The sequence below is a fragment of the Paraferrimonas sedimenticola genome (assembly GCF_002282855.1).
GTDB lineage: Bacteria > Pseudomonadota > Gammaproteobacteria > Enterobacterales > Shewanellaceae > Paraferrimonas > Paraferrimonas sedimenticola.
The window spans coordinates 461,161-518,831 of record NZ_NRIR01000001.1 but is presented as its reverse complement, the minus strand read 5'-3'; the positions used below and the strand labels follow the sequence as shown (position 1 = coordinate 518,831).

Here is a 57,671-nt window from a genome sequence, read left to right as displayed (position 1 = left end):
GGGTGTAACAAGCTACTGTCAGCTGAAAGTTGACTTTGGGATTCTCAGACCAGATCGAGACTATCTGAACTGATAACATGTGTTCTCTTGGTTCACGGAGGGATACGATGAAGTCTCATAAAGAATTGAAACTGCGCCAGCGAAGCGAGCGCGATACTTACCCTGATAGTATGGGAATGCGAGTACACCGAGCTTTGAGCTGGCTGGATCGCGCTGAACGATGCGAAGATGATGATGGAAAAATTATCTTTTTGTGGGTGGCATTCAATGCAGCTTACGCCAACGATGTAGCCGAAGAGTATCGCGAAAGCGAGCGAACCATGTTCCAGAACTTTCTGTGCGCTTTACAGGACAATGACACTAAGGGGTTATTGTCGAGCGTGGTTTGGACACAATTTACCGGCCCAATTCGGGTACTTTTACAGAACCAATATATCTTCCAACCGTTTTGGGACTCGCTCAATGGCAAAGAGTCGGGCAAAGATTGGCAGCAACGCTTCGCAGATGCCAACTCCTTTGTTAGTCGCGCCTTATCCCGTCAGGAAACCGCGGAAGTATTGACGGTTGTGATGCAGCGCATTTACACGCTTCGCAATCAATTGGTGCACGGCGGGGCGACTTGGGACAGCAACGTTAATCGCGACCAAATAAGAGACTGCAAGCACATTTTGGAAGAGGTTGTACCGGCAATTCTTGAAATCATGATGGACAACCCGCGTAGCTTTATTGGTAGTCACCATTATCCGGTGGTGGATTAAAACGCATCGAGCGTGGCGATTGATAAAAAAACAGTTCGTTTGAACCGTTGAACAGTTAAGCGAAGAGGTTGCCCAAACTATCTCTAGATGCGTATGCTTTTCTCATACCCAGCGCCAAAGGACCCGCGCCATGAAAACAACAAAATCCCTTAGCCGCCTAATTACCATCTCTCTACTCATACTGGCAACAACCCTAACGGCCCAGATGCGATTCATCGACCAACCAGCCGAAGATTACACCGACGAAGCACTAGTTAACGCCGGTGCCACCTACGCTGCGGCCCGGGTGCTAAACGCCGGAATCTCTTCATTGCAGAGCATCGAACTCTCGGTTGGGGTAGCGTCCTTCTCGCCTGGGCAGATGCTCGACCCGCTTAATGACCTTATTGAGCGCTTTTCTTGGATAACCATGATGGCCTTGGCCTCGCTGGGCGTGCAAAAGCTGGGGCTGGTGATCATCGGCTCAGGCATGTTTAACGGCATATTGGCAGCTCTTGCCGTGTTGGCCTTGCTGACTCTCTGGGTCAAGCGGTTCTCAGTCTACAGCGCTAGGGCGGTTGCACTGTTTGCGCTGGTGGCGCTGTTTAGATTCTCGCTGGCGTTTATGGCGGTAGCCAACGCCGCAGTGGAGAGCTATTTTCTGCAGGAGATTAAGCAAGAGGCCAGTCAGGGTATTGAGCGTGCGGCCTCCACCCAAAAAGCCAATAGTGAGTTGCAATCGGATAGCAACGCCAGTCAGCAGTCACAAAGCCTAATGGAGTCAGTACAAAGCGCTTGGGAGTCGGCAACTTCTTCTGTGGATGGCCCGACAGATAAGATAGATCGCGCCATTGAGAACATCAATCAGGCTATGGCCAACATTCTGGACATGATAGCGCTGTTTATTCTGCAGACGATTCTGCTGCCGCTGCTGTTTTTGTATCTGTTAAAGCGCGCTGGTGGTGCAGGACTTGGCTATCTGATGCGCGCAAGCAAAGCTTCTGAAGCTGAAACCCCTAAAACCAAGGCGCTGGAAACCAAAGCGTCCGAAACCGCAATCAATCAGGGCTAAGCCAGTAGGCTAAACGAACAGCTGTGGAAAGTGATGCTTTAAGGTGCGTTGGTGGCGGGCGCTAATACGCTGCTGTTGGCGCATTTCATAAACCTTATCAACATCGAGGTTTAGGGTTTTGGCAACCATTGCGCAGGTGATGCCTTTGCGTCGAAAAGAGCGAAACAGCTGGTGCCCGGTAACTGGGTTCGATTCAGGTCTTGGTCGAAGTGTTTGTTGTGCTTGCACTGTCATAGTGTATCTCCCGTCGGTGGGTGAATTGGACGTGGCCAAGGTTAGGCAAAGGCAATGACAAAACCGCGACTGGCTCATGGCAAATTAATGACAAACTACAGCGCTATGGCGTTTGTACGTATGTGTTGCCTCAAATCCTTTTGCGCCCACATAGAATGGTGCCGACATAGAATGCCCTAAATCATCTCCCGGTAGGGCTATCGTGTGGCGATTTTGTGGCTGGGGTAACGTGCCCATGCTTGGGTTTGCGACGTGCTTAACAAAAGGTACGGCAGGCCTCTCGCTAAGTGTCTCGCACGCGAGGTTTGCATCGACGGCTATAGGTCACACGGCCAATCCAAATCGAGTTTGGCTACGTAACTTAAACGAGATTATCAAGAGGACAATCATGTTAGACAGAAGCCAGCTGCAACATCTGCCCCAGGGTCAGTTCGTCCGAGCTCAGGAAATCGCGCGCTTTGACGCCCTTGCCAAAGAGTGGTGGGACGACAATGGCAAGTTTGGACACGTGTTGGCGTTTAATCGCTGCCGCGCCGAGATTATCACCGAGCAACTGACTGCCAAGCTTGGCTTGCTCGAGGGCAAAACTTTGTTGGATATCGGCTGTGGTGGTGGCTTGCTGTGCGAGGCTTTCGCCCGTCAAGGTGCAATAGTGACCGGCATCGACGCCTCAGAGATGAGCATAAAAGTCGCGCAAGCCCACGCGCGTCAGTCAGGCCTAGACATCGATTACCGCCACTGCTTAGCTGAACACCTTAATTCCAATTTTGAGTTCGATATTGTGCTCAACACTGAGGTGATTGAGCATGTGGACGATCAGGCGGGGTTGGCTCAATTGTGCGCTGATTTGGTGGCAGATAATGGAGTGTTGGTGATGGCCACTTTAAACCGCACTGTGCTGTCGTATTTGGTGGCCATTATTGGTGCTGAGTATGTGATGGGGTTGCTGCCCAAAGGCACTCACGATTGGCGCTACTTTGTTAAACCGCAAGAGATCCGCGACTACCTTAAAGACAAACCGATGCGCGAGTATCACGCCTGTGGTATGCAGTTTAATCCGCTTAGCAAACGTTGGCGCGGTACCAACAGCACCGCGGTGAATTATTTGCAGTTTTTTGAGCATACTGGCTAATCAATCCTGGCCAAGACTCAGTGCAACTCGTGCTTTTTGAGCCACCGATACAGAGTGTTGCGGCTGACTGCTAGGGCCTTTGCGACTGCCGAAAGGTTGTTTTGATGCTGTGTAATGACGGATTTGAGCTCTGTCTTGCTGAGTTGCTGTAAGGTTTTTTTCGGCGGCAAGGTCGCCTCTGTTACTCCCAAGTTTTCAACTTCAATAACTCCGGTTTCGCAAAAAACTAAAGCTCGTTTAATCCGATTGTGCATTTCTCTGAGGTTACCCGGCCAGTGATAGTTTTGCATCCAAAGAAGGCAGTTCTGGCTTATTGATTGATCTGGCGCTGCACCCGATGTCGCCATAAAATAGTTGGCCCATTTTGGGATCATCTCGGGATTTTCGGCGAGCGACTGGCATTCTACTTTGTAGATGCTCAGGCGGTAGTACAGGTCCTCTCTAAAGTGGCCTTTTTTTACGGCTTGAGACAAGTTGACATTGGTGGCAGCCATAATTTGGGTGTTGATTTTTATTGATTTCTCGCCACCAACTCGAACTATACTTCTCCTGTCGAGAAATTGTAATAGCAAGGCTTGTAGGTGCTTCGGCAGCTCACTTATCTCATCGAGAAATAGAGTTCCGCCTTGAGCGCGCTCAATGAAGCCGATATGGGTTTTCGTAGCTCCGGTAAATGCTCCTTTTTCGTGGCCAAACAATTCGGACTGAATTAGGGTCTCGGTGAGCGCACCACAATTCACTTCTATAAAGCTCGACGTATTTTTACCTTGAAGCAAATGTAATTGGTGTGCGGAATGGCTTTTCCCAGTGCCGGTTTTACCGCTAAACAGCACGACGTCATCAATCGGAATGAGCTTCTCTAATTGACGTTGAAAGTGTTCGTTATTGGGCGGAACCAGCTTGCTGCTTTTTTGGGGGGCGTCACCTTGGTCAAAGGCCAGTTGACTCATCCCATGAGCGTGCCCCAAGGTGTCTTTTATGTGTGGCCAGTCTAACGGTTCGTGGTGATAGTCGTAAAAATAGTAACCAAAATCGGCCATATGAGGGAGCATTGAAGTATGCCCTGACTTCAGCAAAGCGACCCATTTTACATATGGATTTTTTCTCCAGCATTGCTTAATCATATCGATCAGCCGTAGGTAGTCGGCTGGTGTGACCTTGCAAAGGATGGCTAGCCCTCTGTCTGCAGGAATGCGGACTAAAAGTTCATCAAGGCTGGCAGTTGTTTCGATGGTGAAATTCGGGGGGAATCCAGTTAGCTCGAGTGGGTCAGATAAGGATAACAGCAGCTGAGTAGACGCTTGTGCGCAAGCGTCGTCAGCATAGGAGGCATCACTCAATTTGGAGCTTTTTTGAGTCAAAATTTAGGCCTCCTTGCACTTCCATGACTGCTAAAGAATAGTTCAGAGGACGTGGGGCGGCAATTGAATCTACTGCTTATTTATCGGTCCTGTTCACCCGCTTCTATTGCGGCACAGTGTTACCTTTTAAGTAAGTGACACAGATTTAGTACACAATTCGATTTCCATTAATTTCAGCATCTTATTGGCTGTTTGGTTAAGCACGCGCTCCTTCGACACGATTGATTGTCCCTTTTAATCACCTCTAGAAAATAAATTTCAATATATTCATAGGCTTAATGATTGGAGCCGAACTTGCATAAATGGGTTCGGTTCGGCTGGATGCGTCTTTCTATAACTCAGAAGTTCCGGTTTGAAGGTTAAAGCTTATTTGCAGTGGAGAAGCACTATGACTACCAGCGACAAGCGATTACGGGCCGTAAACACGCTTGCACTAAGCGTGATTATTGGCTCATTAGCGATTGGCGTCTCAACTAGCGCTAAAGGAGGGAGTTTCTACTCAGGATTTCCAAACTCGGGAGAACTTCCAAAGGATTATTGTATGGCAGACGCTTGGCTGCAAAATCCTGACAATCGGGGGAAACTGAACTGTACCGCAGAAGATATTGAAATTGCGGATGTTATTCCAATCAATGACGAGGGTTTTCGTGCTGGCACCCCTCAGTATGCCGAAAATCCAGTTGAGTGTACCGATGGTGAGGTGTTTAGTTTGCAAGCCGATGTGGTGGTGAGAACTAATGCCAAGATCCGCTATGATTACACTTTCTATATCCCTGATGGCAATTTCAGCCCTCAAGATGTGCAAAACCCGACCTTTCCTCGGATAATTCCATCGGATCCGAATACTCCGCCAACCGATGAATCGGGTTATTGCAGCTTGTTGATCGGAATAAACGGTGAGGTTACTGGCGATTATGACGGCGATCTTTGCGCAGATATCAATAAGTCTATTGAGGGTGATGAAGTTACTTACTTCAATGAAACCATCACTATGTTTTGTAGTGATAAAGATCTTAATGGAGAAGCGGATTTTAGTTACTGTGCGGCATGGGATAATACAGATGATAATATGTGTAACCCGATATCCCCGACGTTTCCGAATGTTCCTGGACAGATACCCAATACCAAGTCCAAATGTAACTGTAATGAAATCAATATCCCTGTGGTTATTCGCCCAGATCCCCCTGCGATATCAAAAGCAGTAAGCCCTGCATCTTATAGTGAGCCAGGTGGCCTATTTACCGTTGACGTCAGCTTCAAGAACGACAGTAAGGCGCCGCTGTACATTCATTCGATTACCGATGTAATAGATGCCAATAATGACGGTGTTTACGACGATAGCATCGACGTATGGGGCGCACTGGATACGGTCGATAAGACTACCGAGGGTATCTATTTTGACAGCAGTACATGTGCCTTGCCCAATACCGATGGTGATGGTGACGACAGCCGCTACGAGGTGCTGCCCGACGCAACCTATTCCTGTAGCTTTAAGGTGTATGTCGCCGAGTGGAGTCTACCTACCGGTGGCACCCAAACTCTGGGTGACATTGTTGTATTTAATCTCAAAGACAAAGACGGCAATCCTTTGTCAGATAACCCCAACCAGCCTTGCGATAGCAATTACACCCGCTCAGACGGTGATGTTTGCTCAACTCGCAAGACGGTAAGTATTACCAACCTAAAACCTGAGGTTACCGTGACCAAGTCGGTGTCTACAGGTGTGGGTACTGGTGATGATGAAATTCTGGAAAGAGGTGGCACTGCGACCTATAACATCACTATTAGCAACACCTCGCCGACTGACGCAACCACGGGTGTTACTCCTGATGCGACCGTCTACCTGAGCAGTTTTAGCGACGTGTTTGCGCCAACCTTGCCGTCGGGAACCAGTCCATTAAATGAGTCGCCAGCTGGATGTCTATCACCAGCAACAGATTATGCATTAGTAAAAGGTACTAGCTATACCTGCCAATACACTGTGACCCTGGCGCAAGCGGACATCAATGTTGGCGAGCAGTTTAAGAATACGGTTACCGCTAATGTCGTCGATAAAGAGTCGGCTTCTGACTCTGATACCAAGATGCAAACCATCACAGTGACAGACGTGCCTTCAGAAGTCACTTTGACCAAGACCGCCAATCCAACCAAAGTTGGCGAAACCGGTGATGATCCGGATTTGTTCAGAGACGTCGAGTACACCTTTAAGTTTGAAGTCGCTGCGAGCGGGGTCGATTATGTGATTTTCAATAAACTTGAGGACACAGTGGAAACAATAACCTCAGATTTAACCCCTCAGTGTATGGTGGATACCATCAACGGTATAACAATAACTCCAAAGCTGGCCTTGGGTAACGGAGTAAAACTCTTCCCCGGCGATTGGGCCTCGTGTGTAGTTACCCTTAAACTTCAGGGCGATGCGCATGATGTCTATGAAAATACGGCAGAGATTTTCGGAATGGATGCCGACGGTGCGAAAGAACAGGATGACGACAATGAAGTGGTCACCTTTGAAGATGTAGAACCATCTATTGACCTTGCCTTTGCCAGTAAGATTACCGCTTTCTTTGAAATCACCAATACAGGAGTCGATACCCTACGAGTAGATAGCTTCCTAATTGAAGGTGTCGAATTGCAAGACGGTTTAGAAAAAGCCAATTTCTATCTGGTTGAAACCGAAGACACAGGTTTTGCCGACTACGGCGATGAGGTTAACAGTAAGCTTTACAATTGCTATGACCTCACCGATGAAACCAACGGGCCCGATATAGCCCCAGGTGAGACAGTTTACTGTAGCCTGCATGTAAAAGTCTTCCCAGGCTATGATAACGGTAATATTGCATTCTTGGCTGTGGACTCAGAGCCAGAGATAAAAGTGATAGTTAAAGAGAAAGTGGATGACGGTAGTTCCTCTACAGACAATCAAGTGGTATCGGCCACTTACGTCACCGTAGAGCCTTAACACTGTTGCCAAAATGAACAAAGCCGGCGTTAGCGCCGGCTTTGATTTTATTAACGTTTGAAGAGGAGTTTAACCCAGTTCTTCAATCTCACCATTGTCATCGCGCACAATGGTGCCAAACAAATCGTAGTCGTTGGCAAACTCAATCGATGCCCACACCATTTGCCCAGGCTTCACGTCAAACTCGCCGCCGAGTACAATTTTACCGTCCACCTCTGGTGCATCGGTGTAACCGCGAGCAATCGCACCCTCGTCGTTCACCTCATCGATGATCACGCGCATTTCGCTGCCCACGCGGGCTTGCAGACGCTCGGATGAAATACGTGCCGCTACTTCCATGAAGCGCTGGTATCTGTCTTCCATCACGTCTTCTGGGGTCAGCTCTGCCAGTTCGTTGGCTTTGGCACCTTCCACCGGAGAGTACTTAAAGGCACCAATACGGTCGATTTGTGCTTCTTCGAGCCAGTCGAGTAGCAGTTGGAAGTCTTCTTCGGTTTCGCCTGGGAAACCGACGATAAAGGTTGAACGGATCACCAAGTCAGGGCAGATCTCACGCCACTTCTTAATTTGCTCAAGGGTGCGCTCGGCTTTGCCCGGACGCTTCATGGCTTTCAAAATACGCGGGCTGGCGTGTTGGAATGGAATATCCAAGTACGGCAGCACTTTGCCTTCGGCCATCAGTGGGATCACTTCGTCCACGTGCGGGTAGGGGTACACATAGTGCAAACGCACCCAAGCACCTAGCTTGGCAAGCTCCTGGCACAATTCGGTCATGCGGGTTTTCACCGGCATACCGTCCCAAAAACCGGTGCGGAATTTGGTATCCACGCCATAAGCCGAGGTGTCTTGGCTGATAACCAATAGCTCTTTCACACCGGCGTTAACTAGACGCTTAGCTTCATCGAGCACTTCGCCAATCGGGCGAGACACTAGGTCGCCGCGCAGGGCAGGAATGATGCAGAAGGTACAGCGGTTGTTGCAGCCCTCAGAAATCTTTAGGTAAGCGTAGTGACGTGGGGTCAGCTTAACGCCGTGATCCGGAATTAGGCTCTCCAGCGGGTTGTGCTCAGGCTTTGGCAACAACTGGTGAACTTGCTCAAGCACCATCTCGTAGGCGTGCGGGCCGGTTATCCCCAATACACTTGGGTGCACTTCGCGAATCTCGTCTTCTTTGGCGCCAAGACAACCGGTGACCAGCACCTTGCCGTTTTGCGCCAGCGCTTCGCCAATGGTATCTAGAGATTCTTGAACCGCTGAGTCGATAAATCCACAGGTGTTAACGATAACCAGGTCAGCGCCTTGGTAAGTATTTACTACGTCGTAGCCCTCGGTGCGCAGCTGAGTCAGGATGCGCTCACTGTCCACTAGGTTCTTTGGGCAGCCCAGCGACACAAAGCCGATGCGATTGCCGCTAGGCTTTTCGCCATTGGCAAAATCACCGCTACTGAGTTGTTTCTCAGCGGTTTTTAGAGTTGTGGTTTTGCTAGGATCAAAGGTATTAACTGACATAGGGCCCCGACTGTGTGACTACCATCGCGTTTTGCAATTGGCGGATTATATAGCAAAGCGCGATGGGCTGCAGGGGCAATTGGGGCTGCACTGTGTGTTTTAGCAAAGCGTTAATTCACTTGTGCCCGAATTTTAAAGATACTTCACCCAAGCTCGCTGGCTGGTCTTTTTGTAATGAGAAAAGCACTTAGTCGGTAGATACAAGACGCCGGCTAGCACAATCGACATTGCCCAAACCTGCCACACTTCATCCACACCAAAATAAATGCCCTTGTTGGTGCCGTAAATGCTGACCAACACCAGATAAATGGCCAGTAGCAGATACAGATGTACCACGTAGAAGAACAGCGGCGCCGAGCCGAAATGACGCAAGAAGTGCAGCTTACGCGGGTTGTACTTCTCAAGCAGTGCCAGCACGATAAAGGCCACGCCTAAGGTTATTAGTAAGAAGTCGAGCGATGGCGGGTACTTGGTGAAATTGATAAACGACTGCAAGGTCAGTAAAGCACTGTCGTAGCTGGCCCATGGCACCGGCTCGCCGTAACCGTTAAGCAAGCGTATCACTACTAAGGCGGCCAAGCTAAAGGCACCTAAGCGCAGCAACTTGCCAATGCGCTCCTCGCGGCTGACCTTGGACGAAAATATGGGTGCCAAAAAGAAGCCCAAACAAATCACGCCAATCCACGGCAGGGTGGGGTAAGAGACTTTGACTCCGAAGTTCTCGCCTGAATATAAAAAGCCACGGTCGTGCAATATGGTCCAGGCCGAGTAGCCCCATTCACCGGGCGCAAAGTTAATAAAGTCCAGCGCGTTGTGGCCAAAAATAATGGCGATGCCTAGCGCTCCAACGACCTTGTGCGGCAGTTTTACCAACAAAGACAGGCTTATCATCGAAAGACCGATGGCCCACATCACTTGCAAATACAGGGTGTTATAGGCACCAAACCAAGAGAAGTTAACTAGAGTGACTTCCAGTGCGATGATGAACAAACCGCGGGTGAACAAGAAATGGCTGGCATCTCGCGTCGGCCCTTTGCTGGGGTTGGCGTAAAGCCATGCGCTGGCACCGGCTAAGAAGATAAACACAGGGGCGCAAAAGTGGGCGCAAAAACGGGTGAAAAACAAAGCCGAGCTGGTTTCGTCGATAACCATAGGGTCGCCGACTTGATGATGCAAAAACACCCGCTCTCGAACATGGTCTACTAGCATGAGTAAGATGACCAAGCCGCGCAGAATATCGATAGAAGCGACGCGATTTTTCAGGTGTTGCAAATCATTCATTGTCATTCAGTACCACTATTGTTTGCTACCACTTTAAACAAAGGCCCGAGCAAGTTGCTCAGGCCGTTATTTACATCAAAAGCAGAGCGCTAGGTTACACCATTAGAACTGATACTTCACAGTCGCGTGGAAGTTGATTGGCTCACCTGGCATGGTCCATAGCTTGTGATAGGAACTGGCGAAGTACTTTTCGTTCAGTAGGTTATTCACATGAAGCTTGGCCACCATACGTTCGCTCAAATCAATCGCCGCCGACAAATTCACCAGAGTGTAAGCTGGCAAAATGTAGTTGGGATCTGTGGTTTCGCCTAAACGGTCACCCATGTACTTCACCGTGGCACCTAGGTAGACCTCTTTGCCCATGATGTCGCGATAGTGGCGCAGAGACAGGTGACCCGAGTGCTTGGCCACGTTAATCAGTCGGGAGCCTTTAGGAATTGGCACACCCCAATCTGAGTTGATCACATCGTTAGCGGTTTTGGCGTCGGTATAGGCGTAGGCCAGTTCGACGTCGGTGTTCTCGCTGACTTCAGTGTTCAACTGGAACTCAAGACCTTGACTGGTGACTTTGCCCAAGGTGGCCGACAGGCCAGTGTCAGGCTCGGCGGTGAGCATGTTGGTCTTTTCAGCGTCGTATAAAGCCACGCTGCCCGAGAAGCGCTGGGCGATGTTTTGCCACTTGGCACCCACTTCAAACGAGGTGGTTTTCTCTGGCTCAAACGCCTTGCGGTCGGAGTCTAGACCTGGGTTAGGACGGAATCCCTTAGAGTAACTGGTGTACAGGTTGACCTTGTCATGCACATCGTAAACATAACCCACTCGTGGGGTCACTTCGGTTTGCTTTTGCACCTGAGTCTCGTTGTTGAGCTTGTTGAGAATCTCTTGCTTGAAGTGGTCTAAGCGAAACCCTACTAGCAATTTAGACTTCTCGGTTAGCTCAAGAATGTCTTGCGCGTACAGCCCCAGACCATTTTGCTTTTCAGAGGTCAGAGTCTTTGGCGAGGTCTCTGGACGAGGCTGAGTGTAGTCAGGGTTATTCGGGTCAATGCTGTAGGTCGGATCGCCCGAGCCCCAAGCGGTGCGCCAAACGCGATAATCGGTATCTAGCTTGAAGTTGTAGTAATCCACACCAAGCAACAGATTGTTTTTGATGCTTGCGATATCAAAGTCGCCACTCAGCTCGGCGCGCGCCGAAAAGTCGCTAGCTTGATAGTCGCGCTCACGCCGCTGACGAGATAGCTTAGTCGGATCTGTGTAGATCAGCTGACGACCGTCGGATAGCTCGGCGTCGGAAGACTGGCCCACAAACGATGAGTCGCGATAAGCCAAACCGGTTAGCACGTGCCATTGGCTGTTAAGCTGATGGTTTAACTGCAGCTGGTGGCCTAGGGCTTTAACCTGATGAGCACCGTCGCGAATATCGCCGTAAAAGGCGTTGGTTTTCACCGAGTCAAAGTCGTTGTTAAGCACGTATACACCACGGTCTAGCGGTTTGCGCTGATCCAACACTTCCATCTCATAGCTCAAACTGGTGGCCTCTGAAATGTTCCAAAGGAACGACGGGCTTAAGTGAAAGCTCTTGATAAAGACGTGGTCGCGATGGGTGTTTGAGTCTTCGTACGAGCCGTTAATCCGAAACGCCGAGTCTTTATTGACTGCATTGGTGTAGTCAAACTCCAGCTGCTTTTTATCGAAACTGCCGAGTGTGCCCTGAATGTAGCCTTGCTCAATGAACTGAGGCTTTTTGGTGATGATGTTGATGGTGCCGCCAGGCTCGCCTTGGCCGTACAGAGCTGAGCCTGGGCCTTTCATCACCTCTATGGATTCGATGTTGGCGGTGTTGCGGTTACCGTTGTAACCGCGAGAGTTAAAGCCATTGACTAGGTAGCCGGTTGGGTTGTTCTCATCACCGGAGAAACCGCGTACCGCATAGCTGTCGAACATACCGCCCGAGTTGTTTTGTCGGACAACCGCAGGAGAGAAATCCAAGGCTTCCATAAAGCGAGTGATGCCTTCGTTCTCTAGCAGGTCAGCGCTGATGGTATCTACCGCTTGCGGGGTGTCGATAAGCGGCACGTTGCCACGGTAAGGCTGCCAGTTTTTTCTAACTTCAATTCGTTCGATATCTGCGTTGCTTGGCGCAGTTGGTTCGGCACTGTCTTGTGCAAACGCACCATTAGAGAGGACTAACAGTGAACATAAAAGATGCTTTTTCACGTACTTCCCTTCATGTGGTCTAAAAGTGTGGTCAAAAAAATAAAGGGAGAGGTTACAGCGCAGTAATGGCTTTTGCTAATGCAGATTGTTTTTAGGAAAAATAGTGGCTGATTTGTTTGAAAATCGTGCGCTACATTGAGTGTTTGGGGTCGGTTTTACGGGCGCACATCTCATGTTTTGCAACATAAGTTGCGCCTGCGTGAATTGGGTTTTGCTGGTGTTCGAGTTGGCGTTTAGATAAGTGGACGCTCACCTGCTAAGGATATGAGCGAGCGCGGCACCACTTATCGTTTTTGCTCTGCACAGCTTGCAATGCTCTGTCTTAAATGCAGTGCGAAGCCATCAGAACTGATACTTCACAGTCGCATGAATGTTGATTGGCTCGCCTGGCATGGTCCAAAGTTTGTGATAGGAATTAACGAAGTATCTTTGGTTAAGCAGGTTATTGACGTGCAGCTTGGCCACCAATCGATCGCTTAAATTCACCACAGCTGACAAATTGACCAGAGTGTAAGCCGGCAATATGTAACTCGGATCGGCGGTTTCACCTAAGCGATCGCCCACGTACTGAATAGTGCTACCCAAATAGACCTGTTTACCGAGGATGTCGCGATAGTGGCGCAGTGACAGGTGGCCCGAGTGCTTGGCCACGTTAATCAGGCGCGAACCTTTTGGGATTGGCACACCCCACTCAGAGTCAATCACATCCTTGGCGGTTTTGGCATCGGTATAGGCATAGGCCAGCTCGACGTCGGTGGTATCGGTGATTTCTGTGACCAGCTGGAACTCTAGGCCTTGGCTGGTGACCTCGCCCAAAGTGGCCGAAAAGCCAGTCTCTGGATCGGAGGTGAGCATATTGGTCTTGTTAGCATCGTACAGGGCGATACTACCTGAGAAGCGTTGCGCTAGGTCTTGCCACTTAGCGCCTACCTCGAACGACTGACTTTTTTCTGGGTCAAAGGCGTTGCGGTTGGCATCGAGCCCGGGATTGGGTCTAAAGCCTTTGGAATAGCTGGTGTAAAGGTTGACCCCCTCTTGCACGTCATAAACAAAACCGACTCTCGGGGTTAGCTCGGTTTGCTTTTGCACCTGAGTTTCCTGGCTGAGCAAATTGTGGATCTCTTGCTCAAAGTTATCGACGCGAAAACCTAGTAACAGTTTGGCGTTGTCGGTGAGCTCTAGTAGGTCTTGGGCGTATAAGCCCAGCCCTTTTTGCTTTTCAGCGCTTAAGGTTTTGGGCGAAGTCTCAGGTTGTGGCTGAGTGTAGTCAGGGTTATTCGGGTCAATGCTGTAGGTCGGGTCGCCTGAACCCCAAGCCGTGCGCCACACGCGGTAATCTGTGTCCAGATTGAAGTGGTAATAATCCAGTCCAAACAACAAGTTGTGATTGATATTGGCAATTTCCCAGTCGCCGCTTAGCTCAGCGCGCAGCGACACGTCCTTGGCCCGATAATCGCGCTCGCGATGCTGACGAGACAGCTTGGTCGGATCGGTATAGATCAACTGGCGTCCTTCGGACAATTCGGTGTCCGATGACTTGCCTTGCAATGACGATTCGCGCATGGCTAGGCCTGTCAGCAAATGCCATTGGCTATTGAGCTGATGATTCAGCTGTAGCTGGTGGCCTAGGGCTTGCACCCGATTGGCACCGTCTCGTATATCGCCGTAAAAAGCACGAGTGTTAACCGAGTCAAAGTCGTTGTTGAGCACGTACACACCGCGGTCGAACGGTTTGCGATAGTCCAACACTTCCATTTCGTAGCTCAAACTGGTGGCGTCTGAAATATTCCACAAAAACGACGGGCTCAAGTGAAAGCTCTTGACGAAAATATTATCGCGATGGCTGTCTGAGTCTTCGTAGGAGCCGTTGATTCGAAACGCTGCGTCTTGGTGAACGGCATTGGTGTAGTCAAATTCCAGCTGCTTTTTGTTAAAGCTGCCGAGGGTGCCTTGAATGTAACCCTGCTCTTCAAACTGTGGCTTTTTGGTGATGATGTTGACTGTGCCGCCAGGCTCGCCTTGGCCGTACAGTGCAGAGCCTGGGCCTTTTAGCACTTCGATGGTTTCGATATTGGCGGTGGAGCGATTGCCACTGTAACCACGAGCGTTAAAACCGTTGACTAAGTGGCCGGTGGGATTGTTCTCATCACCGGCAAAGCCACGCACCGCGTAGCTGTCGAACATGCCGCCTGAGTTGTTTTGGCGCACCACGCTGGGGGAGAACTCTAAAGCCTGTATAAAGCGGGTGATGCCTTGGTTCTCAAGCAACTCGGCGTCGATGGTGTCCACCGCTTGGGGTGTATCAAACAGTCTGACATTACCGCGATAGGGCAGTCTTATGCCTTTGATTTCGATGATTTCAATCTGTGTGTTGATGGCTGGCGTTTGAGTTGTAGATTCCTGAGGAGCATTTTGTTGAAGCACACTCGTTTTTGGGGCTGTTTGCTGAGCCGCACTCTTTTGAAGCGCATTCTCTTGTAGAGCTATCTCATGTAGTGCAGGGCTTTGGGCTGCGGCGCTGTTTGCTAGCACCAAAAGAGAACATAAAAGAGGTTTTTTCACCGGCTTCCCTTCGGTCTTTGGACTAATGGCTAGGCTAACCATACAAGCAGTTAGCTGTGATACCTAAGTGAAGTTTGTGACCGTGTCTAAAAGGGGCGGTTAGTAATCAAATGTCGATATAAATGAGGGTGTTACCTTGAGCGTAGTCTCATTTTAGAATGCGAATTGTGATGATTTTGCAACCAGAGTTAAGGGTTTGTTGGCCGGTTCTTTGGGTGTCTTCATTCGCGCGTTTATCTCTTTTCATGGTTTTGTGTCAGTCGAGCAAACGCATAGCCACCCGCAGCGCCCGCCAGCAACTGAGCGTAGAAACCCCAACCCCTTGCGCCGGCAACTACGCTGATGTTCAAGGCGATCTCCATCGCCAGCAAGAAGGTCGTGAATGCGACTAAACCGGCCAAAGTGTATAGCGCGGTACGGTGTTGACTCAGTCGCTTGGAGAGCCATCCTGCAATTAAAAAAGCGATAACTAAGCCAATTGCGATGATCGCACCGTATGCAGGTAGTAGTCCGAGCCAATCGTCTAGCGTCAGGCCAATTCGCTCGCCAAAACTGACCTTAGCACCTGTGCTAACTAGTTGATTGACAACGTATTGACTATGAAACAAGCTGGCTAATGTGAAGCTTAGCAACCACGAAATTAAGAATGAGGGCAACAAGCGTGTCAAAAAATGCATGGTTATACGGGCTCAAACAAATGGCTTTTTCTCAACCTAGCAGAGCAATCGCAGCTAAACAATTGATCTGGTTGATGCTTATCTCCCTGTTTGGCATGAGTTCGGTTGCGGCCAAGGAGAATTTGCCTAGCGAAGACTATCAGGTGCGGACTATCGCTTCTGGTTTGAATTCACCTTGGAGCATGGCGGAGTTGCCCGACGGTACTTGGCTAATCACAGAGCGCGATGGCCATGTGGTGGTGGCTAAAGACGGCCAGCAATGGCGCATCAATTTAGGTCTTGATGGCTTGTACGTCGCCGGGCAGGGCGGCTTGCTTGATGTGGTGTTGTCGCCAGACTTTGAGCAGTCCAAAGAAGTATTGTTTAGCTACGCGCAGGGTGGTTTAAAGGCCAACCGCTTGGTGATTGCCAAGGCGGTGTTTGACGGTGAGGGATTCTCTAAGCCCGAGATTGTGTATCAGGTCGCTACAGATAAGGACACACCTCAGCACTACGCTGGTCGGGTGCTGATATTGCCGGACAATAGCATTTTGTTTTCCAGCGGTGATGGTTTTGATTATCGCGAGCAGGCGCAAGTAGTCACCAATCAGCTGGGCAAGATTTTGCGAGTAAATTTGGATGGTAGCATTCCTAGCGATAACCCATATAGCACGCATCAAGACTCTTCGGCGCATGCCGTGTACTCGATAGGGCATCGCAACCCGCAGGGCTTGGTTTACGATTATGATGCGCAGCGAATTGTCAGTCACGAACACGGTCCTAAAGGTGGTGATGAGCTGAATTTTTTAGTGGCGGGCAAAAACTACGGTTGGCCTGTGGCGACGTATGGACGCGATTACTCCGGCGCTCGTATCTCACCTTTCACCGAGTATGAGGGCATGGAGCAACCCTTTGTGAATTGGACCCCGTCTATCGCGCCATCGGGTATGGTTTATTACGGTTCAAAGGCGTCGGCGTTTGCATCCCTGCAAGGGCACGTGTTGATTAGCACCCTGGTGGATCGCAAGCTGTATGCTGTCAGTTTGGCTGATGGCAAGTTCACTCAAACCCATGTGTTCCCTGAGCTTGCTGGGCGCCTGCGCGATGTGGTGATTACTCGCAATGGCAACCTGGCGGTGTTGGGTGATGCCGGTGGGGCAGAGTTACGCTTGGTGACGGCGCAATAGCTTTGTTGGTAGGCGGGGCGCGCTTGTTTAGCGACGTCCCGCCTGACCTGTGCTTACGCTAAAGCACTATCCTACACACCTATTTCAACTCGCAAAGCACCTTATTCGCTAACGTTTCTGTTACTATGCGCGCTCATTTTCCAACTTCGGTGGCCGGCGTGTCGTTAACATCTTTCTCTGAGCTGGCGCTAAAGCCTGCACTTCTTAGCAATCTCGATTCTCTTGGTTACCAGCAAATGACGCCGATTCAGGGCTTGAGTTTGCCGCCGATCCTTAAAGGCAAAGACGTTATTGCACAGGGTAAAACCGGCTCGGGTAAAACCGCAGCCTTTGGTTTGGGCTTGTTGCAAAACCTAGATGCTAAGCGCTACCGGATTCAGTCTTTGGTGTTGTGTCCAACTCGCGAATTGGCCGATCAGGTGGCCAAGCAGCTGCGCGCACTGGCGCGAGCGATTCCCAACGTTAAAGTGCTGACCTTGTGCGGCGGTGTGCCGTTTGGCCCGCAGCGAGCCTCATTAGAGCACGGTGCGCATATCATTGTTGGCACGCCTGGGCGCATTGAAGATCACTTGGGCAAAGGCACTTTGGATTTACGCCAAGTAAATACTCTGGTGTTGGATGAAGCGGATCGCATGCTAGAAATGGGCTTTCAAGATGCCTTGGATACCATTTTTAGCCACTGCAGCCCGCGCCGCCAAAACCTGTTGTTTAGCGCGACTTTTCCGGCGGAAATTACCAAGATCGCCAAAAAGATCATGTTTGAACCTGAGACGGTGAAAGCGCCATCGACTCACGACAGTAGCAGTATTCAGCAGGTGTTTTATCAGCTGCGTGACAAAGCGGAACGTCCTCAGGCGCTGCAACGCGTGTTGCTGACTCACGATGCCGAATCAGCAGTCGTGTTTTGCACCACCAAGGTAGAGACTCAGCAACTAGCCGACGACCTACAAGCCTTGGGGTTTAGCTGTTTGGCGTTGCATGGCGATCTTGAGCAACGTCAGCGCGACCAAACGCTGGCGCGCTTTGCCAACAAGAGCATTCAAATTCTGGTGGCCACCGATGTCGCAGCCCGAGGTTTGGATATCGACCAGATTGAGCTGGTGGTGAACTACCACGTTTCTCGCGACCCAGAAGTGCACGTGCATCGCATTGGCCGTACTGGCCGCGCCGGTGCCAATGGTCTTGCGGTATCTTTGGTGGCCGAGCATGAAGCCAACAAGATTATCGCCATCGAAGACTACCTGGATATTCAAATCGAAACCCAGCCTTTGCCAAGTGAAGCATCGCTGCACGCCACACCGCGTCAGACTCAGTGGGTATGTTTGCAAATTGATGCGGGTAAAAAGCAAAAGCTGCGCCCGGGCGATATTCTTGGCGCCTTGACTCGCAATCAGCAGTTGGCCGGCTCTGATGTGGGCAAAATTCAGGTAATGGATTACATGGCATATGTGGCGGTGAAGCGCTCCAAAGCCAAAATCGCGTTTAACGCCATCACCACTCAGAAAATGAAAGGCCGCAGCTTTAAGGCGCGCCGCTTGCGTGGCTGATTAGTAAAAGTCGCTGTGACTGCGAGGCTAGCTGCTGAAAGGCGCGGCTATCCTTTCGAGTAAGTTGTGGCCAAGCAAATCGTGTTTATCGACCATTAGCACTGCGTAGACAACAAACAGTGTTACCAGCCAAGGCGTGGGTTTAATGGTTTTGTATTTTCGTTTCTGAAAGATGAACGTGATTATGATGGCGATGAACACCCAATCGGTAAAGTAATGGTCACTAAGAAAGCTCACCCTGTTTCCTCCATGAAAAAGCGGCTACCAAAAAGGTAGCCGCTTTTTTTCTAACTTGCACGCGGTTATAGCGGCACAGTCAGTCGAGTGCCCATGCCTGGTCCGTATACCAAAGCGTTTAAGAACATACGGCGTGTGCCCAAGGTGGCACCGCGGAAGTTCGGCTCACCAGAGAACAGAATTACCTGGCCTTTGCCCACTTGCTCGCGAATCAAGTAGCTAGAATTCAGCAGGCGCTCACGAGCTTCTGGCCACAACAGACCTGAGGCGCGAACCAGCGTCTTGGCGTCCTTCGGTACCGAAGTCCAGCCTTTGACCTCCCACTCACCGGCAATCGCTTTGGCCGGATCCTTGGCTTCCATCACACCGATCCGCGCGACGTTGTCGGCCTTAGCGCTGGCGGTTAGTACAGGCTGCTTTTTGATGAGCAAAGGTACAGTGCTCGGCAGACCAAAGCCCAACCAGTGATCTGGGTCGATACGACCGTTCACAAAGGCACCGCTTGGCATAAAGCGCGACTGAATCGAGTCTTTGTGCTTAAGGGCGTCTTTGTCGGCGTACTTCACTTCGCGATCCCAAAGCGGCGTCGGCTCAATGGCGTAGGACAACACAGCCTCCAAGTTAGGCTTGGTGTATTGTGCTAACCACTCGCGATACACCGCGGTGTCGTATTTTTCAGGCTTTTCAAATACCTTGTCTAGAGTCGTGGCGTCGGTCCACTCGGCACCGGCTAGCGCTTGGCTAGCACGGCCTTGAGTGATCAAAGTGCCGCCTGCCTTTACCCAGCCCTCAAGTACCGATAGCTGGTCTTTGCTCAACACCTTACCCCACGCGGTAGGAACCACTATGGTGTTGTAGCGGCGCAAATCGGCGCGGTTGATGCTGCTCAAGTCCAGCTTGGAGTGGCGAATGCCCAGCGCTGAGTCAATCGCAAACCAGGTCGCACCCACGTCATAGGCGCTCGTGCCAGGGCCTGACAAAATAGCGATACGAGGACGCTCAAGTAGCGGGAAGTGGCTACCACCCCACTCAGGCAAATCGCCTTCGCCGTAACCGCTGCTAATTGGGCTAACGTTGACATTGGCTTCGGTGGCGGCGGCTTTGATTAGCGCTTGCACGTCGCGGCCTGGGTTATCCACACCAGTGACCATCACAGAGCCCGGGGCTAAATCGATGCCGTTGAACTTTGAGGTGATGTTGGAAGCACGAACTTCCAGACCACGCTCCATCAGCTTGGCGGCAAATGCCAACGCGCCATCGCTCTTGCCATCAACGACCCAAGCAATGCCATCGGCCACGTCAATCTCGGCGGTGGTTAGCTCGGCCAGCGGATAATCGTCCATGGTTATCTTTGGAATTTCATAGGCTGGCATGCCATACATCATGGTCATGTTCCATGCGGTCGTGTCGTACATTAACGAGTTTTGGCCCTTGAGCACGCGCTTGCGCTCTTCAATGAGCACCTGCTCTTTAACCTCGGCGTCAAACTCCAAAATGGCAGAGATCAGACGGGCTTCCGGCTGGCGAGTTGGTACCAATAAGGTGCCTTTAGGCAGCTCGATGCCCGAGCGCATTTGGCCGGTTTGGTCCTTCATAGCGCGCACTCGTTTGCTCTCGTCCATGCGGTAAACCTGAATGCCTTGCGCCTGCAGCTTTTGGAGGAATTGGTTCTCGAGGGTAATGTTGCCTTGCGGCAAAATGGCAAAGGTCTTCTCTTCGATAGGCGAGCTGCTGCCCATTAGGCTTTGGCGGTCTTTAACAAAGTCGCGGTACATCTCTTTGGAGTGCTTGGCCAAGGTTTCGAGGTTGGCAAAGGTACTCACGTATTGGTGATGCACCGACTCCTTGTAGCTGCGAATGGTGCCGTCGGTACGAGCCACACCGTCTTCGGCAATGCGCGCTTGCTCGTAAAGAATGTGCACGGAACCGCGGTATTGAGCGTAGTTTGAGTAGCCTGGGTACCAGTTCTCAAACCACTCGCCGGTGTAGTAGCGCCACTGACGTTTGTCGTAGGCGGCACCTTGGTCGAGGGAGAACACCTTACCCCACTTTTGCACGCTTGGTGCGATGTTGAAGTTGAGCGGATCCCGCGGTGGGCCCATTAGGTAGGTGTCTTGGCTGCCTTGCTCGTGCGCGTCGATCATCAGCTGTGGATACCACTGGTTAATCAAAGCCACACGGCCGCGAGTTTCTGGCTGGGTCAGGTAGAAAAAGTCGCGGTTAAGGTCAAAGTAGTAGTGGTTGGTACGACCGGCTGGCCAGTCGCCGCGGTGGAGCAGTGATTGGTCATCAACGTTTGGTGATGCGCCACGGTATCTTTGCAGGCTGCGGTTAAAGCGCGCCAAACCGTCTGGATTCATTAGCGGGTCAATCATCACTACCATGTTGTCCAGTAGCGCCTGAGTCTCGGCAGACTGGTCGGCCAGTAGGTGATACAAGGCGGCAACCGCAGAGTCCACACCTGAGGTTTCGTTGCCGTGAATCGTGTAGGCCATCCAAGCGGTAGCGGGCAGCTTGTTGATGATTGACTCTATTTCGCTTGAGTTCACGCCCTTTGGCATGGCCAGCTTGGCGATGTCGGCTTTGTACTCGTCCAGCTTGCTCAAGTGATTGGAATTGGAGATGTAGGCCACGTGCAGCGGACGGCCTTCGTGAGTACGGGCGTACTCAACCAGTTGAATGCGGTCGCTCTCCTGTGCCCAAATCTTCAAAAGCTCGGTGACCTGATCTGGGTGAACCACACGCGAACCCACTTCAAAGCCCAGCACCTTGTCTGGGTGAGTAATGGCATTGGAGTAATCACCGGTCAGCAATGGCTGAGAGTATTCCATCAGCGGGTAGGGCGATGGGGTTTGTAGCGAATCCAGCGCAGAGGCTGAGGCTGTGGTGTGGCTTAAAGCCAACGCTAGCGCAAGTGCGCTAGTGCGTTTAAGCGCACCAAGAGGCAGTGAGAGGGGCATATTAACGTCCTATTTTTACACCTTTTTTTGTTTGTTCATTATTTAATCGGAAGCCTTGAGCAATAGCAATCTGAACTGGGCGCTATGTCACCGCTTGATTGAATATGCTTTGTAAATGAATGTGTCACAACTTGGTCACATGGAAATTGGCGCTGGATTAGGGGACAGTCCCCTGTTGATAACTTGAGCAATTTGGCGATTTCGGACGCGGGTTACACACAGGGGACTGTCCCCTCCCCCTAAAAGCGGTGGTTTTATCCACAGGCTGAGGTGATCTTTGGGGGCAGATCGGGGCGTAAAGGTGTGACACAATGGTTGCGATTAAAAACAAAATAATAACCTGCTATGCATTCTTACTATTCTCTTGGTGCTTTGTCTTTTGCTTTGTCTTTTGCTTTTCTGGCTGCTGTTGCTGCGGGCTCGGTGGTCGCTGCTGGAAGCGCGGTGGCTGATGAAACCGCGGTGGTCGATGAAACTGCAGCAGCGAATCAAGCGGTGGAAGTCGACGAGGTGATTTTGGTGTCCGCTTCTCGCCATATCACGCCCCTAAACGAAGTGGTGGGCAGTGCTACTCAGCTCAGCAGCGAAGCACTGGCGGCAGTGAACGCTCAGCACATTCAACAGGCTTTGGTGCAGGTGCCAGGAGTAACATTTTCACGAGGCGATGGCGTCGAGTATTTGCCGGGGTTGCGAAGCCCAGTGCAAACCGGTGCTGGTGCTTGTGGCTCTATTCTAAGTACCATTGATGGCATTCCACTGCGCGCCGCAGGCTTTTGTAATATCAACGAATTGTTTGAAGCGCCGACGGAGTTGGGCGCCAGCCTCGAGGTGCTATCAGGACCTTGGAGTACCATTTACGGCTCTAACGCGCTAACCGGTGTGATTAACGTGCTGACCCCTGAGTTTGGTCTGGTAGGCAATCAGGCGGCACTAAGTATTAGCGACAACAATTATTATCAGTTCAAAGGCTTGTTGGACACTCAATCGGGCGATAACGAGTTCATCGCGGCGCTCAGTCACAGCCACGACGGTGGGTATCGCGACAGCTCGGGCTACAATCAGCAAAAGTTGTTGGTTAAGCATCGCTATGCGGCAGGCGCGGCTCGAGTCACTACAAGCTTCAACGCCAGTCGACTTGATCAGCAAACCGCGGCGTATCTGGTGGGCAAGGACAGCTACAAGGACAAAGCACTATCAAAAACCAACCCCTCACCTGAGGCCTACCGCAAGGCTCATTCGCTACGTCTAGCCAGCCAAATCGATCAGGACAAGGGCGATTGGGCTTGGCAAATCACGCCGTATGCCCGTCATGTGGACATGGAGTTTTTACAGCACTTTTTGCCGGGCACGCCGATTGAGCAAAACCGCCATTCCAGTTTGGGTGTGCAGTCTGGTTTGCAATGGCAGTGGTTGGATGCAGGGTTAGACCTAGAGTGGACTCGCGGTGAGCTGTTGCAGTATCAGGAAAACCCGACTCAAGGTAGCGATTTCTTGCAAGCCACTATTCCTGTGGGCAAGCACTACGATTATGAAGTGGACAGTCTAATGGCATCGCCGTTCGTGCAGGCGAATATCCAAGTCAGTGACGCGCTTAGGCTGACTTTGGCCGGGCGCTACGATTGGCAGCAGTACGATTACAACAACCGCATGAACTCGGGACGGGTGGACGAGCAGGGCTATACCTGTGGCTTTGGCGGCTGTCGGTACTCGCGCCCCGAATCCAGCAAAGACAGATTTGGTCAGTTCTCGCCCAAGCTTGGGCTCAATTATCGGCTGACTCAGGGGCAGCACCTGTTTACCAACGCCAGTCGCGGTCATCGCGCGCCGCAGGCTACCGAGTTGTATCGGTTGCAGCGCGCTCAGTCTAAAGCCGATTTAAAGAGTGAAACCATAGATAGCCTTGAGTTGGGTTGGCGCGGTTATCTCGAGCGTATTAACTGGCAGTTGGCAGGTTACTGGATGCAACGAGATAACCTGATTCTGCGCGATAGCGATTTCTTTAACGTCAGCGGTGGGAATACCAAGCATCGGGGGGTTGAGGGCCAGTTTCGTGCACAGCTTAGCCAAGACTGGCAATGGCAAATTAACGCCAGTTACGCGCGTCATACCTATGGCGATATTCCGCAGTTAGGCGCGGTTAAAGGCAATAAAGTGGATAGCGCACCAGCGGTCAATGCCTCAAGTCAGCTCAATTGGAACGCCTTTGAGGGACTGCGCGCCACGCTTGAATGGATATACGTCGACGAGTACTATACTGACGCGCAGAATCTGCACAAATACGATGGCCATCAGCTGCTTAACTTGCGCGGACAGTGGCAAATCAGCCGTGGCGTTAGCTTGAATGCCAAGCTGGACAATCTGCTTGATACTCGCTACGCCGAGCGCGCGGATTACAGTAGTTTTGCAGGCGACAGGTATTTTCCAGGACGCGGGCGTACTTTGCTTGTGCAGCTGGTGTATCAGTTCGACAGCTGAGGTAGGGGACTCTTTCGCAGAGTTCGTCCGAGTTTGGCCTTGCTACGACGCTGCAAGCGTTCCTACTCAGAGTTATCCATTAACAGCGATAATCACGCAAACAATCCAAGCCGTTTTTTCGATTATTTATTGGCTCGCTCGACTTTTGTCAGCGGACAGTAATCCAAGCCGACCACGAGTGCGTAACTAGTGAACACCTTTTTTTGCAGGAGTTCGCTATGTCGCAAATCGCTACCATCATTGCCGTTGCTGATTCGACCCACTATCTGGTTGGCGCTACCGACGCCAGCGGTGACTTTATTGCTATGCCGAGTTTGCAAAGCGTGCAGGTGTGTAAATCCTTGTTTGAAGCCAAGGAGCTGCTGCGCGAACAGCAAGTGAGCACAGCACAGCTGACTTTCATGAGCGCATACGACGAGATGTGCGGCTTACCGTCATCGCAACCCATGCGCCAAACCATCACCCTTTGAGCAACCCCATGCGCCTGGCTGTACATCAATGGGCCCTAGGAGTCTTACTTGCTATGAATACGCAAACTGTTACTGCCAGTGCGGAGATCCGCTCGCTGGACAACCCAAGAGAATGGCAGATTATTAACGACGGCGTCATGGGCGGCTTGTCCTATGGACGCGTCGAGTTAGAACGGGGCGAGCTCAATTTCACCGGAAAAATATCACTTCGCAATAACGGTGGGTTTAGCAGCACCTATTTAGAGCTCGACCGCCAGCCCAGTCAAAAGACGCGCGTGCGCATCGCGGTTGAGGGCGATGGCAAAGACTATCAGCTCAGACTTCGCAGTCAAATAGAGCGCTATTCGTTGGCGTACAAAGTTGAGTTTCCAACCCGCGCGGGTGAGGTGCTGGAGTTGGAGTTCGACCTAGCCGAGTTTCAAGGCACATTCCGCGGACGGATAGTGAGTCAGGCACCGCAGCTAACGGGCGAGTCGATTACTCATGTTGGCTTTCTGATAGCCCCTGGGGCAGCCGGTGCTTTTAATCTGACTATTCACAGCATTGAATTCATTTAGGCGCTGCTGTTGATGAATCGAATTAGCCCCAAAGCGCTGCTAAACAGCAAATGGACGAAGAGAGAAGTGGTTCGAAAAGAGAAGCATTTTGTCGTCACTGAGGTCGAATTCGATGAGCAGCAAGCGGTGAGTCGCTGCGTGATAAGCGCTGTGATGAGTCGCAACGAATATGAAATTGATTGGCGTGAGCTAAAGCAGAGTCAGATTTGGCGCTTGGGGTGGCATTAGGGCGTTGGACGTAAGGGGCGTCGCTCTTGACGGGCGCCTTGGCTACGCTGGGTGGTTATCAGCGGCTAGCCAAGTAGGAATTAGGCTCTCAGGAGAAAGTGCGCGTCAATCGCCACTTCGACCGTGCGCTGGCCTTCAGGGTTTTGCAAAGGCGCCTCGCTTTACTAGAGTTGCTACCACAGTCAAAGCTTGCGGTAACACACGCCATCTTCGCAATGTGGCTTGCCGATGCCAAAGCGTTTGTGAAAAAAGTTCGAAATGGGGTGACGGTACTTGGCAAAGCCCAAGTAGACCCCATGAGCAACCTGTTTAACCACAGGCCATTGCAGCGGTGCCACCCAAAAACCGCGTCCGACAAGCTGCCACGCCTTGTGAGTGACATCAAGCGCGGTCAGCACTTCCCCTTTGTATAGCCCGTGAAGCATACGCATCGCGGTGGCTTTTTCTATTCCAAGACAGTGAAACTCGAAGCCGGCAGTGTGCAGGTCGACCAGGTCGATGCGCCCCTTGGCGTCCAAGGTTTTGAGCTTGTCCATCTCCATGCAGCAAAGCGGACACTCGCCATCGTAGAAGATTGTCAGAGTATTGAATGCCATAGTCACCTCGAATTGCTTTGAGAGTGTATTAGCTACGTATGGCGCTCAAAAGCCGATCATCGCTCGCCGAAGAGGCAATCGAGACTCGGCAGATGGGGACAGTCCCCTGTAGATAACTCGAGTAAATATCCACCGTTCAGCGAATTTTACACACAGGGGACTGTCCCCTATGCCTTTTTCCCGGCTAGTTATCCACAGAGGATGAGGGTCTTAGTCTTTCGGTTTGATCACTTCGATGACTTCGAAGCAGGTGTAGTCTTCTCTCCACTCGCCAGTTTTCATTGCCATGGTGTGTGCGGTGTAACAGATGTACATGTTCAGGAATTTTTCGAAATACAGTTTCACGCGCATGGGGCGGTCTAGCTCAAAATCGTGGTATTCGGTGGTGCCGTGAGCATCTCGGTACGTCGATGGTTTGGCCACGTATTTGCGGCCGTCAGACATGTTGAAAAACGCAATATCTTCGTCGCGGCGCACAGCCATGGTTTTCACCTCCAGATTTCGAGTTGGCTCAGATTCTGGCTTGAAGATTGCCTTGAGAGTTAGGTCGAAATTTCTGTTGTTGCTGCCGACTTTGTTGTAAACCACATAGCCACTGGCGGCGGCGAGGAGTGCAACCAGCACCAAAACACCAATTAAAGTGAGAAACGCCTTCCCTATGGACTGCAAAACTTTCATGTTTATTCCTACTGCTTAAATCAGGACCGGCTCCAACGCGCTTGAAGATTTGAACTGAACAAATTCGCAACGCCGTTAAAACCAAATATCAACTTCGGGGTGCGAGAATGTAACAGTTGAAGGCGGCCAAGGTCGACTTAAATAACTGATTAATAAGACTGTTTGTTCAATAGTTGGACAACTGCTCGAATAAGGCCGCGACTTAGAGGTTTTTGCATGCATACAAAGGAGGGGACAGTCCCCTGTAGATAACTCGAGTAAATATCCACCGTTCAGCGATTTTTACACACAGGGGACTGTCCCCTCCCCAATTTTAGGGGGTAGTTATCCACAGTTGAGCGGGCTGATACTCGCCGATAGACTAAATAGGTTGTACTAGCGAAATCCGTGAACTACCTAAGTGCCTGCTTTTTATTAATATTTCCTAGTTTCTTCACGGTTTTTGATTGCGTGATGTGGATAAGCTAGCTAGGTTTATTGTCAGGTGCTAATTAATTATCACAATCGGAACCGCATTATGGGTCAGCGCGCTAGAGTCACCGGTAGAATTGCTTTATGTTTGCCAAATCGGTCAAGTAAGCGCTCGATGGCGTTGATTTCGGCCTTCTTCTTGGTCCCGGCAGCCATATTCTTTGCTTCGGCCGTGCAGGCGGAGCCGCTCAGTTTCGCCGACTCATGGCAGAAACTTCTCGAGGTCAGCCCCAAATTGCGCGCTGAGCAACAGCAGGTAAACCGAGCCGAAGCCGAGCGTCAGGCCACCGACTCACTAAATTACCCATCCCTCGATGTAGGTGGTAGCTACACTCGATTGCAAAAGCCCATTCGGCTGGATTTGCGCGACTTAAATCCGATTGCACTGCTGCCCGAGGGCGACTTACCCGCACCACTGCCTGGTCTGGATGATTCGTTTTTTGTCACCCCGCTGACCGAGCAAAACATCTTTCGCGCCAGCTTAGATGCGCTGTGGCCTATCTACACTGGCGGGCGAGTGACTGCGGCGCAAGGCATCAAGGCCGCCCAGGTACAAGAAAAACAACAACAAGCCGAGTTAGCTTCTCGAGACCTGTTTACACTGCTGGTGGACCGCTACTACGCGGTGTCGGTCACCGAGCAGATGACTGCAACTCACAGAAGTTTGGTGCAATCGCTAACAGTGCACGTGGACAACGCCAAAAAGCTCGAGGAGCAGGGGCAAATTGCCAAGGTCGAACGGCTTAATGCCGAGGTGGCTTTGGGTAACGCCAAAGTGGCATTAAGAAGTGCTGAGCGCCAGCAGGAAATGGCGCAAATCGCCCTGTCGCGCATGCTAGATTTGAAAGCCGCTGAGCCAAGTTCGTGCTTATTTGTGCTGCAAAACCTCCCCGAGCTTGGTCGACTTAGCGAACTCACCCTCAAAGATCACCCGGCGCTCAAGCTATTAAAAGCCAAGGAAACCCAAGCGCAGGCGCTAATCGATTTAGAAAAAGGCGGCCACTACCCGTCGGTATTCTTGTTTGGTAGCTACACCCTCTACAAAGACAAATCGCTGTTCTCGCGCATTGAACCCGACTGGTTGGTTGGGGTTGGGGTTAAGGTGCCAATTGTCAGCCGAGAAGGTCATAGCGGCAAAGAGCGTGCCGCCGCCAGCGCACTGTTGCAAGCCAAGCACACCAAGGCGCAAACCCGTCAGGATTTAAGTCTGTTGGTAGACCAAAGTTACCGGCAATTACTGCAAGCCCAGGAAGAGATTGTCGCCTTAAACGGGTCAATTGAGTTGGCGCAAGAGAATCTGCGGCTACGCGAAGTGGCTTTTCGCCAAGGCCTGTCGACATCCATTGAACGAGTGGATGCTGAGCTCAAGCTCAATGGCGCGACCTTGCAGCAGCTTGGCGCTAAGTATCGCTATATCCAGTCGTACGCCAAGTTGATGGCGGTTAGTGGACAGATAGACGAATTTATCGGGCGCAGCCAAAGCGCACCGCAATATTAGGGGAGAGGGATGATGCAAACCAATCGAGGCTTGGCCTCTGCCGTTATTCTGTTGCTAGTCGTGGCGTTGGGATACGGTCTATGGCTTAGCTTTCAGCCCAAGCCGGTGATCATGCAAGGCCAAATCGAAGCGCGCGAGTACAACATCTCGTCAAAAGTCCCAGGTCGTGTAGACAAGGTCTTGGTCCGCAAGGGCGATGCGGTGGACGCCCAAGACTTACTGTTTGCCATTGACAGCCCTGAACTGGCAGCCAAGTTGCAACAGGCGCAAGGGGGGCAAGCGGCGGCGCAAGCCATGCTCGACCAGGCGGACAAGGGCGCTCGAGTACAGGAGATTGCCGCCCAGAAAGACCAGTGGCTTAAAGCCAAAGCCGCGGCTGAGCTTGCTGAAGTCACATACCAGCGAGTGCAAAACTTGTTTGATGAAGGGGTTGTCGCCCGTCAAAAACGCGATGAAGCTTACACTCAATGGCAAGCGGCTAAGTACACAGAGCAAGCGGCGTTAGCCATGTATGAACTGGCTGAAGAAGGCGCTCGTGAAGAGGACAAAGCAGCGGCCGCCGGGAATGTGCTGCGAGCCGAAGGAGCGCTTAGAGAAGTCTCATCGGTACTGGAAGACAGCCAGATGCGCGCGCCTGTGGCCGGTGAGGTGACTGAGGTGCTACTGCAACCGGGAGAGTTAGTCCCGCAAGGCTTTCCCGTGGTGAGTCTGGTGGACATGAGTGACGCCTGGGCGGTGTTCCAGGTGCGCGAGGATTTGCTTAAGCACCTTAGCCAAGGCGAAGTGGTTGAATTGTATTTGCCAGCCCTTGAGCAAAGTGTCGAATTTGAGGTGAGTTATATCAGTGTGATGGGAGACTTTGCCACCTGGCGAGCCACCGAGAGCGGCAACGACTTTGATATGCGAACCTTTGAGGTAGAGCTGCGACCTAAGCAAGCTATCGAGGGGCTGCGGGTGGGCATGTCAGCCATTTACACTCCAACGGACAGCTAGCCTATGTGGGCTCTAATTCGGCGAGAGCTTAAAGCCATCGGACAAGATCCGTGGCAACTATCCTTGCTGAGTATTATCCCCATGCTGTCGGTGGGCCTGATTTGGTGGCTGTTTAGCGCCGGCGTGCCATCGAATCTGCCAGTGGCTGTGGTGGACCAAGACCAAAGCCAAATCAGCCAGCGGCTGACTCAGCTACTTAACGCCAATCCGGCAATTCAGCCCATCAGTTTTACCGAACTTTCCAGCGCAGAAACCGCGATGCGCGAGGGGCAAGTGTACGCTTTAGTGCGCTATCCCCATCGTATGCGAAAAGAGTTGCTTACCGGCCATAGCCCAACCATCGACATTCGCTACAACGCTCAGTATTTGCTGGTGGGTAAGTTGCTCTCTAGCCAGATTCAGTCCAGCCTGGCGCAAGGCCTAAAGCCGGTATCGACACTGCGGCAATTGGCGCAAGGTGTGCCTAAAGCTCAGGCGGCGGTGAACATCACGCCGCTACGCCAGCAAATGACGCCCTTTTACAACCGTAACAACGATTACGACCATTTTTTGCTGCCGGCAATCACGGTAGCCGTGGGGCAGATTCTGGCGATGCTGTTGTTTGCCAATGGGCTGAATCGCGAGCTGGAACTCGACCAACGCCAAGGCTGGCTTTCTCAAGGTGTGGCCAACGGCATGCTGATGAAAACTGCCGTGTACTTGCCGCTGGGCTGGCTGCAGTTTGGCCTTAGTATCATTTTGGCTTATGGCCTATTGGGACGAGATCTCGGTGCCCAAGCATTGAAACTCTTGCCTTTGCAGCTGATGATGCTCGCGGGTATCTGGCTGATTGTGCTGACTATTTTTTGGCTGATGCAGGAAAAGGCGCGCGTGCTTAGCTTCTGTGCGGCCTTGTTTGCTCCAGCGTTTCCCTACTTAGGTATCACCTTTCCCACTTCAGACATGCCTGCTGCTGCCAAGATCTGGCGGCTTATCATGCCCTCGTCTCATTACATCGATAGCCATCAGGGCATTTTGAGTTACGGCTGGAGTTTTGCCACCGCTTGGGTCGAGATTGAGTCCATGGGGTATTTTCTGGTGCTGCTGATACCTATCGCGCTGTTGGCCCGCAAACACGCCGGCGTGAGCGAGGCCAGCGCATGACTTGGTGGCAGCTAATCAAAACCGATCTCAAAGCCATTTTGGCGGATCGCGCCATTCTGGTGACCTTGTTTGGCGGTATCGTGTTTTATGCAGTGATGTATCCGCTTCCTTATCTCAATCAGGTGCCCACCGAGCAAGCGGTGGTTGTGGTTGACAGTGACGACTCGACCCTCAGTCGCCAGCTGATCCGCCACGCCGACGCGTCACCTCAGGTGGCGATAGTGGCGCGCTTAGCCAGCGAGTCACAAGCGCAGACTTGGGTGCGCGAAGGCAGAGCGCAAGGCATGCTGATAATTCCAGAGGGCTTTCGTCGCAAGCTGATGCTTGGCCAAGGCACGACCGTGGCCTTTGGCGGTGATGCCAACTATTTCTTGGTGTACTCGGCGATTGCACAAGGCTTAGTGAGCGTGAATTTGGATATGGCCAAACAGGTGCAAAAGACCGGCATGCTAGCTCGTGGGCAAAATCCTCGTTTGGCCGAGCTCAGTGTTAATGCGATACAACTCAATAGCTTGCCAGCGTTTAACCCAAGCCTGGGCTATATGTCTTACATAGTGCCAGCGGTGATGTTGTTAGTGCTGCACCAAACCTTGCTGATAGGTGCCGGAATTATAGGAGCGGGGCAATGGGGCAAGCCAGGTTATTGGTCTCAAGTGAGCCCTGCGCGATTGCTTCTGGCGCGATTAACAGCACTGATGATTTTGTATCTTGGATTTAGCAGTTTCTACTTGGGGATTTGCCACCACGTCTACGAGCTACCCGTGCGTGGTGCCTTTAGCCAGGTAACTCTGTTGATGCTGCCGTTCTTGCTCGCAAGCGCGGCGTTTGGCATTGCTTTGAGTTGCCTGCTCAAGGGCCGAGACAGACCGACGCAGCTGGTGTTGCTGATTTCCATGCCCATCTTATTTGCCAGTGGCCTGATTTGGCCGGTGGAGTTAATTCCTGAACCAATACGATTAATCACCGAAGTCATCCCCGCGGTACCAGGGATCATGGCCATGGTAAAACTCAACCAAATGGGTGCGGATTGGAGCGCCGTTCACAACGACTGGCTGCAACTGTGGGCCCTAACGCTCGGCTATTTGTTACTGGCTTTCTACGGCATCCGCTACCGCCAAGCACAACTGTCGACGACCGAAACCTCCGCAACCGCGCAGCAAGTACCGACTCACTCCTAACCCCTCAAAATCCGCCATTTTTATCCACACACTACCAACAGGGGACTGTCCCCACCCCCTAAAACCGGTGCTTTTATCCACAGCTGTCTCAAACATTCACGATCTGCAGCGAATGTCGAACAAAAATTGTGCACATGCTTATACACAGGGGACTGTCCCCTATGGGTTTTTGGGGGCTATTTATCCACAGGTGGGCTTATTGGCCAGTCGGCGGCGTCTTCGGCATCCAGCGGTTGGCAGCCCATGTCGCCTTGCCAGCGGGCGATGTACTCGCCCTTGGGATCAAACATGGCGGTTTGTTTTTCTAGGTTAAAGTGGCGGCCTTGGCGCGGATCGGCACCGACGCCTGCGATGTACTGCCAGTTACCCCAGTTGGCGCCGACCTGATGGTCGATGAGCTGCTGTTGAAAGTAGGCCGCACCATAGCGCCAATCGCAACTGAGCTCGTTAACCAAGGCCGAGGCGGCAATCTGGCGGGCTCGATTCGAGATAAAGCCAGTTCGATTGAGCTGTTTCATGATGGCATTGACCAAAGGCCATGGTGTACTGCCTTGGCACCAGGCTTGAAAGCGCCCGGGATAGAACGCGGTCAACGGGCCTTTTTGATGAATGCCGCGAAAACGAAACAAACGGCGCTGCCATTTCAGCGCGTACCAATAAAAGTAATCGCGCCACAACAGCTCAAAGTAGATCCAATCGTTATCATCGTTAACGCCAAAGTCCTTTTGATAGCCCGCTAGCGCGTCAGCCGCCATTCTCGATGACACACAGCCTTGCGCCATCCATGGGGAGAATCGCGTCGAGGCGCTGGCATCGTCAATGGCGTTACGCGTCGTCTTGTAGCGACAAGCGCGGCGACTGGCAAAATAGCCGCTTAGGTGAGTGAAACCGGCGCGCTCGCCACCGCGAAACTCGACAGCTTCAGATGCAGCATTTAATTGGTCGCCGTAATGGGAGATAAACGCGGGCAGAGTCATCAGCCCCACAGCGGTGACTGTGGCAAAACTGGCGTTATCCGGCAAAGGCGGCAACTGACTTGGCGCTTTAAGCGGTGCACGCGGCTGTACCTCATGCTTTTCCAATAAGCGGCGATACTTCGAAAAACTGTCGGGCAATTCGCGCAACTCAAAGGGCAGGTCGGCCGCTTCAAACAGGCTAAAGGACTCGTGTAAATTGTGCTCAAGCCGTTCAAAGCCCATGAGTAGACGCTGCTGGCTTTGCTGTTCTTCCCAACCCACCGCACGGCTTTGTAATAACTGACTGGCGCTAAAGGCTTGAAGAATTCGCTCAAGGGCGGTGTGAATATCGCCAACGCTAATGTACAAACGCTGCCCTAACTGAGCCAATTGTTGGTCCAAGTCCATCAGGCTCTCGAGCAAAAAATGCAGCCGCACCGGCCCCATGGCTTTGAGACCATAACGGTTGGCCTCCAACAATCGAGTATCAAAGTGGTACCAACACAAGAGTCGCTCGCCGCCAATATCCTGCAGCAAAGGGTTGTCTGCGAGTCGAAGCTCTTTGTGAAAGCGAACAATGCTTACGCCCATTAAGTCACCTTGGCTAATTATCTGTACGCTAGATACGCGCCAACCGCCAAGCTGGATTAACTGGCTTGTGAGTCCACTCTAGGGTTGAATGCCCAAAGCGATAAATAGAAAAACGGCCCAACTACCGAAGTAGAAGGGCCGCTACAAGGATTGCGACCGAGGTTGTGTTCAATAACTGGTGGTCGCGTTACCCTACGGTTAGTAGGCGTAACTCAGTTGCAGTGTGTACTCGGTACCAGGTTTTTTCTGGTATACCAAGACACCTTGCTGTTTGTACTCGGTCTTTGAATCGAGCAAGTTCTTCACCTTCAGCTTTAGCGACAAGCCGTCGGTTGGGAACAGAGCATAGTTAAAGTCCAAGCTGTGGAAGGGTTGCTCAAACACATCGTCCAAGCCGCCGCGGCCACCGTAAGCGATGCGCTCACCGAACACGTTGTACACCAGAGTGGCGTTGTGCATGTCATTCGGCGAGTCAAAACTTAGCTGCAGGTTAGTCACCCATTGGGAGTGGCCAGTCATGCGGCGTTTGGTGTTGGTTGGGTCAATCTCACCATTGGGCTGAATCTTTATTTCAGAGTCACCCAAGGTGAGGTTACCCGCCACAAAGAAGTTGCTCCAAAGGCTGTGCACGCCGCCGATAAAGCCTAAATCCTTCAGGAACTCAGCCTCAACGCCATAAACCCGACCTGACTGAGCGTTGTAAAACTTCAGCTGTCGGCCCGCTTCAGAGATGCGTTGAATCGGCTCAATTGGCGCTTCTAGGTCTTTGTAGAAACCCGCTAGGCTCAAGTTGGAGCCGCTGTCCGAGTAGTACTCCCAGCGCAGGTCCAAGTTGTAGATGTCAGATGACTTAAGATCTGGGTTACCAAAGAACTCGAATCCTGTGACCGGGTCTTGGTAGCGAACTGGGGCCACCTCGCGCAAGTCCGGGCGCACTATGGTCTTAGATGCACCAAAGCGCCACTGGCTAGAGTCGGTTTGCTTATAGGTCAATGACAGGGATGGGTACCAGTCTTTGTCGGCAATCACATAGTCGGTTAGCTCGTAGCGACCGCCCTCGTCAGAGATGGTACCGTCTGGCTGCAGTGGCAGCGTGGCGCGGCGGAAGTTCTCGTAGCGCACACCACCGTATACCCGCCACACGTCATCAAAGTCCATGTCGATGTTGACAAAGCCGGCATCGATTTTCTCAGCCGCAACATAATCTTCGGTATCGGTAGAAGCATCTTTTAGCTCTAATCCCAATACGTCGTTTGCAATGTTGTCGTCAGAGAAAATCTTGTCGAAGTCCTGCTTTAAGATGTCGCCATTGGGATCCGTTGGCTGCAAATCTACTTCAAAGGACAAGCGAGTGGCGAAGTTCTCACGAGTTTTCTCGAAGTACTGATAACCACCGGCCAGCTTAATCTCAGCCATGTCGGTACTAAATGGCAGGGCCAAATCAAACCCATAGTTTTTGGCGCGGTCGTCCAGGCGACTGTATACGTACTTGGGCGCATCCTGAGTGTTCAAGGTGCGGTCAACCTGAGTTTGGTTGCTATTGTCTTCAAACAGCACGTTGTAGGTGTAGGTCAGATTATTCGGCGCATCGGCTTTCGAGCGCGCGTCTGAGTACATCCAGTTGGCTTCTAAGTCGGCAAAGTAGGGGAAGTAGTGCTCACCGCGCGCTTGATTCGAGAACAAGTAACGCTCCTCGTAATCGACGTCAAATACCTGCAGCGCGCGAGGCTCGCCCAGAGTATCGATAGTCTCTTCAATGGCTACCGATACGTCATCCGAGGTATCGCGCAAATAGGTAGAGAAGGTTTCGATTTTGTGGTCTGCGGTGATTTCCAAGCCTAAGTTAAACATGCCGGAAATCTGGGTCACCATATCGGTGCCCACCACGTCTTTTGAGTTCAGTACTAGAACGTTTTCCGCATCGCCATCAAGCTCAGTTTCTTGCTTGGTGTAGTTTTCCGCCTGGCGCTTGTAAGAGCCCGCGGCGATATAGCCCAGCGCCACGTCATCGCTAAGCTCAAACTTGTTGCCAATGGCGATGTTACCGCGCCAGCTTGGATCGGTTTTTTCGGTTTTCACTGTCATGTCGCGGTACATATCGCCCGCCAGCGAACGGTTTAGCTCTTGAGCTTGCGGAAAGCTAATCGTGCCGTTGGAACCTGTGACAATATTGATAGGGCTAATGCCACCGAACTGATTGAAAGTCGCCGGAATGCTTGGCGGCAAAGCGCGAGTACCGTCGTCGCTGCCGTATTTATCGTTTTTGCCACCGTTATAGGTATAAGTGTCGTTTTTGTCGTTCGTGTTGTAGCGACCGCCAACCGACACCTTAAACAGGAAATCGGCAGGAATGGATTTGGTACGAATGTCTACGTGACCGCCACCAAAGGATGCTGGGCGGGCCGCAGAATTGGCTTTTTGTACCGATAGGGATTCGATAATACTGGCTGGGAACATGTCCAGCGGTACCACGTTACGTGTTGGGTCTGGCGAGGGAACAATGGCGCCATTTAACGAGGTACTGGAGTAACGCTCGCCAAGTCCGCGAACGTAGATGAATTTGCCGTCTTTTAAAGTCAGACCGGTGACCCGTCGCAGTGCTGCAGCGGCGTCGCTATCACCCGTGCGGGAAATTTGGTCTGCACCCATGACGTCTACCACTTTGGCGTCTTCGCGGCGCTCTTCCAGCGCAAGTGAAGCGCTTGAGCGCAGACGACCTGTGATGGTGATGACCTCTATCTCTTGCGAATCGTATTGCTCTTCAAGCAGCTCTTCGGCGTTGACTGATAAAGTCATGGCGGAAGCAAGCGCGAAGCTTACGGCAAGACTGATTGGGGTAGCGCTAAAACGCGGCTTGGTTTTCATGGCTGTTGCTATCCTGTCAGCGTTTTTTATTGAGCCAGCGTCCCTTTGGCGCGGGCTTGGGCTGTTTAATCAGCCGGTAAAATGTGGTGGTTCGCCCTGGGAAGCTAGCGGACCACCGCTAAATCTAAAAAGCGGGGGAGGGTGACTCCCCCAAAGTGTTGCGAGGTTACGAACCTGGGGTGTAGGTCCAGCCTTGGCGCCAGTCGTTGCTGCCATCAAACGCACCGATGTAATCGGTCGCGTCGAAGAAGCTGTCTGAGCTCATGTCAGTACCAGTACCCATCAGAGCTGCGTCGTCAGTGGCTGGGATACCATCGGTTAAGCTCACAGCGGCAGTGCCGTTACCAGTTTGACCGGTGAACCAGGCTTCTACGTCGTAGGCCACGGTGTAGCCGTCTTCCGCACTAATTGACTGATTCTTGAATGGTTCGGCACAGTCGATGACGCTGTGGGTCATCACCAGGTTGCCGGCTTGCGCAGTGGCTACCGTGTTGTCACCGTCGATTTCCAAACACTCGCCAGAACCGTCTTTGCCTTTGACCAACACGTTGGCCAGCATGGCAGCGGTACCTTTGCGCAGCAGGATGCCCTCAGCGTCATCACCACCTGAGTTAGTGCCAGCACCGACTTCGATGGTGACGTTTGACAGGGTTGGGTTTGACTGAGGCATGGCTTCAGCGCTTGAGTTGCTATCCGCTTCGATACCGCGGTTGGCCGCGTTGTCTTGGTGCTGAACGTGCAAGTACTGAACTTTACCGGTCCAACCGTTGGTCCAGTCCAAGCTGTCGTCGAAGTTGTGGGTCAGGTAAACGTACTTCAAATTGACCGCGCCACCCCAGAACTCAACGCCGTCGTCGCCGTTGGCGTGAACTTGGATGTGGTCAACCATGGTGCCAGAGCCCACACCGGCGAAGCTGATACCGTTCATCTCTTGGGTGTCGTTGACCTTGAAGCCAGCATACTTAACCACCACGTAGCTCAGCTGACCGCTGCTGTCTTGGTTGTTGTCGCCACCGTAAGGGAAGTCACCCACTTCGAAAGAAGCCGAGCATGAAGAGGCATCAGGACAGGTGTTTACTAGGCCGTTACCCAGTAGTACCAAACCACCCCATTGACCGCGCGAACCTTCAGCACCGGCAATCACATCGTTTTGCGAGGTCATTACGATTGGGCGCTCAGCACTACCCTTGGCGTAGATTTGCGAGCCGCGGCTCACGGCGATGTAGCTGTTGTCAGTGGCGAACAAGTTAACGCCAGCTTGAATGTTGAGCTTGGCGGAATCTGTGTTATCCCCACCAAAGATCACCGCACCACCGTCGACTTTGTAGAGCACGTTGCTGCCGGCCAACAAAGTCACGTCCGAGGTGTAAGTGCCGCTTAGGGTACAAACCAGGCTAACGTTTGCGTTTTTGTACAAACCCTCGGTTACCGCGTCTGCAGTAGTGCCAACTGGACATGCATTCAGCGCTTCTAATTCAGGAGCCGGCGCTGGCGTGTCACCGTGAATGTCTGTGGTCCAGCCTTGGGTCCAGTCGTTGCTGCCGTCAAAGGCACCAATGTACTGAGCGTCTTCGAGGCGAGCGTCCATGTTGCCCAAATCCGCTTGTCCGCCAGACAAGGCTGGAGATGAGGCGTTAGGCATGTAACCGTCTAGATCAGAAGCAACCGCTAGGTTGCCTTGTTGGCCCATAAACCAGGCTTCGACGTCATAGGCCAGTTCATAACCGTCATCGGCATCAACCTTTTGGTTTTTGAACGGTTCGACACAGTCGATGATGCTGTGGCTCATGTTGAGGTTGCCATCTTGAGCGGTCACCACAGTGTTATCGCCGTCGATCTCCAAGCACTCGCCTGAGTCAACATCACCTTTAACTAGCATGTTGTAGGCGTTAACCGCGGTGCCTTTGCGCAGCAGAATACCTTCGACATCGTCACCACCGGCGTTGGTGCCGTTGGCCACTTCGATAGTGAAGTTAGCCAGAGTTGGGTTTGATTGAGGAACCGCTTCTGCGCTTGAGTTGCTATCGGCTTCGATACCACGGTTTGAACCATTGTCTTTTTGACGAATGTATACGTGCTGCGCAGAACCCTGCCAGCCGTTGGTCCAATCCAGCGAATCGTCGAAGTTGTTGGTAAGCACCACGTTAGAGATGGAAACGTTTCCGCCCCAGAACTCCACGCCGTCGTCGTTGTTTTCGTGAACTTGGATGTAGCTCACCTGAGTGCCAGAACCCACACCACCGAAGCTAATGCCGTTCATTTCTTGGGTATCGTTGATTTTGAAGCCGCCAAACTCAACGCGAACATAAGTTAATGAACCTGAGTTGTCTTCGCTGTTGTTGCCGCCATAGCTGTAGTTACCCACTTCAAACGAAGCGGCACAGTCGTCTAGGTTAGGGCAGGTGTTCACTGGGGCATTACCTAGAATCACCAAACCACCCCATTGACCGGCTTTGCCCGGTTGGCCCAGACCCGCTTCAACCGAAGTGAATACGATAGGCGCTTCGGCAGTACCGTCAGCCATAATGGTTGAACCACGGCTGATGACTAGGTAAGAATCAGAGCCACCAAGAATCTTGGTGCCAGGTTCAATAGTCAGGTTAACCGAGCTCTCGTTGTCGCCACCTACAACGACAGGTCCATCGAGCAACCAAACTACGTCGTCGCCTAGAGTGATGTCAGCCCCGTCTTGGCCGCCAGTGGCCGCGCCAGTGGCTGGAGCCAGAGTTCCAGTTAGCTCCCAAACTTCTTTGCCATCGATCATGCCAAAGGTGGTGCTCTTCTGGGCAAAGCCCTCGTAGGCTTCCTCTTGTGGGGTTTTGGTATCTGGATCTGGGGTTGGAGTTGGCGCCGGTACTTCTACCGTCTCGCCGCCAGTGTTGATGTTGATATCGCCGCCACAACCTGCAAGTGCTAGCGCAGACGCCAGTGCACCCAGTTTGAACAGATTTCTAAGTTCCATTTCTCTCTCCGCAACGGGAAGTTGGTTAGTAGGTTATTGTTAAGTTGCAGAAAAGTTACCGGAGTTATGTGACGCTCAGAATTCAACCGGGTGACAAGCTGGTTGCGAATTTATTTCTGTAAGATGTTGCTAATGTTGCAATTTTGTTTAGATGGGCGTTTGTAATTTTGGGCGAGAAAGTTGTCGGTCCCCGCCAATCAAGGCGAGGACGGACACTCGACTGTAGGGGATCGACGCTCAATTGAAAGCGAGCGAAGGGTGTTGGCTAGTGAAACGCTTGATGGCTAATTCGAATGTGCTTACTGGTGGCCATCAGCTGAATAAAGTCGTCATGGCTAATTCGAATTAGGCTTTGATGATCGCCCCCTTCGAAATAAATCCAATCCTGATGATCTAACAAGGGATCGCAAACAACCCGGATATTGTAGGCTTGGCCCACCGGTGGTATTGCGCCGCGCTCGCAATCGCTAAAGGTCTCAAATACTTGTTGCTCTTTGGCTAGACGAAAGTCCGCATGCATCTCTTCCGACAAAGCCGACAGGCTGAGTTTGTGGTTAGCGGGTATCACCGCCATCACTGTGTGGTCTTGATGATCTTTAAGCACCACGGCTTTGGCGATTTGCTGGGGTGGCACCTGAGCCGCAATGGCGGTACCTATGGAGTTGGTGGTTTTGGGGTGATACAGGGTCTGATAATTGATTTGGTTTTGGTGCAAGTAATTAACCAAGCGCATTGAAAGTGACATGGCATCCTCCGCTACAACTAATGGCACTACTTATTATAGAAACTGGCGATCAATCTGGAGGGAATTGTCACCAGTTTTTAAAGCCAGTTTAGAAGCGCACTTTGGCTTGAAGGTCGAGTTTCAATTTATTGTCAGCGTCTTGCCCAAACTCGGTGTGGATCGCTGGGCTAATGATGATGTTTTTCGACACTCGCCACTGATAGTCAGTGTAGAGCATAGCAACGTCGCGCTTGGCATGTTGAAACTCGCTATAAAAGCCAACACCGGCGCGCCAGCCTTGATTAAAGAAGTACTCGCCTTTGGCGCTTAAAGTCACTTGGTTTTGACTAGAGCGCTCTCCAAAGCGGTATTTGTATTCTTTGCGATCGGCGGTAATTGCTGCCTCGAAATTCATACCGCGATTTTCACTTAGCGGACGGAAATGCTGAACGGCCAAGCTAATGGCGTCGTAGGAATCGTCACTGCTTCGGTTGCCAAAGTCGATGTTTTGTCGATTGTAATTGAGAGCCAGAGCAGTCTGGTCATTCAGGTACTTACCTGCACCGATTGCATACAAATTATTGGTAGTACTGTAGTTCTTTGCGTGGCCTAGACCAGCATTGATAAACCATTCAGAATCAAAGATGTAACGACCTTCAAGCGCAACAGCGTAGCGATTGTTAGGGTCGTCCCTTGGCACTGCCAACGCACCGCCAATCCGACTGGTTTTACTTAGAAAATCGTTTAGCGCGTATGGGCCATTATTCCAATCCACGGGATCCAGATAATAACGATACTCAGCGGCGAGAGTCTGATCACTCGCGTTCAACAGCGATGCTGAAACTTCGTGTTGATAGGTGTCTGTTTGGTCAGTTGATTCGGAAGTTAACTCTTCGGCCAATACAAGCGATGGGATAAATAAACCACTTGCTAACAAGAGAGCAGCAGCGGGTTTCGGGCGCACTAATCTGGGCATTTTCTTCAGTCCTTTGATGTTGCAGTATTTTGGCTTGTCGACAACAAACTCCTGTCAAGAAAGCCAACTCACTGACCAATCCTTGGTTCTTAAGTTGCGGTTTATATTAGCCTTTTATAGATTTTCTTCGCAACCTCAGCGAAGCCGCGACCCATTGAAACTCAACATCAAGTCCTCATAAGCTCAATAAGACTCGACTAAGCTGAATAGAAACCGAGCGTTCACGCTCGCTTGGGTGATCTCCTCCGGCGTCGAATCAGTACTAAAAGCAGGGTTAACAATCGGGGTGTCGAATCATGAAATTCAATGCTAATCAGATTCAAGTGGGTATTTCAGCCTGTTTAGTGGGTGAGAAGGTGCGTTTTGACGGTGGCCACAAGCAAAGCCGTTTTTGCGTGGACGAGTTAAGCCAGTACGTCAGCTACCAAAAGGTATGCCCTGAGATGGCGATAGGTATGGGCACCCCGCGTCAAACCATTCGCTTGGTCGATCACGGTAAAGGCATTCGTTTGCAGGCAAGCCGCGGTCATCAAGACTACACCGACAAGATGCTCGAATTCTCACGAAACTTCGTTAAAAACCTAAGTCACCTCAGCGGGTATGTGGTGTGTGCCAAGTCGCCCACTTGCGGCATGGAGCGCGTTAAGGTTTACCAGCCTCAACACAATATGGCCAGCCGCGACGGCATTGGTCTTTACACAAAGGCGCTGATGGAGGCTAACCCTCTGCTGCCGGTTGAGGAAGACGGCCGCTTAAACGATCCTGTGATCCGTGAAAACTTTATCACTCGTGTGTTCACCTACCACCACTGGCAACAGCTGGTGGAGAAGGGCATCACTCGCAAGGCCTTGTTTCAGTTCCACGCCAATCACAAATACTTGCTGATGGCCCACGAACCGAAAATGTATCGCGAGCTCGGGCCTTTACTGGCCACCTTCGAGGGTGACGTTAATGAGTTGGCGCAGCAATACATTACAGGGGTGATGGCTGTGCTTAAGCACAACGCCAAGCGTCGTAATCACGCCAACAGCTTGCAGCACATCCAAGGCTACTTTAAGCGCAATCTTTCTAGCATAGAGCGCCGTCAATTGGCTGAAAGCATTGACAAATATCGCCAAGGTCTGCTGCCATTGTTGGCACCTATCACTTTGATTAAATTGTTTTTAGAGCGCTACCCAGACCCTTATATCGCGGCCCAGGTGTATCTGAATCCGCACCCGGAGCAACTCAAGCTTCGCATCAGTCATTAATGCATTGACCAAGGAGGGCGTATGTATCAATGCGTTTGGTATCGCAAAGACCTTCGGGTGGGTGACCACCCGGCCTTGACCCAGGCCATGCAACAAGGGCCGACTGTGGCACTGTTCGTGCACACGCCCGAGCAGTGGCAGCAACATCATATGGCCACCCGTCAGCGCCATTTTATAGAATCCAATTTGGTGGCACTGCGAGCTCAGCTGGCTGAGCTTAACGTGCCTTTGCTCGAGGTGAATTGGCAAGACTTCGCCAACACGGAGCAAAACCTAGCCAACTGGTGCCAAGCCAATCAAATTGGCGCTGTGCACTGCCACCAAGAACCCGAACTCAACGAGCGTCGCCGCGATGCAGCAGTTAGCGAGCGCCTGAGCGCAGTGGGCATCGACTTTCATCAGTACCATGGCGATTGCTTGCTGCCTTATGGAGCGGTCACCAACCAAAGCGGTGCCATGTACCGTCGTTTCACGCCTTATCGCAATGCTGCGGTTAAGCTGATGGCCGGCCAAGCGATGACAGTGCTGCCAGTACCCGTGGCTCAAGCGCCGTTAAGCGTGAAAAGCCAAGAGTTAGCTAAAGACCATCAAGACCTGCTGTGGCCCGCCGGCGAAGGCGAAGCCTCTAAACGGCTGACTGCGTTTGCCGTTGCCAAGGCCGTGGATTATCAAACCGCCCGAGATACGCCATCGATTGACGGTACTTCCAGTTTGAGCCCCTATTTGGCTTTGGGTGTGATTTCGCCAAAGCAGTGTTTAGCAGCGCTAATAAGCCACACGGACAACCCGTTTTTAGCACCGGAAAGTGGTGCTTTTAGCTGGCTTAATGAATTGATTTGGCGAGATTTTTATAGACATTTGCTAGTGGCTTGCCCTAGCTTATCAAAAGGGCTGCCATTTGTTGAAAAAGGGCGCATGATTCGCTGGAACAACGATCCTGAGCAATTTAAAGCTTGGTGCCGTGGTGAGACGGGTTACCCGCTAGTAGATGCAGCCATGCGACAACTGCTGCAAACCGGTTGGATGCACAACCGATTGCGTATGGTCGTGGCGTCGTTTTTAACCAAACATTTAATGATCGATTGGCGTTGGGGCGAGCGATTTTTTAGCGAACATTTGGTGGATGGCGACTTAGCCGCCAACAACGGCGGCTGGCAATGGTCGGCCAGCACGGGCTGCGATGCACAGCCCTATTTTCGCATGTTTAACCCTATCAGGCAGTCCGAAAAGTTTGATCCTAAAGGTATTTTTATCCGTAATTTGATACAGCCACTCGGACACCTTACCAATCAGCAGGTTCACATGCCTGACGAGTCTGTGCGGCCGGCGGGTTATCCGCCGCCCCTAGTCGAGCACTCTTGGGCACGCGCTAGGGCTTTGGACCACTTTTCAGTATTAGGAAAAAGCTGATGCAAACTCAACTTCAATCGCAAGAGCCAACCGAACCTTCGTCGCTGGCTCTCAAGCCAAGCAGTGAAGCGGTTCGCGCTTTCGTCGAACTGTATCAGAACTTAGACAAGGAACAGTTGCACCAAATTCGCGACGTGTATTCAGACGACGTTGAGTTTAACGACGGCCTGCACCGCGTTTGTGGCTTGGATAGCTTGTGTAAGTACTTCGACAACATGTTCGAAAATGTCACCGCCTGTCGCTTCATCATCGATGACGTGATCGAGAGTGGCGATCAAGCCTGTGTGGTTTGGACCATGCACTATAGCCACCCTCAGCTCAACAAAGGGCAAATCGTCGAGGTTCCTGGTTCGACTCACCTTCGCTTTGGCGACAAGGTACATTACCATAGAGATTTCATGGATTTAGGGTTAATGTTGTACGAACAGATCCCTCTGATTGGCTCAGTGATCAAGGCGGTTAAACGCCGTGCGGCGGCCGCTTAATGTCTGGCTCGGTGCTGATTACCGGCGCAACCAGTGGCATTGGTTTGCAGCTAGCTAAGGACTATGCGGCGCTTGGTTGGCAAGTCATTGCCTGCGGGCGCAACGCGCAAGTGCTAGAGCAAATGCAGCAAGACAATGCCAATATCACGCCCTTGGCCTTTGATATTGGCGATAAGCAAGCCAGTATCGAAGCGCTAAGCGAGGGCGATGCGCTGGACTTGGTCATTTTGAACGCCGGCGTTTGCGAGTATGTCGACCAGCCGCAGCAGTTTGATGCGGAGTTGTGGGAGCGTGTGCTGCACATCAATTTGGTGAGCATAGGTTACTGCTTACAAGCATTGCTGCCGAGAATTCGCCAAGGGGGGCGCTTGGCTTTAATGAGTTCAAGCGCTAGCTTTTTGGCTTTGCCAAGAGCCGAGGCTTACGGTGCGAGTAAGGCCGGCTTGACATATCTTGCGCAAACTTTGGCGCTGGATATTCCGCCAAGCAAGCTTGGCGTAACAGTAATACACCCGGGGTTTGTCAAAACCCCGTTGACGGACAAAAACGATTTCGCTATGCCGGGTCGAATCAGTGTTGAGAACGCTTCAAAGCGCATCATCAAAGGCTTGGCCGCCGGAAAATCCAGTATCGATTTTCCCAAGCGGTTGATCTGGGTGCTCAAGGCGTTTAGCTGGTTGCCCGACGCGGTATGGTTAGCACTAGGTCGCCGATTATTAGTAAGGAGTTAATCGATGGGACAAAGGATTGCCATTATCGGCAGCGGTATTTCTGGGCTGACAGCCGCCTACTGTTTAAACCGCGAGCACGACATTCAACTGTTTGAGGCCAACGACTACCTAGGCGGCCACACCGCCACCATAGACCTCACTTATCAAGACAAAGACTACGCCATTGATACCGGCTTTATTGTCTTTAACGACCGCACTTATCCCAATTTTGAGAAGCTTATTGGACAGCTAGGCGTAGAGGCCTTGCCAACCGAGATGAGCTTTTCGGTGCAGAATCTAAACTCTGGGCTTGAGTACAACGGCCACAGTTTAAGCACCCTGTTTGCGCAGAAGCGCAATCTGCTTAGCCCTAAGTTCTGGGGTTTTCTCAACGAGATTATTCGCTTTAACCGCACCGCTAAGCAAGCCTTTGCCCACGGTCAAATCGATCCACAGCAAACCCTTGGCGATTTTCTTGAACAACACAAATTCAGCGACTTTTTCTGCGAGCATTACATTCTGCCCATGGGAGCGGCCATTTGGTCCTCGACTCTGGGGGCGATGAAAGCCTTTTCGCTGTTGTTTTTTATTCGCTTTTTCGAAAACCACGGCCTGCTCAACATTGCCGACCGACCACAGTGGTACGTGATTAAAGGCGGTTCTAAGCAATACATCAAGCCGCTTATCAAAGGCTTTGAGGACAAGATTCGACTCAATACGCCCGTGAAATCTGTCGCTCGTCGCGAAGAGGGCGTGACCATTGCCTTGGCCAACGGCGAGGTGCACCAATTTGATCAAGTGGTGTTTGCTTGTCACTCCGACCAAGCCCTGCGTCTGTTAAGCGATCCAAGCGATGCCGAGCAAGCACTGCTGAGCGCCATGGAGTATCGCAGCAACGAAGTGGTACTGCACACCGACGAAGGCTTGCTGCCAAATGCTAAAGCGGCGTGGGCGGCGTGGAACTATCGCTTGTCGGGTAGCAGTACTCAGCTTGCTGCTGTTACTTACAACATGAACATCTTACAGCGCTTGCCAGAGGGTACGCCGACCTTCTGTGTGACCTTAAATCAAACCAATAGCATTAATCCGGACAAGATACTGGCCAGCTTTGATTACGCCCATCCGGTGTTCAACCAAGCGTCGATGCAGGCGCAAGGGCAACGAGCCCAGATCTGCGGTCAAAACCATACGCATTTCTGCGGTGCTTACTGGTACAACGGCTTCCACGAAGATGGCGTTCGCAGCGCATTGGACGTGGTGAAGCGTTTTGGAATTGAGTTATGAGCCAATTGACTCATAGTGGTATTTACTCGGGCTGGGTGAAGCATCGTCGCTTTTCACCCAAGCAGCACGAGTTTAAGTATCGAATGTTCCTGCTGGCCATTGACCTAGACGAGATGGACCAGCTTGAAACCGTCTCGCCCTGGCTCAAACGCGACCGCTTCGCACCCATGGCGTTACACCGCAAAGACTACCTTCAAGGCAAGGGCCTTGATAAGGACGTGGTGTGGCAAAAGGTGCAGGAGCTTGGCGGTGAGCCACAGGCGCGTGTGCTGTTTGTCGGTCAGCCCAGATGCTTTGGCATCTACTTCAGCCCAATCAACCTATACTATTGTTTTAATGATGAAAATGACTTGGTGTATTTGCTAGCCGAAGTCAGTAATACGCCTTGGAATCAGCGTCATTATTACTTGGTGAATGCACCGCGCAAAGGCAAGTCAGAGAACATAGACAAAGCCTTTCACGTATCGCCATTCATGGAAATGGACATGCAGTATCGCTGGCGTTTCAACTCGCCCGACAAGCAGTTGGACTTGCTCCTAGAGAACTGGGCGCAAGAGCGAGTATTTGATGCCAGTTTGAATATGCAACGCAGCGATCTTAATCGCCGCACTTTGCGTAACACAATTTGTCGCTTGCCATCGATGACGCTAAAAACCGTCGCCGGTATCTATTGGCAAGCATTGAAGATTTGGATTAAACGGGTGCCATTTATCGGCCACCCCAGCAAAGCTTAGGAGCCACACATGGAGCAGAGTAACCCGGCTATGGCAACCGCCATTAAGGACACATGGCTAACTCGTTTTTGCCGCAACCGTTTACTGGCAGTGATGGCAGGTTTGACCCAAGCCCGTCTGCAAATCAACGAAGGCTCGCAACGTTGGGTGTTGGGTGATGACAACGCCGAGCTCAAAGCCGAACTTAGCGTTCACAGCCCGCGCGTATACTCACGCCTGTTGTTGGGCGGCAGCATTGGCGCTGCTGAGAGCTACATCGATGGCGAATGGACCAGCCCAGACCTTACTAAGGTGATTCAGGTAATGGCGCGCAACCAACGCAGCTTGGAGGCCCTTGATGGCCCTATGGCTTGGATTGCTACTTGGGCGCACAAGGCGTTTCACAAATTTAACGCCAACTCGGAAAAGGGCAGCAAGAAGAACATTCTGGCCCACTACGACTTGGGCAACGATTTGTACACTCGTTTCCTCGACAAAGAGATGATGTACTCGTCGGCGATTTATCCACACGCCTCAGCGTGTTTGGAGACGGCTCAAATCAACAAACTCAAAACCATCTGTGACCGGTTGCAATTGAAGGAAGGGGAAACCCTGTTGGAAATTGGTACGGGTTGGGGTGGCTTGGCTATCTTTGCGGCCAAAAACTATGGGGTTAAAGTTACCACGACCACCATTTCTGACGCTCAGTTTGATTATGCCAAAGCTCGCGTGGAAGCCGAAGGTTTGAGCGACCAAATTACTTTGCTCAAGCAAGACTATCGACGCCTTGAAGGTCAGTACGACAAGCTGGTGTCGATTGAGATGATCGAAGCGGTGGGGCACGAGTTCTTGCCAGGCTTTTTCGATGTGTGCTGTAAGCGCTTAAAGCCCCACGGCAAAATGCTGATTCAGGCGATTACCATTGCCGACCAAAAGTACGATGCCTATCGCTCGTCGGTAGACTTTATTCAGCGCTATATTTTCCCCGGCGGCTGTTTGCCATCCATTACTCAAATGAGCAAGCAGGTGACCAGCAAAACCGATATGGTGATCACTGAGCTGCACGATATTGGCCAACACTACGCGGATACTCTAAAGGACTGGGCCGTTCGCTTTGAGTCTGCTCGACAAGAGCTGGCAGGGCTGGGCTACGATGAGCGGTTTGCGCGCTTGTGGCGTTTCTACCTGAGCTATAGCGAAGGTGGTTTCCGAGAGCGTAGCATTTCGACTGTGCATCTGTTGGCGGCGCGCCCGGATTATCGGCCTTAGGGGCAAACCCCGTCGTCCTCGCGCCCCCTCGTCGTCCTCGCGACCCAAATCGTCGTCCTCGCGAAAGCGGGGACCCATCCAACTGCATACTAGCAACTGGCTGGATTCCCTTCTTCAAGGGAATGACAGCAGCGGTTGGGAATGACAATCGCGGTTACATACGACAGCCGAAACAAAAAAAGGCCCCGATAACCATCGGGGCTGAACCGTCTTCTAAGCTCCGCTACAGGCTATAGAAGAAGTAGAGTTGTGATTTCATTCGGATGATAATTCCGCGAATCACATCTAAAAAGCTCAGGAATGCGACTGGTTTTTCACCACTCACCCAGGCCAGTCCCACCGAGCCAACCGGAACATCCAAGTCCTCTTCTTGTAATTTCAAACGCACAAAATGGTGCTTGTTGTTTAAGTTCGCGCCCGTGGTCTGGCGCACCGAAGTTTCGATTGGCAACAGACTCGCTTGCGCCTCGCCAGTGGCCTCTATAATGCCTTCCACTTCAGCGACGAATACCTTGCCTGGGTACACAGGAGAGCTAAACTCCGCCGCCTGACCCACAGCAACATTACGGATCGCTTGGTGATTGACACGCATCAGTACGTACTTCTCTTCGGTGTACATGATCATTCGTGGCATCACGCCAATGTACTGGCCGGGACGGACAATAAAGTTAGACACATAGCCGTCGGCCGGTGCGTAGACCTTGGTTTGCGAGAGATTCCACTCGGCCTTGGCCAAGGCTTCGCTGGCGCCATCGAGCTCACCTTGCTTAGATGCCAAGTTCAAACGCGCTTTTTCTACGCTGAGCTTTGCCTGCCGTGCCGCCACTTGGGCCTGCTCGATCTGGCTGTTTAGGCTGTCGATTTGCCAGCGCGCCATGTCCACTTGAGTCGATTGTTGGTCGAGCTGGTTCTCTGTGATGGTATGAGCCACCGCCGCGTTTTGCTCTTGATAGCGCTTGAGCGTCGCTTGTTTGTATTCCAGATCTGAGTTGGCTGAGCCCAACTGACTGTTGGCAATCGCAATGTCTTGCTCGGCAGAGGTCAACTTGGCCTGCGCCACCTCAATGTCTTCTTTGGCCAGTGCTACTGCCACTTCGGCATTTTGCTGGCTGACCTTGGCTTGGTTTAAGGCAATTTGATAGACCTCGTCTTCCAGCTCGTACACCAATTGGCCTTTGCTCAGCTTTTGATTGGGCTCAATGTGAACCGCTTTAATCTTACCTGTGACCTCAGGAGACGCCGGTCGCAGCTGAATGTGCGGCGATTGCACCACCGAACCTCCAGCAATGTCCATTGGGGTGTAGTTGATAAGCCCGACCCAAACGAACAGCAACCAGGCACTGCCGCCGAGATATGAAAAGGCTTTGGTACCGCGATTCCAAGGCATGCCTATGAATCGCAGCAGATAGATGAATAGGGCCCATACGGCTAAACCTTCTAGCATGACTTTGCCTCCCCTTTCCAAATGTCACGAACGCGGATCAGCGCGCGCTCAGTGTCGATAAAGGCGAGAAATACTGCTAGTACCCACACCCAATGCCAGACAAAGCCTATCCAGGTGAGTGCGGTGATCAGTCCGATTTGTTGGTGCTTGCTACGTTGCGCCTTAGCGATGGGCATTTCGTGCAGCTTCCAAAATCCGAATAGGGCGGCGCCTAGGGTGCCGATAAGCACCACGCTGGCGACTACATGCAACGCGGTGTCCGCGCCGCTGCCCACAAAGGGCGTAGCTAATAGGCTCATGTTGGCCTCCGGTGAAAAACAAAACTGGGTGTGTTGGGTGAGGCGCCAGTGTGAGTTGTTCAGCGAAGTGAAACGAGGTTACTGAGCAGATTCAATCAAAGATAAAGGTTTTATGACTCTATTTGTTATATTGGCTTGGTGCTAGTGCGGAGAAATACCGCTCACTGGCCAACAAAGACACTGCAAATACCACTTCTGCAAAATTGGCGGCGATAAAGCCCCAAGCCTGCCCGGCTGTGACAGCGTTGGTGATAAAGATGAAAGCGGCTCCCGCGAATAGCCACGGCCATCGCGCCGCTCGCCAGATGGGGATCGCCATCAAAATAACTAACAAATTGGCCAATATGGTGGGATAGGGAAGACTCTTAACCGCGCTGGTGTACTTGGTGACGCCAAGCGGGCTGGTTTGGCTGAGTTCTAATAGCAGTATGTCGTGCCAAATACCGTAGGCTAGCGAGCCCAGTACAATCAGCCAAAGTGCGAGCTTTAGCAGCCTGTTGTGCGCCCATTGAATGCCGCTTAAGCGCATCAAGCTTAAGGCAAATAGACTCAAAAATGGCAGTACTAACACATGCGCTGCCCAGCGCAGTCGGCTCAGGGGCTGATACCAATCGCTGTCGATGGTCCAGTTGCCAATGGCTTGCATACTGTTGTCAAACAGCATGCCGGCCATTAAGGCCCACAACAGCCACAGCCTAGGCGAGTGCTTATCGCCCCATTGCAGGCTCCAAACAAATAGCAGCACAATGGCGAGCGCGAAGCTGGCCAATATCAGATTGGGCATAACATCCTGATTCATATCAGTAAGTAACACTTTGGTATGCTAGCGCATAGGCTTCGCTTGAGCTAGCGGGCAGTCGCGAAGTAGCGCCGCTTGAATTACCAAGCAAGTCAAAATATGCTGAGATTTGACTTAATTGGCTGCCTTACTTCATATGTTCCAAGACGTTCACTTTTATCGCGCCTTAACCATAGCGCCGCTTAGAGGGCGATTGCTGCGTCAGGGCAACCCCGCCGCCAAGCAGTTGCCGGATAGCTTGTTCACCAATCCAATGACCTTGATTCCCTTATCGCAGGTGTCTGCTTGGTACCAGGCGGTGGAAGCGCAAACCGACGATCCAGACTTTAGCTGGCGCTTGCTCAAAGACGCAGTGCCTTGGAATCAATACGGTGCACTGTCGCGTTGGTTTTTATTTGAGCCCGATATGACCAGTCGCTTTCGCCGCATCAATTTTGGCAACGCCAGCATTCAATCTTGTGGGCAGTTATTCGGCATTTTTAGTGGCCCTTTGGTGCGCTGGTGTTATCACCAGCCAAAGCTCAGCGGGCGCGGCTTGCTGCATGACTCGCTGCGCATGGTGTGCTTTTTAATGCAGGTGCTGCGCGAGCAGTTAGGTAGCGACTACACTCCGCTGAAGATACGAATTCCGGGTCAGCTTAGCGACCCCGCCGGTTTTAGCGAGTGGGCGGGCTGTGCGGTGGAATGGCACTCACCTCAGCTCGAAATTTGGGTCAACAGCCGCCAGCTCAACGAACTCGACTTATCTCAGGTAAACAAGGCCCAACAAACAGGTGCCTTTCAGTTGTCCTTGGCCGAATTGGATTCCATGTTGAGCATGCCGGCGGCGGATGACCCCATGAAAGTCTTGTACGAAGTCGTTAGCTATTGCTGTCACTTTGGCAAGGTGCGCCGAGGCCAAGTGGCTCAGTTGCTCGGAGTGTCCGAGCAGCAATTGCAGCGGCGCTTGCACGAGCGCCAAATCAACTTCTCACAAGTGTCTGCTTATGCTGTGTGCTTCGCTGCTATGGAATTGATTCGACAGGGATTTAGCGTGGCACAAACGGCCGAACGTTTAGGTTACAGCCATGCTGCAAGCTTACAGCGGGTGTTTCGCAAGACGCGAGGCCAATCACTGAGCCACTACGCCAAACAGTTTCAAGACTAGCATTTACTCCTAAATAGGTAGGTTTTTCCGAATAATCCAACTCGACTGTCGCATCGTACCAAAGTATCGAGGCACAATTATTTGCGAGGGTTAGTGTGATGTTTAAACAAAATCTACCTGGTAAACACTGCGCCCACTGCGGCCGTTATTTTCAATGGCGCAAACGTTGGGAAAACAATTGGCCCCATGTGCGCTACTGCTCCAAGCGCTGCTCTGGGGTTCGCGCTCGAATGAAGGCCATTGCCAAAAGCGTAATTTAGCTGCTACTCGTTCATTAAAGACGCTTGGATAACTCGCCAAGCGTCTTTTTATTTGCGCAAAAACAGCGATGGTTGAACAAGGATTTGTGTCTTGGGTCTCGATCGGAGAAAATACAGCGCAAATTTTCCACCCACGCCGATGGTGAACGCCAGCTTTCTATACTCAAGGCTAGCGTTAACAACCCGGCAAGCGACAGAAGCGGCCCATGGCAGACCAGAATTTTCTCGACCAAATCGATCAGCGCAGAACCTTTGCGATCATCTCTCACCCCGATGCCGGTAAAACCACCATTACCGAGAAAGTCTTGCTGTTCGGTCAGGCGATCCAAACCGCGGGTACCGTAAAAGGTCGCGGCTCGGGCCAACACGCCAAGTCGGACTGGATGGAGATGGAAAAAGATCGCGGTATTTCGATCACCACCTCTGTGATGCAGTTTCCCTACGCCGACTGTCTGGTAAACCTGCTCGACACCCCTGGTCACGAAGACTTCTCGGAAGATACCTATCGTACCCTGACCGCAGTAGATAGCTGCTTGATGGTTATTGATGCGGCCAAAGGTGTGGAAGACCGGACACGCAAGTTGATGGAAGTGACTCGTCTGCGCGATACCCCAATTATTACCTTCATGAACAAGCTCGACCGCGACATTCGCGACCCGATGGAGCTACTTGATGAAGTGGAAACCGAGCTAAACATTGCTTGCGCGCCTGTGACCTGGCCAATTGGCAGTGGTAAAGAGTTCAAGGGTGTTTACCACTTGCACCGCGACGAAGCGATTTTGTACCAAAGCGGCCAAGGCCACACCATTCAGGAAGTGCGCACCGTAAAAGGGTTGGACAATCCAGAGCTTGACCAAGCGATTGGCGACGAGTTGGCCGAAATTCTGCGCGACGAGTTGGAGCTAGTGATTGGCGCGTCCCATGAGTTTGAGCTGGAACCTTTCTTGGCCGGTGAGCTGACCCCTGTCTACTTTGGTACTGCTTTGGGTAACTTTGGTGTGGACCACATGCTTGACGGGCTGACTCAGTGGGCGCCTAAGCCACAGCCGCGTCAAACAGCTGAGCGCGCGGTGAGCGCCGATGAGAGTAAGTTCTCAGGTTTCGTGTTTAAGATCCAAGCCAACATGGACCCAAAACACCGCGACCGCGTGGCCTTTATGCGTATCGTCTCGGGCAAGTATGAGAAGGGCATGAAGATGCGCCAAGTGCGCACCGGCAAAGACGTGCGTATTAGCGATGCGCTGACCTTTGTGGCCGGCGATCGCGAGCACGTGGAAGAGGCCTATCCGGGTGACATCATTGGTTTGCACAACCATGGTAGCATTCAGATTGGCGATACCTTTACTCAAGGTGAAGACTTTAAGTTTGGTGGTATTCCAAACTTTGCCCCTGAGCTGTTTCGTCGCATTCGCCTAAAAGATCCATTGAAGCAAAAGCAGCTGCTTAAAGGTTTGATTCAGCTGTCCGAAGAAGGTGCGGTGCAGGTGTTTCGTCCGCTAGCCAACAACGATTTGATCGTAGGCGCTGTGGGTGTGCTGCAGTTTGATGTGGTAGTGCAGCGTTTGAAAACCGAGTACAAGGTAGACGCCATGTACGAAGCAGTGAACGTAGCCACTGCCCGCTGGGTGAGCTGTGACGATGCCAAGAAGATGCAAGAGTTTGAGCGTAAGTCGAACCTGAACTTGGCGCTGGATGGCGGCGACAACCTGACCTATGTTGCACCGACCATGGTGAACTTGAATCTGGCGATTGAGCGCTTCCCAGAAGTTGAGTTCTTTAAGACTCGCGAGCACTAGGTTAGTTAGCCAGTTGCGAAAGCCGCCTTTGAGGGCGGCTTTTTTGTGCCCGAAGCGCACTTGAACGGTGGGGAAAGCAAAAGGTCTCTCGCTTGTAGAAGGCTGGTTTGGGTTGTTAGTATCGAAGCAGACGTCAAAGGAGAGCCGCAGTGATCAAGAAGCTTTGGAACGCGTACACTCGATGGTGCGATGAAATGGGGTTAACCCCAGAAAACAAACGTTGTTGCGCGCCTATGTTGCAAGACCCACCGCTAAAAAAGGCTGATAGCAAGCTGTCTCCCAAACCCCCCGCTAGAAATCATGATAGATAGCCACTGTCATCTGGATTTGTTAGCCGAGCCTGAGCGCAGCGAGCTGCAGCAAGCTCGTTACCGGGCTGGCCTCAAAGGGCTGGTGATCCCGGGCTTGGAACCCAAACAATGGCCATTGGCAAAGCGGCTGGCGGGACAACAACCTGGGGGAGGATACGCTCTTGGTATTCATCCTTGGTACCTCTGCAATGATGCTGAGGGTGTTGCTAGCCAGCTCGAACAACTTGGCAAGGCTTGTGAAAGCGCGAGTGAATCGCGCCAGCTTGTGGCGATTGGCGAGTGTGGTTTGGATGGGGTAAAAGGTCCGTCGCTTGGGTTGCAACAGCGCGCTTTTGGCGCTCACATTGACTTGGCCAACCAGTATGGCTTGCCATTGGTGGTGCATTCGGTAAAAGCCAATAAAGCCCTACAGTCCTGGTTACCCAAGATACGACACGGATTTATGCTGCATGGCTTTTATGGCTCGGCACCGTTAGCTCAGCAAATTCTAGCTGCCCACGAGCGCAGTTTTATCGGAATTGGAGCCGCAGTGTTACGTTCTGGTAACAACAAGCTGGTGGATGCTCTGATTGATGTGCCTTTAGAGCGCTTACTCATCGAAACCGACGATCCTCAGCACGGGCAGTATGACTTTGCCGGGCTACTCACCAGAATTGCCGCCAAAGTTGCTGAAATTAAAGACACTAATGTCGAGCAAGTGATCCAGCAAACCCAGCAAAACGCTCTAAGCTTAATGCCGCGCCTGCGCAATATAGTGTGAGGTAGGGGGCTTTTTGAGCCGAGATTGTGTGACAAATGCTCTGAGGCTGGGAATTTTGTCGCCAGCTTGGGTATAATCCTGCCCAATTTTTAGCATCGGCGACTACTTAGTCGTCATCCTTGGTAGGTTTGCATGAGTGTCATCATGAGTTTTGTAGGCATGGCAGTGTTGGCGGGTATCGCCATCGCTATGTCGTCTAATCGCAGCGCGATTAACTGGCGCACCGTTGGTGGAGCCTTTGGTCTTCAGTTAGCCCTAGGTGCCTTCGTACTGTACGTTCCCTTCGGCAAAGACTTGCTGTTTAGCATCTCTCAGGGTGTCTACAAAGTCATTACCTACGCCAACGATGGCATCGGATTCTTGTTTGGCGATTTGGCTCAATTCAAAGTGGGCTTTATTTTCGCCATTAATGTTCTGCCTGTAATTATCTTCTTTTCTTCGCTGATCGCGGTGTTGTATTACTTAGGCGTAATGCAGTGGGTGATTAAGATCATCGGTGGTGGTTTGCAAAAAGCCCTGGGCACTAGCCGTACCGAATCGCTATCAGCGACTGCCAACATCTTTGTGGGTCAAACCGAAGCGCCTATGGTGGTTCGCCCCTACATTTCTACCATGACTCAATCCGAGCTGTTCGCCATTATGGTGGGCGGTTTGGCTTCGGTTGCTGGTTCTGTACTGGCGGGTTATGCCGGACTTGGCGTCAAACTTGAGTACTTGATTGCGGCAAGCTTTATGGCGGCACCTGGTGGCCTTTTGATGGCCAAGTTGATGCAGCCAGAAACCGAAGAGCCAACGGATCATCGCGAGCTGACCATCGACAGCGACGACAAGCCGGCTAACGTACTAGACGCCGCGGCTTCTGGCGCGTCATCCGGTTTGCAGCTAGCCCTGAACGTTGGTGCTATGTTGCTAGCCTTTATCGGCTTGATTGCCCTGCTTAACGGCATGCTAGGTGGTATCGGCAGCTGGTTTGGCATGGAAAACTTGTCACTTGAGCTTATCTTTGGTTACGTGTTCGCGCCGCTGGCTTTCTTGATTGGTGTGCCTTGGGAAGAGGCCACTGTCGCCGGTTCCTTCATTGGCCAGAAAATCATCGTTAACGAATTCGTGGCTTACTCTAACTTTAAAGCCTACCTAGATGGCGCCATTGTGGAAGCCACCGGCCAGGCGATGAGCGAGCACACTCAAGCGATTATCTCGTTTGCGCTGTGTGGTTTTGCCAACTTGTCATCAATTGCGATTTTGCTCGGTGGCCTAGGTCAAATGGCGCCAAACCGCCGCCACGACTTGGCACGCTTTGGCCTGCGCGCTGTCGCCGCAGGCTCGCTAGCCAACCTGATGAGCGCCACCATCGCCGGCCTGATGCTGTCGCTGGCCTAATGCGGTTACTAGCTTAGCCGCTAACTCGCTTCTCGAAAGGCGCCTGATGGCGCCTTTTTTTGTGCCCGCATTTCGCTCCGCAAAAGACCAAAAATTAACCACAGGTTACTAACAGGGGACTGTCCCCACCCCCTAAAACCGGGTGTTTTATCCACAGGCGTTGTAAACGGCGTCGATCTGCGGCGAATATTCGTCAAAACTTAATCACACACTTGTGCACAGGGGACTGTCCCCTAGGTGAAAAAGTGGTGGTTTTATCCACAGTTTGCTTGGCGAGGGTATTAAGTGTTTGATATGATTCGCGCGGACCTCAGGCAGAGGTCAACCCGATTAGCGGTAAAATGGAATTTTCGCGAAAAGGATTCGGATAACTTCCCTTCTTTTCCAGTCTTCACGGAATCAAGTCCCAAGGTAGCCGGATAGCCGATTTAGGCTATTCTTTTGCTGTGCATTTTTTACTGAAAAGTCAGCCGGAGATACCCCATGACTGAACTCAAGCAAGCCGCTCTGTCGGCGTTGCAAATGATGGATTTAACCACCCTAAACGACGACGACACCGATGCTAAGGTGATTGAACTGTGCCACAAGGCCAAGACCCCTGTGGGCAACACCGCCGCCGTTTGTATTTACCCAAGATTCATTCCAATCGCTCGCAAGACTCTAGACGCGATTGGTGCCAGCGATGTACAAATCGCTACGGTCACCAACTTCCCCCACGGTAATGACGACATTGATATTGCCGTAGCCGAAACCAAAGCCGCGGTGGCGTACGGTGCTGATGAAGTGGACGTGGTATTCCCTTACCGCGCGCTGATGGCTGGCAACAAAGACGTGGGCTTTGATTTGGTTGAAGCCTGTAAAGCCGCCTGCGGTGATGTGATGCTTAAAGTCATCATTGAAACCGGTGAGCTAAAGACTCCTGAACTGATTCGTCAGGCCTCTGAAATCGCTATCGATGCTGGTGCGGATTTCATCAAGACCTCGACTGGTAAAGTGCCAGTTAACGCCACCCTAGAAGCGGCAGAGATCATGATGACGGTAATCGCTGAAAAGAACCCTAAGCTTGGCTTTAAGCCAGCCGGTGGCGTTCGCGATGCCGAGCAAGCGCAAACCTATCTAAAACTGGCCGAGTCCATTTTGGGCGCCGACTGGGTTAACAAGCACCACTTCCGCTTTGGTGCCTCTAGTCTGCTGGCCAACCTGCTGCACACCCTAGGCGAGGGCGAACAAGCGCAATCTGGCGGGTACTAAGCCATGTTGTTAGCCCAAGAGGTAATTGCCAAGAAGCGCAACAAGCAAGCGCTGACCGAGCAAGAGATCCGCTTTTTCGTCAACGGCA

At 51.8% G+C, this 57,671-nt stretch carries 47 protein-coding genes (1 of these 47 running past the window's edge); 29 read left to right on the top strand and 18 right to left on the bottom strand.

Annotated elements, in window-relative coordinates; translation table 11 throughout:
- Positions 1-107 precede the first annotated feature (107 nt).
- Positions 108-758, top strand: a complete 651-nt coding sequence (locus tag CLC93_RS02220; RefSeq protein ID WP_095504302.1) for a HEPN domain-containing protein — start codon at positions 108-110, stop codon at positions 756-758.
- Between the two features lie 130 nt (positions 759-888).
- On the top strand, positions 889-1,809 hold the full coding sequence (locus tag CLC93_RS02215) for a hypothetical protein (RefSeq protein ID WP_141237329.1): 921 nt from the start codon (positions 889-891) through the stop codon (positions 1,807-1,809).
- A gap of 9 nt (positions 1,810-1,818) precedes the next feature.
- Here CLC93_RS02215 and CLC93_RS02210 read toward each other — a convergent pair whose 3' ends face one another.
- Positions 1,819-2,043: a hypothetical protein gene (locus CLC93_RS02210; RefSeq protein ID WP_095504300.1), complete on the bottom strand. Its 225-nt coding sequence runs from the start codon at positions 2,041-2,043 to the stop codon at positions 1,819-1,821.
- Between the two features lie 388 nt (positions 2,044-2,431).
- Here CLC93_RS02210 and ubiG point away from each other — a divergent pair, with 388 nt between their 5' ends.
- A complete protein-coding gene (gene ubiG, locus CLC93_RS02205; RefSeq protein ID WP_095504299.1) occupies positions 2,432-3,175 on the top strand; it encodes a bifunctional 2-polyprenyl-6-hydroxyphenol methylase/3-demethylubiquinol 3-O-methyltransferase UbiG in 744 nt (247 codons plus the stop codon).
- A 17-nt stretch (positions 3,176-3,192) separates the two neighbouring features.
- Here the strand turns inward: ubiG and CLC93_RS02200 are convergent, their stop codons facing one another.
- Entirely contained in the window at positions 3,193-4,536 is a 1,344-nt protein-coding gene (locus CLC93_RS02200; RefSeq protein WP_095504298.1) for a sigma-54-dependent transcriptional regulator, read from the bottom strand.
- Positions 4,537-5,077: 541 nt separating this feature from the next.
- Here CLC93_RS02200 and CLC93_RS02195 point away from each other — a divergent pair.
- Positions 5,078-7,498 (top strand): hypothetical protein, encoded by a 2,421-nt coding sequence (locus CLC93_RS02195; protein ID WP_095504297.1) that lies wholly within the window; start codon positions 5,078-5,080, stop codon positions 7,496-7,498.
- Between the two features lie 69 nt (positions 7,499-7,567).
- On the opposite strand, the gene rimO is transcribed toward CLC93_RS02195, so the two are convergent.
- From rimO to CLC93_RS02170, 5 genes are all read right to left on the bottom strand, one after another.
- Positions 7,568-9,007, bottom strand: a complete 1,440-nt coding sequence (gene rimO / locus CLC93_RS02190) for a 30S ribosomal protein S12 methylthiotransferase RimO (RefSeq protein ID WP_095504296.1) — start codon at positions 9,005-9,007, stop codon at positions 7,568-7,570.
- Between the two features lie 132 nt (positions 9,008-9,139).
- On the bottom strand, positions 9,140-10,288 hold the full coding sequence (locus tag CLC93_RS02185; protein ID WP_095504295.1) for an acetyltransferase domain-containing protein: 1,149 nt from the start codon (positions 10,286-10,288) through the stop codon (positions 9,140-9,142).
- A gap of 102 nt (positions 10,289-10,390) precedes the next feature.
- Entirely contained in the window at positions 10,391-12,505 is a 2,115-nt protein-coding gene (locus CLC93_RS02180) for a TonB-dependent siderophore receptor (protein ID WP_095504294.1), read from the bottom strand.
- A 342-nt stretch (positions 12,506-12,847) separates the two neighbouring features.
- Positions 12,848-15,109: a TonB-dependent siderophore receptor gene (locus CLC93_RS02175; protein ID WP_095504293.1), complete on the bottom strand. Its 2,262-nt coding sequence runs from the start codon at positions 15,107-15,109 to the stop codon at positions 12,848-12,850.
- A 191-nt stretch (positions 15,110-15,300) separates the two neighbouring features.
- Positions 15,301-15,744, bottom strand: a complete 444-nt coding sequence (locus tag CLC93_RS02170) for a hypothetical protein (protein WP_095504292.1) — start codon at positions 15,742-15,744, stop codon at positions 15,301-15,303.
- Between CLC93_RS02170 and CLC93_RS02165 the strand changes: the two genes are divergently transcribed.
- Entirely contained in the window at positions 15,729-16,910 is a 1,182-nt protein-coding gene (locus CLC93_RS02165) for a PQQ-dependent sugar dehydrogenase (protein ID WP_425439832.1), read from the top strand. The two genes, CLC93_RS02170 and CLC93_RS02165, sit on opposite strands and share 16 nt — an antisense overlap.
- A 158-nt stretch (positions 16,911-17,068) precedes the next feature.
- The gene (gene dbpA / locus CLC93_RS02160) at positions 17,069-18,457 is read left to right on the top strand and encodes an ATP-dependent RNA helicase DbpA (RefSeq protein WP_095504531.1); all 1,389 of its coding nucleotides are present in this window, start codon (positions 17,069-17,071) and stop codon (positions 18,455-18,457) included.
- Positions 18,458-18,759: 302 nt separating this feature from the next.
- On the opposite strand, the gene CLC93_RS02150 is transcribed toward dbpA, so the two are convergent.
- Positions 18,760-21,654: a M14 family metallopeptidase gene (locus CLC93_RS02150; RefSeq protein ID WP_095504289.1), complete on the bottom strand. Its 2,895-nt coding sequence runs from the start codon at positions 21,652-21,654 to the stop codon at positions 18,760-18,762.
- A 345-nt stretch (positions 21,655-21,999) separates the two neighbouring features.
- On the opposite strand from CLC93_RS02150, the gene CLC93_RS02145 reads away from it, so the two are divergent.
- From CLC93_RS02145 to CLC93_RS02130, 4 genes are all read left to right on the top strand, one after another.
- The gene (locus tag CLC93_RS02145; protein ID WP_095504288.1) at positions 22,000-24,129 is read left to right on the top strand and encodes a TonB-dependent receptor; all 2,130 of its coding nucleotides are present in this window, start codon (positions 22,000-22,002) and stop codon (positions 24,127-24,129) included.
- A 218-nt stretch (positions 24,130-24,347) separates the two neighbouring features.
- Complete coding sequence (locus CLC93_RS02140; RefSeq protein WP_095504287.1) at positions 24,348-24,599, top strand: DUF6482 family protein; 252 nt, start codon at positions 24,348-24,350, stop codon at positions 24,597-24,599.
- A gap of 53 nt (positions 24,600-24,652) precedes the next feature.
- Positions 24,653-25,156: a CIA30 family protein gene (locus CLC93_RS02135; RefSeq protein WP_169902762.1), complete on the top strand. Its 504-nt coding sequence runs from the start codon at positions 24,653-24,655 to the stop codon at positions 25,154-25,156.
- Between the two features lie 12 nt (positions 25,157-25,168).
- A complete protein-coding gene (locus CLC93_RS02130) occupies positions 25,169-25,384 on the top strand; it encodes a TIGR02450 family Trp-rich protein (protein WP_095504285.1) in 216 nt (71 codons plus the stop codon).
- Positions 25,385-25,566: 182 nt separating this feature from the next.
- Here the strand turns inward: CLC93_RS02130 and CLC93_RS02125 are convergent, their stop codons facing one another.
- Positions 25,567-25,980, bottom strand: a complete 414-nt coding sequence (locus tag CLC93_RS02125) for a thiol-disulfide oxidoreductase DCC family protein (RefSeq protein WP_095504284.1) — start codon at positions 25,978-25,980, stop codon at positions 25,567-25,569.
- 210 nt (positions 25,981-26,190) lie between these two features.
- Positions 26,191-26,658 (bottom strand): hypothetical protein, encoded by a 468-nt coding sequence (locus tag CLC93_RS02120; RefSeq protein ID WP_095504283.1) that lies wholly within the window; start codon positions 26,656-26,658, stop codon positions 26,191-26,193.
- A gap of 586 nt (positions 26,659-27,244) precedes the next feature.
- Here CLC93_RS02120 and CLC93_RS02115 point away from each other — a divergent pair.
- From CLC93_RS02115 to CLC93_RS02100, 4 genes are read left to right on the top strand one after another with little or no spacing between them, the layout of a single operon-like run.
- Positions 27,245-28,627, top strand: coding sequence for a TolC family protein (locus CLC93_RS02115; RefSeq protein WP_095504282.1), 1,383 nt, complete (start codon positions 27,245-27,247; stop codon positions 28,625-28,627).
- 12 nt (positions 28,628-28,639) lie between these two features.
- Entirely contained in the window at positions 28,640-29,620 is a 981-nt protein-coding gene (locus CLC93_RS02110) for an HlyD family secretion protein (protein WP_095504530.1), read from the top strand.
- A gap of 3 nt (positions 29,621-29,623) precedes the next feature.
- A complete protein-coding gene (locus tag CLC93_RS02105) occupies positions 29,624-30,763 on the top strand; it encodes an ABC transporter permease (protein ID WP_095504281.1) in 1,140 nt (379 codons plus the stop codon).
- Positions 30,760-31,941: an ABC transporter permease gene (locus tag CLC93_RS02100; RefSeq protein ID WP_095504280.1), complete on the top strand. Its 1,182-nt coding sequence runs from the start codon at positions 30,760-30,762 to the stop codon at positions 31,939-31,941. The genes CLC93_RS02105 and CLC93_RS02100 overlap by 4 nt, the downstream gene beginning before the upstream one ends.
- A gap of 176 nt (positions 31,942-32,117) precedes the next feature.
- On the opposite strand, the gene CLC93_RS02095 is transcribed toward CLC93_RS02100, so the two are convergent.
- The 5 genes from CLC93_RS02095 to CLC93_RS02075 form a co-directional block, all read right to left on the bottom strand.
- Positions 32,118-33,488, bottom strand: coding sequence for a DASH family cryptochrome (locus CLC93_RS02095; RefSeq protein ID WP_095504279.1), 1,371 nt, complete (start codon positions 33,486-33,488; stop codon positions 32,118-32,120).
- A 198-nt stretch (positions 33,489-33,686) separates the two neighbouring features.
- Entirely contained in the window at positions 33,687-36,353 is a 2,667-nt protein-coding gene (locus tag CLC93_RS02090) for a TonB-dependent receptor domain-containing protein (protein ID WP_095504278.1), read from the bottom strand.
- 166 nt (positions 36,354-36,519) lie between these two features.
- A complete protein-coding gene (locus tag CLC93_RS02085; protein ID WP_095504277.1) occupies positions 36,520-39,315 on the bottom strand; it encodes a hypothetical protein in 2,796 nt (931 codons plus the stop codon).
- A gap of 265 nt (positions 39,316-39,580) precedes the next feature.
- Positions 39,581-40,060 carry an aminoacyl-tRNA deacylase gene (locus CLC93_RS02080; protein ID WP_095504276.1) on the bottom strand — a complete coding sequence of 160 codons (480 nt, stop codon included), beginning with the start codon at positions 40,058-40,060 and terminating at the stop codon, positions 39,581-39,583.
- 88 nt (positions 40,061-40,148) lie between these two features.
- Positions 40,149-41,015, bottom strand: a complete 867-nt coding sequence (locus CLC93_RS02075; RefSeq protein ID WP_095504275.1) for a putative porin — start codon at positions 41,013-41,015, stop codon at positions 40,149-40,151.
- 293 nt (positions 41,016-41,308) lie between these two features.
- Between CLC93_RS02075 and CLC93_RS02070 the strand changes: the two genes are divergently transcribed.
- From CLC93_RS02070 to CLC93_RS02040, 7 genes are read left to right on the top strand one after another with little or no spacing between them, the layout of a single operon-like run.
- Positions 41,309-42,265: a YbgA family protein gene (locus CLC93_RS02070; RefSeq protein ID WP_095504274.1), complete on the top strand. Its 957-nt coding sequence runs from the start codon at positions 41,309-41,311 to the stop codon at positions 42,263-42,265.
- Between the two features lie 21 nt (positions 42,266-42,286).
- Complete coding sequence (gene phrB, locus CLC93_RS02065) at positions 42,287-43,675, top strand: deoxyribodipyrimidine photo-lyase (protein WP_095504273.1); 1,389 nt, start codon at positions 42,287-42,289, stop codon at positions 43,673-43,675.
- Positions 43,675-44,160: a nuclear transport factor 2 family protein gene (locus tag CLC93_RS02060; RefSeq protein WP_095504272.1), complete on the top strand. Its 486-nt coding sequence runs from the start codon at positions 43,675-43,677 to the stop codon at positions 44,158-44,160. Before phrB ends, CLC93_RS02060 begins: the two co-directional genes overlap by 1 nt.
- Entirely contained in the window at positions 44,160-44,891 is a 732-nt protein-coding gene (locus CLC93_RS02055; protein WP_095504271.1) for an SDR family NAD(P)-dependent oxidoreductase, read from the top strand. Before CLC93_RS02060 ends, CLC93_RS02055 begins: the two co-directional genes overlap by 1 nt.
- A gap of 3 nt (positions 44,892-44,894) precedes the next feature.
- Complete coding sequence (locus CLC93_RS02050; RefSeq protein WP_095504270.1) at positions 44,895-46,154, top strand: NAD(P)/FAD-dependent oxidoreductase; 1,260 nt, start codon at positions 44,895-44,897, stop codon at positions 46,152-46,154.
- Positions 46,151-46,888 carry a DUF1365 domain-containing protein gene (locus CLC93_RS02045; protein ID WP_095504269.1) on the top strand — a complete coding sequence of 246 codons (738 nt, stop codon included), beginning with the start codon at positions 46,151-46,153 and terminating at the stop codon, positions 46,886-46,888. Before CLC93_RS02050 ends, CLC93_RS02045 begins: the two co-directional genes overlap by 4 nt.
- Positions 46,889-46,897: 9 nt before the next feature.
- Positions 46,898-48,136 carry an SAM-dependent methyltransferase gene (locus CLC93_RS02040; RefSeq protein ID WP_095504268.1) on the top strand — a complete coding sequence of 413 codons (1,239 nt, stop codon included), beginning with the start codon at positions 46,898-46,900 and terminating at the stop codon, positions 48,134-48,136.
- A gap of 223 nt (positions 48,137-48,359) precedes the next feature.
- On the opposite strand, the gene CLC93_RS02035 is transcribed toward CLC93_RS02040, so the two are convergent.
- The 3 genes from CLC93_RS02035 to CLC93_RS02025 form a co-directional block, all read right to left on the bottom strand.
- Entirely contained in the window at positions 48,360-49,580 is a 1,221-nt protein-coding gene (locus tag CLC93_RS02035) for an HlyD family secretion protein (protein ID WP_095504267.1), read from the bottom strand.
- Positions 49,574-49,879, bottom strand: coding sequence for an MFS transporter (locus tag CLC93_RS02030; RefSeq protein ID WP_095504266.1), 306 nt, complete (start codon positions 49,877-49,879; stop codon positions 49,574-49,576). The genes CLC93_RS02035 and CLC93_RS02030 overlap by 7 nt, the downstream gene beginning before the upstream one ends.
- Before the next feature lie 118 nt (positions 49,880-49,997).
- Positions 49,998-50,663, bottom strand: coding sequence for a hypothetical protein (locus tag CLC93_RS02025; RefSeq protein ID WP_095504265.1), 666 nt, complete (start codon positions 50,661-50,663; stop codon positions 49,998-50,000).
- A 133-nt stretch (positions 50,664-50,796) separates the two neighbouring features.
- On the opposite strand from CLC93_RS02025, the gene CLC93_RS02020 reads away from it, so the two are divergent.
- The 8 genes from CLC93_RS02020 to deoA form a co-directional block, all read left to right on the top strand.
- Positions 50,797-51,825, top strand: coding sequence for a helix-turn-helix domain-containing protein (locus tag CLC93_RS02020; protein WP_141237327.1), 1,029 nt, complete (start codon positions 50,797-50,799; stop codon positions 51,823-51,825).
- Positions 51,826-51,923: 98 nt separating this feature from the next.
- Complete coding sequence (locus CLC93_RS02015; RefSeq protein WP_211286775.1) at positions 51,924-52,085, top strand: DUF2256 domain-containing protein; 162 nt, start codon at positions 51,924-51,926, stop codon at positions 52,083-52,085.
- A gap of 206 nt (positions 52,086-52,291) precedes the next feature.
- On the top strand, positions 52,292-53,881 hold the full coding sequence (gene prfC, locus CLC93_RS02010) for a peptide chain release factor 3 (RefSeq protein ID WP_095504262.1): 1,590 nt from the start codon (positions 52,292-52,294) through the stop codon (positions 53,879-53,881).
- 149 nt (positions 53,882-54,030) lie between these two features.
- On the top strand, positions 54,031-54,192 hold the full coding sequence (locus CLC93_RS17690) for a DUF5363 family protein (protein WP_095504261.1): 162 nt from the start codon (positions 54,031-54,033) through the stop codon (positions 54,190-54,192).
- A complete protein-coding gene (locus CLC93_RS02000; protein ID WP_095504260.1) occupies positions 54,182-54,952 on the top strand; it encodes a TatD family hydrolase in 771 nt (256 codons plus the stop codon). The genes CLC93_RS17690 and CLC93_RS02000 overlap by 11 nt, the downstream gene beginning before the upstream one ends.
- Positions 54,953-55,084: 132 nt before the next feature.
- Positions 55,085-56,332: a NupC/NupG family nucleoside CNT transporter gene (locus CLC93_RS01995; RefSeq protein ID WP_095504259.1), complete on the top strand. Its 1,248-nt coding sequence runs from the start codon at positions 55,085-55,087 to the stop codon at positions 56,330-56,332.
- A 483-nt stretch (positions 56,333-56,815) separates the two neighbouring features.
- Complete coding sequence (deoC, locus tag CLC93_RS01990) at positions 56,816-57,583, top strand: deoxyribose-phosphate aldolase (RefSeq protein ID WP_095504258.1); 768 nt, start codon at positions 56,816-56,818, stop codon at positions 57,581-57,583.
- A gap of 3 nt (positions 57,584-57,586) precedes the next feature.
- A protein-coding gene (gene deoA, locus CLC93_RS01985) for a thymidine phosphorylase (RefSeq protein ID WP_095504257.1) crosses the window boundary here: on the top strand, positions 57,587-57,671 show its start. The gene runs 1,241 nt beyond the window's last position; the window shows 85 of its 1,326 coding nt (coding positions 1-85); its start codon is at positions 57,587-57,589; its stop codon lies off the right edge, out of view.

What these genes read in the sequence shown, in the direction of transcription:
- CLC93_RS02090 (WP_095504278.1), bottom strand. Translation starts at nt 36,353, where the DNA reads ATGAAAACCAAGCCGCGTTTTAGCGCTACCCCAATCAGTCTTGCCGTA.
- CLC93_RS02125 (WP_095504284.1), bottom strand. Translation starts at nt 25,980, where the DNA reads ATGGCATTCAATACTCTGACAATCTTCTACGATGGCGAGTGTCCGCTT.
- CLC93_RS02035 (WP_095504267.1), bottom strand. Translation starts at nt 49,580, where the DNA reads ATGCTAGAAGGTTTAGCCGTATGGGCCCTATTCATCTATCTGCTGCGA.
- CLC93_RS02115 (WP_095504282.1), top strand. Translation starts at nt 27,245, where the DNA reads ATGGCGTTGATTTCGGCCTTCTTCTTGGTCCCGGCAGCCATATTCTTT.
- CLC93_RS02170 (WP_095504292.1), bottom strand. Translation starts at nt 15,744, where the DNA reads ATGCATTTTTTGACACGCTTGTTGCCCTCATTCTTAATTTCGTGGTTG.
- rimO (WP_095504296.1), bottom strand. Translation starts at nt 9,007, where the DNA reads ATGTCAGTTAATACCTTTGATCCTAGCAAAACCACAACTCTAAAAACC.
- CLC93_RS02215 (WP_141237329.1), top strand. Translation starts at nt 889, where the DNA reads ATGAAAACAACAAAATCCCTTAGCCGCCTAATTACCATCTCTCTACTC.
- CLC93_RS02120 (WP_095504283.1), bottom strand. Translation starts at nt 26,658, where the DNA reads ATGAAAGTTTTGCAGTCCATAGGGAAGGCGTTTCTCACTTTAATTGGT.
- CLC93_RS02100 (WP_095504280.1), top strand. Translation starts at nt 30,760, where the DNA reads ATGACTTGGTGGCAGCTAATCAAAACCGATCTCAAAGCCATTTTGGCG.
- CLC93_RS02150 (WP_095504289.1), bottom strand. Translation starts at nt 21,654, where the DNA reads ATGCCCCTCTCACTGCCTCTTGGTGCGCTTAAACGCACTAGCGCACTT.
- CLC93_RS02105 (WP_095504281.1), top strand. Translation starts at nt 29,624, where the DNA reads ATGTGGGCTCTAATTCGGCGAGAGCTTAAAGCCATCGGACAAGATCCG.
- CLC93_RS02025 (WP_095504265.1), bottom strand. Translation starts at nt 50,663, where the DNA reads ATGCCCAATCTGATATTGGCCAGCTTCGCGCTCGCCATTGTGCTGCTA.
- phrB (WP_095504273.1), top strand. Translation starts at nt 42,287, where the DNA reads ATGTATCAATGCGTTTGGTATCGCAAAGACCTTCGGGTGGGTGACCAC.
- CLC93_RS02030 (WP_095504266.1), bottom strand. Translation starts at nt 49,879, where the DNA reads ATGAGCCTATTAGCTACGCCCTTTGTGGGCAGCGGCGCGGACACCGCG.
- CLC93_RS02040 (WP_095504268.1), top strand. Translation starts at nt 46,898, where the DNA reads ATGGAGCAGAGTAACCCGGCTATGGCAACCGCCATTAAGGACACATGG.
- CLC93_RS02140 (WP_095504287.1), top strand. Translation starts at nt 24,348, where the DNA reads ATGTCGCAAATCGCTACCATCATTGCCGTTGCTGATTCGACCCACTAT.
- CLC93_RS02075 (WP_095504275.1), bottom strand. Translation starts at nt 41,015, where the DNA reads ATGCCCAGATTAGTGCGCCCGAAACCCGCTGCTGCTCTCTTGTTAGCA.
- CLC93_RS02050 (WP_095504270.1), top strand. Translation starts at nt 44,895, where the DNA reads ATGGGACAAAGGATTGCCATTATCGGCAGCGGTATTTCTGGGCTGACA.
- deoC (WP_095504258.1), top strand. Translation starts at nt 56,816, where the DNA reads ATGACTGAACTCAAGCAAGCCGCTCTGTCGGCGTTGCAAATGATGGAT.
- CLC93_RS02210 (WP_095504300.1), bottom strand. Translation starts at nt 2,043, where the DNA reads ATGACAGTGCAAGCACAACAAACACTTCGACCAAGACCTGAATCGAAC.
- CLC93_RS02220 (WP_095504302.1), top strand. Translation starts at nt 108, where the DNA reads ATGAAGTCTCATAAAGAATTGAAACTGCGCCAGCGAAGCGAGCGCGAT.
- CLC93_RS02080 (WP_095504276.1), bottom strand. Translation starts at nt 40,060, where the DNA reads ATGTCACTTTCAATGCGCTTGGTTAATTACTTGCACCAAAACCAAATC.
- CLC93_RS02175 (WP_095504293.1), bottom strand. Translation starts at nt 15,109, where the DNA reads ATGGTTAGCCTAGCCATTAGTCCAAAGACCGAAGGGAAGCCGGTGAAA.
- CLC93_RS02110 (WP_095504530.1), top strand. Translation starts at nt 28,640, where the DNA reads ATGCAAACCAATCGAGGCTTGGCCTCTGCCGTTATTCTGTTGCTAGTC.
- CLC93_RS02135 (WP_169902762.1), top strand. Translation starts at nt 24,653, where the DNA reads ATGAATACGCAAACTGTTACTGCCAGTGCGGAGATCCGCTCGCTGGAC.
- CLC93_RS02085 (WP_095504277.1), bottom strand. Translation starts at nt 39,315, where the DNA reads ATGGAACTTAGAAATCTGTTCAAACTGGGTGCACTGGCGTCTGCGCTA.
- CLC93_RS02060 (WP_095504272.1), top strand. Translation starts at nt 43,675, where the DNA reads ATGCAAACTCAACTTCAATCGCAAGAGCCAACCGAACCTTCGTCGCTG.
- ubiG (WP_095504299.1), top strand. Translation starts at nt 2,432, where the DNA reads ATGTTAGACAGAAGCCAGCTGCAACATCTGCCCCAGGGTCAGTTCGTC.
- CLC93_RS02000 (WP_095504260.1), top strand. Translation starts at nt 54,182, where the DNA reads ATGATAGATAGCCACTGTCATCTGGATTTGTTAGCCGAGCCTGAGCGC.
- prfC (WP_095504262.1), top strand. Translation starts at nt 52,292, where the DNA reads ATGGCAGACCAGAATTTTCTCGACCAAATCGATCAGCGCAGAACCTTT.
- CLC93_RS02145 (WP_095504288.1), top strand. Translation starts at nt 22,000, where the DNA reads ATGCATTCTTACTATTCTCTTGGTGCTTTGTCTTTTGCTTTGTCTTTT.
- CLC93_RS02185 (WP_095504295.1), bottom strand. Translation starts at nt 10,288, where the DNA reads ATGAATGATTTGCAACACCTGAAAAATCGCGTCGCTTCTATCGATATT.
- CLC93_RS01995 (WP_095504259.1), top strand. Translation starts at nt 55,085, where the DNA reads ATGAGTGTCATCATGAGTTTTGTAGGCATGGCAGTGTTGGCGGGTATC.
- CLC93_RS02045 (WP_095504269.1), top strand. Translation starts at nt 46,151, where the DNA reads ATGAGCCAATTGACTCATAGTGGTATTTACTCGGGCTGGGTGAAGCAT.
- CLC93_RS02055 (WP_095504271.1), top strand. Translation starts at nt 44,160, where the DNA reads ATGTCTGGCTCGGTGCTGATTACCGGCGCAACCAGTGGCATTGGTTTG.
- CLC93_RS02130 (WP_095504285.1), top strand. Translation starts at nt 25,169, where the DNA reads ATGAATCGAATTAGCCCCAAAGCGCTGCTAAACAGCAAATGGACGAAG.
- CLC93_RS02195 (WP_095504297.1), top strand. Translation starts at nt 5,078, where the DNA reads ATGGCAGACGCTTGGCTGCAAAATCCTGACAATCGGGGGAAACTGAAC.
- CLC93_RS02095 (WP_095504279.1), bottom strand. Translation starts at nt 33,488, where the DNA reads ATGGGCGTAAGCATTGTTCGCTTTCACAAAGAGCTTCGACTCGCAGAC.
- CLC93_RS02015 (WP_211286775.1), top strand. Translation starts at nt 51,924, where the DNA reads ATGTTTAAACAAAATCTACCTGGTAAACACTGCGCCCACTGCGGCCGT.